51 protein-coding genes and 1 pseudogene (1 of these 52 running past the window's edge) are annotated in these 57,671 nt (G+C 51.4%); 40 read left to right on the forward strand and 12 right to left on the reverse strand.

What is annotated here, in order from left to right:
- Window positions 1-296 precede the first annotated feature (296 nt).
- Complete coding sequence (locus BAA01_02325) at window positions 297-1,439, forward strand: hypothetical protein (GenBank protein ID OUM89629.1); 1,143 nt, start codon at window positions 297-299, stop codon at window positions 1,437-1,439.
- A gap of 388 nt (window positions 1,440-1,827) precedes the next feature.
- A complete protein-coding gene (locus BAA01_02330) occupies window positions 1,828-3,501 on the forward strand; it encodes a ribonuclease J (protein ID OUM89630.1) in 1,674 nt (557 codons plus the stop codon).
- A 214-nt stretch (window positions 3,502-3,715) separates the two neighbouring features.
- Here BAA01_02330 and BAA01_02335 read toward each other — a convergent pair whose 3' ends face one another.
- A complete protein-coding gene (locus BAA01_02335) occupies window positions 3,716-4,360 on the reverse strand; it encodes a hypothetical protein (protein ID OUM89631.1) in 645 nt (214 codons plus the stop codon).
- A 165-nt stretch (window positions 4,361-4,525) separates the two neighbouring features.
- On the opposite strand from BAA01_02335, the gene BAA01_02340 reads away from it, so the two are divergent.
- The gene (locus BAA01_02340; protein OUM89632.1) at window positions 4,526-4,762 is read left to right on the forward strand and encodes a transcriptional regulator; all 237 of its coding nucleotides are present in this window, start codon (window positions 4,526-4,528) and stop codon (window positions 4,760-4,762) included.
- A gap of 185 nt (window positions 4,763-4,947) precedes the next feature.
- Here BAA01_02340 and BAA01_02345 read toward each other — a convergent pair whose 3' ends face one another.
- A complete protein-coding gene (locus tag BAA01_02345; GenBank protein OUM89633.1) occupies window positions 4,948-5,169 on the reverse strand; it encodes a hypothetical protein in 222 nt (73 codons plus the stop codon).
- A 93-nt stretch (window positions 5,170-5,262) separates the two neighbouring features.
- Between BAA01_02345 and BAA01_02350 the strand changes: the two genes are divergently transcribed.
- The 35 genes and pseudogenes from BAA01_02350 (at window position 5,263) to BAA01_02520 (ending at window position 46,574) form a co-directional block, all read left to right on the forward strand.
- A complete protein-coding gene (locus BAA01_02350) occupies window positions 5,263-5,688 on the forward strand; it encodes a chemotaxis protein CheW (GenBank protein OUM89634.1) in 426 nt (141 codons plus the stop codon).
- A gap of 19 nt (window positions 5,689-5,707) precedes the next feature.
- Window positions 5,708-7,735 carry a chemotaxis protein CheA gene (locus BAA01_02355; protein OUM89635.1) on the forward strand — a complete coding sequence of 676 codons (2,028 nt, stop codon included), beginning with the start codon at window positions 5,708-5,710 and terminating at the stop codon, window positions 7,733-7,735.
- Window positions 7,736-8,354: 619 nt separating this feature from the next.
- Window positions 8,355-10,025, forward strand: a pseudogene (locus tag BAA01_02360) (chemotaxis protein).
- A 542-nt stretch (window positions 10,026-10,567) separates the two neighbouring features.
- Window positions 10,568-11,401 carry a chemotaxis protein CheR gene (locus BAA01_02365; protein ID OUM89636.1) on the forward strand — a complete coding sequence of 278 codons (834 nt, stop codon included), beginning with the start codon at window positions 10,568-10,570 and terminating at the stop codon, window positions 11,399-11,401.
- Complete coding sequence (locus BAA01_02370; GenBank protein OUM89637.1) at window positions 11,370-12,410, forward strand: chemotaxis response regulator protein-glutamate methylesterase; 1,041 nt, start codon at window positions 11,370-11,372, stop codon at window positions 12,408-12,410. Before BAA01_02365 ends, BAA01_02370 begins: the two co-directional genes overlap by 32 nt.
- A gap of 206 nt (window positions 12,411-12,616) precedes the next feature.
- Window positions 12,617-13,354 carry a translocation-enhancing protein TepA gene (locus tag BAA01_02375; protein ID OUM89638.1) on the forward strand — a complete coding sequence of 246 codons (738 nt, stop codon included), beginning with the start codon at window positions 12,617-12,619 and terminating at the stop codon, window positions 13,352-13,354.
- A gap of 15 nt (window positions 13,355-13,369) precedes the next feature.
- Window positions 13,370-13,588, forward strand: a complete 219-nt coding sequence (locus tag BAA01_02380; protein ID OUM89639.1) for a hypothetical protein — start codon at window positions 13,370-13,372, stop codon at window positions 13,586-13,588.
- Between the two features lie 125 nt (window positions 13,589-13,713).
- Window positions 13,714-16,101, forward strand: a complete 2,388-nt coding sequence (locus BAA01_02385; protein OUM89640.1) for a cell division protein FtsK — start codon at window positions 13,714-13,716, stop codon at window positions 16,099-16,101.
- 86 nt (window positions 16,102-16,187) lie between these two features.
- Window positions 16,188-16,370 carry a hypothetical protein gene (locus BAA01_02390; GenBank protein OUM89641.1) on the forward strand — a complete coding sequence of 61 codons (183 nt, stop codon included), beginning with the start codon at window positions 16,188-16,190 and terminating at the stop codon, window positions 16,368-16,370.
- Window positions 16,371-16,465: 95 nt separating this feature from the next.
- Window positions 16,466-17,776: a hypothetical protein gene (locus BAA01_02395; GenBank protein OUM89642.1), complete on the forward strand. Its 1,311-nt coding sequence runs from the start codon at window positions 16,466-16,468 to the stop codon at window positions 17,774-17,776.
- Window positions 17,776-19,068 carry a zinc protease gene (locus BAA01_02400; protein ID OUM89643.1) on the forward strand — a complete coding sequence of 431 codons (1,293 nt, stop codon included), beginning with the start codon at window positions 17,776-17,778 and terminating at the stop codon, window positions 19,066-19,068. The genes BAA01_02395 and BAA01_02400 overlap by 1 nt, the downstream gene beginning before the upstream one ends.
- Window positions 19,069-19,185: 117 nt before the next feature.
- Window positions 19,186-19,923: a hypothetical protein gene (locus BAA01_02405; GenBank protein ID OUM89644.1), complete on the forward strand. Its 738-nt coding sequence runs from the start codon at window positions 19,186-19,188 to the stop codon at window positions 19,921-19,923.
- 85 nt (window positions 19,924-20,008) lie between these two features.
- Window positions 20,009-20,257: a hypothetical protein gene (locus BAA01_02410; GenBank protein OUM89645.1), complete on the forward strand. Its 249-nt coding sequence runs from the start codon at window positions 20,009-20,011 to the stop codon at window positions 20,255-20,257.
- A gap of 192 nt (window positions 20,258-20,449) precedes the next feature.
- Window positions 20,450-21,361, forward strand: a complete 912-nt coding sequence (locus BAA01_02415; GenBank protein ID OUM89646.1) for a hypothetical protein — start codon at window positions 20,450-20,452, stop codon at window positions 21,359-21,361.
- 66 nt (window positions 21,362-21,427) lie between these two features.
- A complete protein-coding gene (locus tag BAA01_02420) occupies window positions 21,428-21,961 on the forward strand; it encodes a CDP-diacylglycerol--glycerol-3-phosphate 3-phosphatidyltransferase (GenBank protein OUM89738.1) in 534 nt (177 codons plus the stop codon).
- A 27-nt stretch (window positions 21,962-21,988) separates the two neighbouring features.
- Window positions 21,989-23,239: a competence/damage-inducible protein A gene (locus BAA01_02425; protein OUM89647.1), complete on the forward strand. Its 1,251-nt coding sequence runs from the start codon at window positions 21,989-21,991 to the stop codon at window positions 23,237-23,239.
- Window positions 23,240-23,303: 64 nt separating this feature from the next.
- Entirely contained in the window at window positions 23,304-24,860 is a 1,557-nt protein-coding gene (locus tag BAA01_02430; protein OUM89739.1) for an RNA helicase, read from the forward strand.
- A 150-nt stretch (window positions 24,861-25,010) separates the two neighbouring features.
- Window positions 25,011-26,039 carry a recombinase RecA gene (locus tag BAA01_02435; GenBank protein ID OUM89740.1) on the forward strand — a complete coding sequence of 343 codons (1,029 nt, stop codon included), beginning with the start codon at window positions 25,011-25,013 and terminating at the stop codon, window positions 26,037-26,039.
- A gap of 18 nt (window positions 26,040-26,057) precedes the next feature.
- The gene (locus BAA01_02440; protein ID OUM89648.1) at window positions 26,058-26,687 is read left to right on the forward strand and encodes a hypothetical protein; all 630 of its coding nucleotides are present in this window, start codon (window positions 26,058-26,060) and stop codon (window positions 26,685-26,687) included.
- A 167-nt stretch (window positions 26,688-26,854) separates the two neighbouring features.
- A complete protein-coding gene (locus BAA01_02445; protein OUM89649.1) occupies window positions 26,855-28,396 on the forward strand; it encodes a ribonuclease Y in 1,542 nt (513 codons plus the stop codon).
- A gap of 88 nt (window positions 28,397-28,484) precedes the next feature.
- Window positions 28,485-29,279: a metallophosphoesterase gene (locus BAA01_02450; protein ID OUM89650.1), complete on the forward strand. Its 795-nt coding sequence runs from the start codon at window positions 28,485-28,487 to the stop codon at window positions 29,277-29,279.
- Window positions 29,280-29,410: 131 nt separating this feature from the next.
- Complete coding sequence (locus BAA01_02455) at window positions 29,411-29,671, forward strand: stage V sporulation protein S (GenBank protein ID OUM89651.1); 261 nt, start codon at window positions 29,411-29,413, stop codon at window positions 29,669-29,671.
- A gap of 134 nt (window positions 29,672-29,805) precedes the next feature.
- Window positions 29,806-30,819: a hypothetical protein gene (locus BAA01_02460; protein OUM89652.1), complete on the forward strand. Its 1,014-nt coding sequence runs from the start codon at window positions 29,806-29,808 to the stop codon at window positions 30,817-30,819.
- Window positions 30,820-31,022: 203 nt separating this feature from the next.
- Window positions 31,023-32,783 carry a 2-oxoglutarate ferredoxin oxidoreductase subunit alpha gene (locus BAA01_02465; protein OUM89741.1) on the forward strand — a complete coding sequence of 587 codons (1,761 nt, stop codon included), beginning with the start codon at window positions 31,023-31,025 and terminating at the stop codon, window positions 32,781-32,783.
- A 1-nt stretch (window position 32,784) separates the two neighbouring features.
- Window positions 32,785-33,645 (forward strand): 2-oxoacid ferredoxin oxidoreductase, encoded by an 861-nt coding sequence (locus tag BAA01_02470; protein ID OUM89653.1) that lies wholly within the window; start codon window positions 32,785-32,787, stop codon window positions 33,643-33,645.
- Window positions 33,646-33,776: 131 nt separating this feature from the next.
- Window positions 33,777-35,339, forward strand: coding sequence for a tRNA (N6-isopentenyl adenosine(37)-C2)-methylthiotransferase MiaB (locus tag BAA01_02475; protein OUM89742.1), 1,563 nt, complete (start codon window positions 33,777-33,779; stop codon window positions 35,337-35,339).
- A 65-nt stretch (window positions 35,340-35,404) separates the two neighbouring features.
- A complete protein-coding gene (locus BAA01_02480) occupies window positions 35,405-35,812 on the forward strand; it encodes a master regulator for biofilm formation (GenBank protein ID OUM89743.1) in 408 nt (135 codons plus the stop codon).
- A gap of 91 nt (window positions 35,813-35,903) precedes the next feature.
- A complete protein-coding gene (locus BAA01_02485) occupies window positions 35,904-36,473 on the forward strand; it encodes a spore coat protein (protein OUM89654.1) in 570 nt (189 codons plus the stop codon).
- Between the two features lie 208 nt (window positions 36,474-36,681).
- Window positions 36,682-38,067 carry a hypothetical protein gene (locus tag BAA01_02490; GenBank protein ID OUM89655.1) on the forward strand — a complete coding sequence of 462 codons (1,386 nt, stop codon included), beginning with the start codon at window positions 36,682-36,684 and terminating at the stop codon, window positions 38,065-38,067.
- 94 nt (window positions 38,068-38,161) lie between these two features.
- Window positions 38,162-40,795, forward strand: coding sequence for a DNA mismatch repair protein MutS (locus BAA01_02495; GenBank protein OUM89744.1), 2,634 nt, complete (start codon window positions 38,162-38,164; stop codon window positions 40,793-40,795).
- Window positions 40,795-42,780 (forward strand): hypothetical protein, encoded by a 1,986-nt coding sequence (locus BAA01_02500; GenBank protein OUM89656.1) that lies wholly within the window; start codon window positions 40,795-40,797, stop codon window positions 42,778-42,780. Before BAA01_02495 ends, BAA01_02500 begins: the two co-directional genes overlap by 1 nt.
- 45 nt (window positions 42,781-42,825) lie before the next feature.
- Window positions 42,826-43,794 (forward strand): tRNA (adenosine(37)-N6)-dimethylallyltransferase MiaA, encoded by a 969-nt coding sequence (locus BAA01_02505; protein OUM89657.1) that lies wholly within the window; start codon window positions 42,826-42,828, stop codon window positions 43,792-43,794.
- A 47-nt stretch (window positions 43,795-43,841) separates the two neighbouring features.
- Window positions 43,842-44,102, forward strand: a complete 261-nt coding sequence (locus tag BAA01_02510) for an RNA chaperone Hfq (protein ID OUM89658.1) — start codon at window positions 43,842-43,844, stop codon at window positions 44,100-44,102.
- 171 nt (window positions 44,103-44,273) lie between these two features.
- Window positions 44,274-45,209, forward strand: a complete 936-nt coding sequence (locus tag BAA01_02515) for a hypothetical protein (protein ID OUM89745.1) — start codon at window positions 44,274-44,276, stop codon at window positions 45,207-45,209.
- Between the two features lie 78 nt (window positions 45,210-45,287).
- Window positions 45,288-46,574 (forward strand): hypothetical protein, encoded by a 1,287-nt coding sequence (locus BAA01_02520; GenBank protein OUM89746.1) that lies wholly within the window; start codon window positions 45,288-45,290, stop codon window positions 46,572-46,574.
- On the opposite strand, the gene BAA01_02525 is transcribed toward BAA01_02520, so the two are convergent.
- From BAA01_02525 to BAA01_02535, 3 genes are all read right to left on the reverse strand, one after another.
- Window positions 46,555-47,184, reverse strand: coding sequence for a repressor LexA (locus BAA01_02525; protein ID OUM89659.1), 630 nt, complete (start codon window positions 47,182-47,184; stop codon window positions 46,555-46,557). The two genes, BAA01_02520 and BAA01_02525, sit on opposite strands and share 20 nt — an antisense overlap.
- A gap of 170 nt (window positions 47,185-47,354) precedes the next feature.
- Complete coding sequence (locus tag BAA01_02530) at window positions 47,355-48,443, reverse strand: hypothetical protein (protein ID OUM89660.1); 1,089 nt, start codon at window positions 48,441-48,443, stop codon at window positions 47,355-47,357.
- Window positions 48,444-48,703: 260 nt separating this feature from the next.
- Window positions 48,704-49,348, reverse strand: a complete 645-nt coding sequence (locus tag BAA01_02535) for a hypothetical protein (GenBank protein OUM89661.1) — start codon at window positions 49,346-49,348, stop codon at window positions 48,704-48,706.
- 350 nt (window positions 49,349-49,698) lie between these two features.
- On the opposite strand from BAA01_02535, the gene BAA01_02540 reads away from it, so the two are divergent.
- Together BAA01_02540 and BAA01_02545 are read left to right on the forward strand one after the other, a co-directional pair.
- Window positions 49,699-50,622 (forward strand): hypothetical protein, encoded by a 924-nt coding sequence (locus tag BAA01_02540; GenBank protein OUM89662.1) that lies wholly within the window; start codon window positions 49,699-49,701, stop codon window positions 50,620-50,622.
- A 271-nt stretch (window positions 50,623-50,893) separates the two neighbouring features.
- The gene (locus BAA01_02545; protein OUM89663.1) at window positions 50,894-51,268 is read left to right on the forward strand and encodes a hypothetical protein; all 375 of its coding nucleotides are present in this window, start codon (window positions 50,894-50,896) and stop codon (window positions 51,266-51,268) included.
- Window positions 51,269-51,299: 31 nt separating this feature from the next.
- On the opposite strand, the gene BAA01_02550 is transcribed toward BAA01_02545, so the two are convergent.
- The 7 genes from BAA01_02550 to BAA01_02580 all read right to left on the reverse strand — a co-directional run.
- The gene (locus tag BAA01_02550) at window positions 51,300-52,475 is read right to left on the reverse strand and encodes an MFS transporter (protein OUM89747.1); all 1,176 of its coding nucleotides are present in this window, start codon (window positions 52,473-52,475) and stop codon (window positions 51,300-51,302) included.
- 254 nt (window positions 52,476-52,729) lie between these two features.
- Complete coding sequence (locus tag BAA01_02555; GenBank protein OUM89664.1) at window positions 52,730-54,748, reverse strand: transketolase; 2,019 nt, start codon at window positions 54,746-54,748, stop codon at window positions 52,730-52,732.
- A 128-nt stretch (window positions 54,749-54,876) separates the two neighbouring features.
- A complete protein-coding gene (locus tag BAA01_02560) occupies window positions 54,877-55,302 on the reverse strand; it encodes a dehydratase (GenBank protein ID OUM89665.1) in 426 nt (141 codons plus the stop codon).
- 16 nt (window positions 55,303-55,318) lie between these two features.
- Window positions 55,319-55,768: a hypothetical protein gene (locus BAA01_02565; protein ID OUM89666.1), complete on the reverse strand. Its 450-nt coding sequence runs from the start codon at window positions 55,766-55,768 to the stop codon at window positions 55,319-55,321.
- Between the two features lie 44 nt (window positions 55,769-55,812).
- Window positions 55,813-56,574, reverse strand: a complete 762-nt coding sequence (locus BAA01_02570) for a beta-ketoacyl-ACP reductase (GenBank protein OUM89667.1) — start codon at window positions 56,572-56,574, stop codon at window positions 55,813-55,815.
- A gap of 109 nt (window positions 56,575-56,683) precedes the next feature.
- Window positions 56,684-57,184, reverse strand: coding sequence for a phosphotyrosine protein phosphatase (locus BAA01_02575; protein OUM89748.1), 501 nt, complete (start codon window positions 57,182-57,184; stop codon window positions 56,684-56,686).
- Window positions 57,185-57,228: 44 nt separating this feature from the next.
- On the reverse strand, window positions 57,229-57,671 hold the 3' portion of the coding sequence (locus tag BAA01_02580; protein OUM89668.1) for a molybdenum ABC transporter ATP-binding protein. It continues 358 nt past the right edge of the window; only the last 443 of its 801 coding nucleotides appear in the window; its start codon lies off the right edge, out of view — the gene reads right to left on this strand; it ends in the stop codon at window positions 57,229-57,231.

Below are 57,671 nucleotides of genomic sequence, written 5' to 3' on the forward strand. Positions count from 1 at the left end.
GAGTTTAACGGAAAGATATTTCGAAATTCGTCAAGGTTGGCGAACCGCCTAGTGCGGACCCGCATGCTAGGTGGTGTGTTGGTATGATAAAAATGCAGACCCTTCTCTGATACAATGAGAGCAGGGTCTCGGAGAATGCTGTAGGCGGGGCGGTTGTCCTCTCACTGGGATGAAATGAAATAAGCCCGTTGGTGTGTTTAACCGCCTCCTCGCCTCACCCAGTTGTGGCAATGCCCACGTATAGGTGAATGTAAAGCAACTCCGCCTGCAATATGTGAATTAGAGAGGGGATGGAAATGCGTTTCATCGGTTTGGATGTTCATCAAAAATATGTGGAAGGGTGTGAGATCGGTCCGGATAAGAAAAAAAGGCGTTTTCGGATCGCCAATACACGCGAGTCCTGGGAGGAGTTCGCCCAAACCCTTGATCCCGAAACTCGAGTCGTCATGGAAGCGACCAGTAACGCCTTTTGGATTTATGATATTCTATCCGGCTATCCAGCACAAGTCGTGATCGCGAATACTCTGAAAACCCGTGCCATTGCTGAAGCGCGTATAAAAACGGATGCTCTGGATGCCCAAATTCTTGCCCAACTCTTGGCGGCAGATTTTATTCCCGAAAGCTGGGTGCCAGACAAAGAAAAGTACCAGCTCCGAGTATTGCTTCATCATCGGATCCGACTGGCAAAGATCCGCACCATGCTGAAAAATAAAATTCATGCTGTATTGATTCGTAACGGAATTCAATCACCTTGGAGCGACTTGTTTGGGAAAAATGGGCGCAGATTTTTGGAAAGTATTTCGTTGCCGGAAACGGAACAAATTATCGTCTGTTCATCACTTAGGCTGCTGGATGCTGTTCAGAAAGAAATGACGGCGCTTGAGGCGGATTTGTTTGTAAGGGCAAAGGAAAACCCGGATGTAAAATTACTCATGGGTATACCAGGCATTTCAGCTCTGAGTGCATTGACCATTCTAGCGGAGATTGGGGACATTTCACGTTTTTCGTCACCGAAAAAACTGGCAAGTTATGCCGGGTTAGTTCCATCTGTCCATCAATCCGGAAAAACACGCTACACCGGCCATATTACGAAGGAAGGCCGAAGCGTATTACGCTGGATACTGGTTCAATGCGCACAACGGGCGGTACAGAGCGAGGGCAAGCTGCGCGCTTTTTATTTGGGTTTAAAGGCAAAGAAGGGGCATAAGATCGCGATTGTTGCAACGGCTCGGAAGCTGCTTCATGTTGTATGGGCGGTGCTGGTACGGCAGGAGGAGTACCGGGATCTCCGAAGGGACTTGTTGGATAAAAAACTCAAGACTATGAACAGAAAAGCGAAGAAATATGAAGTTACGACGGATGAACTTTGGCGAATCATTGAAGATGTAGGGGAAATTCCGGACGAACAAGCACCTCGCTGGTTACAAGGTGCTGGATAAAGATTTCCGGCTTGCAGGGCAACAGTGTATAACCTCCGTTCGGTTCCGTCAAGGGAAATTGCCTTGACAGAACCGAACGGAGGTTATGGTTGGTAATTAAGCAAGCCAGGTCAAGAAAAAGGGCTGGGTCAAAAAACGGAATTGGCCCGGTTTAGCTTATTATTGCCTTTTTTGCATGTAGAGTTGAAATTTTTTCGAGAAGGGCTTGCATTTTTTCATAGGTGAGGGGACGGGGGTTAGTCGCCCCCTCCTACTCGATCCAGGCATCTGTTGTCATTCCCCAGATGTTTCAGTATAATACGTTTAGGTGATTTGGGGCGGTTTTACTTGATGAACGTATTCAAAATGATAAAAGGGCAGGAGGTCAGTCAATACAGGAGGTATCCATTTGTCCAAAAACAGCATAGGAGAACATCTTTCCATTTTCGCACTGGGCGGCTTGGGAGAAATTGGAAAGAATATGTATGTGGTCCAGTACCGGAATGACATCGTGGTGATTGACTGCGGTTTGATGTTTCCAGAGGAGGAGATGCTGGGGATTGACGTCGTGATTCCGGACATCACCTACCTGCTGGAGAACAAGGAAAAGGTACGGGGGATTCTCATCACGCACGGTCATGAGGACCACATCGGTGGCTTGCCGTATGTGTTGAAAAACTTGAACGTGCCCGTGTACGGGACCAAACTGACGATGGGTTTGATTGAAAACAAGCTGCGGGAGGTTAACCTCTTGCGGCAGACGAAGCGGCACGTCATCCATGAGCGTTCCGAAGTGCAATTGGGCTCGATGAAAGCCACTTTTTTCCGGACCAATCACAGTATTCCTGACAGTGTGGGGATCTGTCTGGAGACGCCGGAAGGGTTGGTCGTTCATACCGGCGACTTCAAGTTTGACATGACGCCCATCGGGCGGCCGGCAGACTTGCACAAGATGGCCGAAATCGGCCAAAGAAATGTCTTGTGCCTTCTCTCGGACAGCACCAATGCGGAGCGTCCCGGTTTTACTGGATCGGAACGGACGGTAGGGATGGCCATTTTGGACGAATTCACCAAGGCCAAGCGACGCATTGTGGTGTCTACATTTGCGTCCAATGTCCATCGGGTGCAGCAGATTTTTGATGCCGCGCAGGCCACCAACCGGAAGGTTTCCATCATCGGCCGGAGCATGCTGAATGTGATCAACATCAGCACCGAATTGGGGTATTTGCACGTTCCGGATGGACTGCTCGTCGAACCTGACGAGATCAACCAGTTGCCGCCCAATGAGGTGGTCATCTTGTCGACCGGCAGCCAGGGAGAACCGATGTCTGCCTTGACTCGCATGGCGCGTTCCCTGCACCGGAAGGTGGAAATCTTGCCCGGTGACACAGTAATTATCGCTGCGACGCCCATTCCCGGAAACGAACGGTATGTTGGCAGCACGGTGGATCATCTGTTTCGCCTTGGAGCCGATGTGGTTTACGGCGCCATGAACAAGGATTTGCACGTTTCGGGACACGGCAGCCAGGAAGATCTGAAGCTGATGCTTCAGCTCATCAAACCCAAATATTTTATTCCCATTCACGGCGAATACCGGATGCTCCGCATGCACGCCCAGTTGGCGCAACAAGTTGGGATCCCGAAAGAAAACATTTTCATTGTGGATAATGGCGATGTCGTCGAGTTTTCCCGCGGACACGCTCGTCTGGGCAGCAGGGTGCCCATCGGCAATATCTTGGTGGACGGGCTTGGAGTCGGCGATGTGGGCAATATTGTCTTGCGCGACCGGAAACTGTTATCCCAGGACGGAATCTTGGTGGTTGTCGTCACACTGAGCAAACAAAACGGCAGTATTCTCTCCGGGCCAGATATCATTTCTCGGGGTTTTGTCTATGTGAGGGAGTCGGAAGAGCTGCTTGAAGAAGCAAGTCGAATCGTCACCAATACCTTAAAACGATTAATGACTGACAATGTCAGCGAGTGGTCTTCTTTAAAAACCGGCGTGCGCGATGATCTGGGGAAATTTCTATACGAACAGACGCGCCGGAGACCCATGATCCTGCCGATCATTATGGAAGTGTAAACCTGCCATAATCACCAAAGGCCGGAAATCCTTGTGCCACAAGGGTTTTCGGCTTTTCATTTTTGCGTATCGGGGAGAACAAGACAGATCCAAGAAAATGGTGATACGCGTTTGACCAAACCGTGCTGAAGCCGCCTTTATATGTTCACCCGATTGATGAAAAACGGCCGCATGGGCACCGAAAAAGCCCGCGGGTTCTTGCAGTGAAAGGGTATCAGTCGTACTTGATCATGGTCTGCACGACTTTGCCGATGATCTTGACTTCCTTTTCATGATAAAGTTTTGGCTCATATGCAGGATTTGCAGGAATGAGCATCACCTGTCCGTTTATGAAACGCACACGCTTGATGGTTGCCTCATTGCCATCTGCGATCACCACTGCAATTTCACCATCATTGACAAAGTCCTGGCGTTTGACCAAAACAAAACTTCCAGGAATCATGCCGACGCCGGACATGGAATCTCCAGTCACCTTCAAATAAAAATACTCTTCTCCACGTATCACATCGGCGGACACCATTTCGTATCCGAGTATATTTTGCTCGGCATAGATCGAGCTGCCGCAACGGATGACACTGAGTACAGGAATAGGAACCATCTCACCCGCAGGCCAGCCGCCCATTTTTTTAAGAAGTTCTTCAAAGTTTGGAAATGGTTCGGGATTGTCTGTACGACCCAACAGCCAATCCACCGATACGTGAAGGATTTCTGCGATTTTGGAAAGTGTCTCCGGATCAGGCTTTCGATGCCCTTTCTCATATCGGTTGAGCGTGGCATCCGTTAAATTCAATTTTTGCGCCAGCTCCATTTGTGTCATGCCGCTTTTTTTTCTTGCTTTCTTCAGCCTTTCTCCGAACATGCTTCCATTTACACCCCTGATTTACCATTTTGGCAATATTTTAATTTATGTTTACCAATTTGGGAATAAAAGCTACCGAAAAGGAAATATATTGACACTACAGATTAGGTAGTTTATTATTTTAAAGGCTGCCATTACGGTAGTTTTTTCTAGGGAGGTGGTAATATGCAGCTAAATTACAAAAAACTGCGTGAACTAAGGCTTAAAAAAGGCCTTACTCAAGAGGATGTCGCAAGAGCGATTGGTTACGAATCCAATATCGGCTACCACTATATCGAAACCGGAAAACGGCGAATCACTGCTGATCGTTTGGCGCGCCTTGCCGAGTTGTTCGGCGTGGGAATCGAAGATCTTTTTACGAAAGAAGAAGCGGTACAATGCCACACAAACAACCGTTCTTGATAGCAACATGCATTTGCCTTTAGACACCTGACGATCGACGGAGAGATCTCCTTACGATGTCCGTTTTCAAGCGGTTGAAGGCAGTGCACAGAAAAGATGATGACAGAAAAGAGATATGAGACAGATACAGTAGATTATCTCATCCCTTGCATCAAGAAAAAAAATCTGTCTGATCCAAGGAAGAATTATTTTACTTTCTTCAGCGGAACGTTTAAAGAAGCCCGGAGTACATCCTGATGAAAATAGACGTTATAATTGCCGCCCATCAAGTCAAAAAGCGATTCACATTCAAAGAGAAACGGATATTCCAATGGATACAGCGTTTGCGTCCATCGTTTTGAAGCGGAACGATGATCAGGATCGCCAGTCAGGGCGGTATCTATGCTTGTTCGTTCATGGCCTTCCATTGGCTGGAGCGAAAGGATTCGGACCCTGGTGGCAGAATAGGGGGATACAGACCGAAACAACCGATTTGGCGGCTGGAAAGGGGGGAAGTCGATGTGTCAGCAACGTTAGATGTTCAATACGTTGTTCTTGAATTGGGTGCAGAAAAATACGCTCTGCGCATCTATGATATTTTCGAAGTGATCAAGATGCAAAAGATTACAGAGGTTCCGAACAGCAAACCGTATATTCTTGGTGTAATTAACCTTCGCGGCAAGATTGTGCCCATCATGAGCCTCCGCAGACGTTTTGGCTTCACTGACGCACCGGTTACCAAATCGACTCGGATCGTCGTCGTTCAGATCCGGGAAGAAATCGTCGGGATTGTGGTTGACGGGGTGCACAAAGTCACTACCTTCACGGATATCCAGCCTCCTTCCGAAATTGTTTCAGGGATTGACGGGAACTATATTGAGGGAATTGGCCAAACCGAAGAGGGATTGGTTAGCATTCTAAACATTCATCAGGTGCTTTTCGAATAGGGAGGTTGTTGATGTAAAAATGTTGGATAATTCCGAATTATTCGGGGCGTTTCTGGATGAGGCGGAAGAACTGCTCCAACAGCTTGAACAAGATGTCCTTCAGCTGGAACAAAAGGGGGAGTCGCCGGAGATGATTCAAAACATCTTTCGCGTGGCCCATACGCTGAAAGGCGCTTCCGCGGCGATGGGATTTGAGGAAATGAAGAAGGTAGCCCATGAAATGGAAAATGTGTTGGAGCAAATCCGCTGCCATCTCCTGCCGGTAACGAAACCCATCGTGAATTTGTTATTCCAATGTTTGGATCTGCTCCGGACACTCCGTGACGAGTTTGCGGCGGGGAGGATTCAGACAAACAGTGAACCGCTGATTCTGGAGCTTCGCAAGCTGATTGACAACAAAGCGACGGCGCCTGATGATCAATCATTCCATGACACGGCATTCCTTTTGCAGCCGGAACAGCAAGCGCAGCTTACAGCAGCCGTGCATCACGGACAGCATGTATGGGCTTGCGAAGTGGTCATCGATCCGGAGTGTGAGATGAAGCTGGCCCGTGCATTGGTGATTCTGAACCAGATCCGGGAATTTGGAGAGGTTGTCGGCACCCTGCCGAAATTGGGCCTGAATGCGCAAGAACCAACGCCAAACCGCATCTTCTACCTCGTTGCCACATCACTGGATGCCTCATCGGTAGCGTCGCACATTCAAAACATGCATGATGTCAAATCCGTAAAGGTTTATCCCTATGCCGTGAAGGAGAAAGATGGTGAAGCAAAAAAAGGAGAGCGATGGATTCGGGACGAAGAGCAGGCGCAGGTGAGCAAAGGAAAGAGGCGGACCGCTCAAACCATCCGAATGAACGTGGAACGCCTGGAAAGGCTCATGAGCCTAGTGGGCGAACTGGTCATTGATCAAACCCGCATCGCTCAGGTCAGTCACATTTTACATAACAGGTATACGACGGATGAAACCATTGAAGAACTGGAGCAGATTTCGAACCATATCTCGCGGGTGGTCGGGGAACTGCAAGAAACGATGATGAAAACAAGAATGTCGCCGATTGATCAACTGTTCAACAGAATTCCTCGAATGGTCCGGGATCTCTCAAACACACTGGGGAAGGAAGTCAACTTGGTGATGGAGGGACAGGAAACCGAATTGGACCGGACAGTGATCGAAGAGATTGGCGACTCGCTCATTCATCTCATCCGGAATGCGCTGGATCATGGGATCGAAAAAGCGGAGGTCCGGAGACAGAAGAATAAGCCGGAAAAGGGAACTCTGCGGATTGCCGCATCCCATCAGGCAAATCAAGTCGTTTTGACCATTGAAGATGACGGAGCCGGCATTGATCCGGAGCAGGTGAAACAATCGGCGATCCAAAAAGAACTGATTACCCCTCAGGAAGCGGAAGGAATGACTGAGCGAGAGCTCATCGATCTGATCTTCCATCCCGGATTCTCGACCGCGAAAACGGTGAGCGACATTTCCGGCCGGGGAGTTGGCATGGACATCGTCCGGTCCCAGATTGAGAAACTGAACGGCTTGATCGAGGTGGAAACCCGGCCGGGGGAAGGTACAACGTTTACCATTAAACTCCCATTGACGCTGGCCATTGTAACGGGGCTATTGGTTAAGCTGAATGGCCGGACATTTGCGTTACCCATGAGCAGCGTCGTAGAAATCGTCCGCATTCGCGTCGGCGAGATCAACACGGTCAAGGAGCAAGCGGTGGCCGTCATTCGAGACAAAGCCATTCCATTGATTTGGCTGCATGACCACTTCGGAATCGAACGACAGGGACGAAAGCACAAGAACGTGTTCATTGTTGTGGTCGGGGTGGCCGAGAGACGTCTGGGACTCGTGGTTGATGAGTTGATCGGCAACCAGGAAATCGTGGTGAAATCGATCGGTTCCTACATCGGAAAAATTGACGGAATCTCAGGCGCCACGATCCTTGGCGACGGAAGCGTGTCACTGATCTTAGATGTCATCGGAATCGCAAAGATGGTGGAGAACCGCATGCCAACTTTACAGGAAGTCATTTAAGGGGGAATCGAACATGAAAATGAAACAAATGGCGCTTAAATTCATCGATGCCAATGGAACAATTTCAAAGGCCATTGCCATCTCGGAAAACGTTGAACAAACCCTGAAAGAGCTTGCCGTCATCACCGAGCAAATGTCCAAAGGGACCGATGAACAATCAGCGGCAATGGAATCGACGGCGGCCATGATGGAAGAAATCATGAAATCCATTCAAGGAGTGGCGAAAAATGCGGAATCTATTACGGGCATGACGGAAGATGTTCAGGCTGCTCTGGAGGAAACGGCGGCTTCGCTCCGGCAAGTGGACACAAGTGCGGCAAGTACCGCAAACGCGCTTGAACAAGTTTCAGCATCCATGAATCAAATGGGACAACAGATGAAAGGCGTAGCGGGGAATGCGGAAAGCTTGACCATAACCGCGCAGGAGTCTGCGGCAGCCATCGAAGAAATGCTGGCTTCCGTTCAACAAGTGGCCGGAAACGCGGAAAGCACATCAGGCACGGTGGAGCACATTTCCGTCTCCATCGAGCAAATGGGCAGGTCGGTAAAAGGGGTCGCCCATCATGCAGAAAGCGTGACCGCCTCTGCACAAGAGACGGCTGCAGCCATCCAGGAAATGGCGGCATCCGTTCAGCAGGTGGCCGGCAACGCCGAAAGCACAGCAAGTTCGGTCGAACAAATTTCGGCCGCCATCGAACAAATGGGCAAGTCCATCAAAGGCGTGGCGGCCAATGCGGAGAGCTTGACGGCCTCGGCAGAAGAAACCTCTGCCGCGATTCAGGAAATAGCGGCATCCATTCAGCAGGTGGCTGGCAACGCCGAAAGCACGGCAAGCTCGGTCGAACAAATTTCGGCCGCCATCGAACAAATGGGCCAATCCATCAAAGGCGTGGCGGCCAATGCGGAGAGCTTGACCGCTTCGGTCGAAGAAACCTCTGCCGCGATCCAGGAAATGGCGGCATCCATTCAGCAGGTGGCCGGCAACGCCGAAAGCACGGCAAGCTCGGTCGAAGAAATCTCGGCCGCCATCGAACAAATGGGCCAATCCATCAAAGGCGTGGCGGATAATACCAGTTCTCTGCAAAAATCAGCCCACGACACATCAGCGGCGATTCAACAAATGGCGGCGTCGATTGAACAAGTCGCCCAAAACGCCCAAAACGTAAACCAATTAAGCGAAAAAGTCCAACTCGATGCCAGAGATGGGCTGAAAGCAGTCAATCAATCGTTGATTGGAATGAAAGAAATCGCCAATGTCGTCAAACGGGCTTCTGATGTGATCAACAATTTGGGGAAGAGTTCGGAACAAATCGGCAGCATCATTGAAGTGATCGACGACATCGCCGAACAAACCAATCTCCTGGCATTGAATGCGGCGATTGAGGCGGCGCGAGCCGGGGAACACGGAAAAGGGTTTGCGGTCGTCGCCGATGAAGTTCGAAAACTGGCGGAGCGCACCGCTACTGCTACGAAAGAGATTGCGGGCCTGATCAAAGGGATTCAAGGTGAAACGGCGGACGCGATCAAGGCGATTGAAGTGGGCGCCCAAAAAGTGGATGAGGGAAGCAAACTGGCTGATGAAGCGGGGGAAGCAATTGCCAAAATTGTCACTGGGATTGAAAACATATCGGAAGAGGTTCGCCAGATTACGACGGCGACCGTCGAGCAAGCCAAAGGCAGCGAGCAGATCGTCAAAGCCGTCGAGAACGTCACAAACCAAGCGACACAGATCATGCAGGCAACCAAAGAACAAGCGGCCGGCGTAGAGGAGATCGTCAAAGGGATAGTCAATGCCCGGGAACAAGTTCGCCAAATCACCGTCGCGACGAAAGAACAAGCCAAGGGAAGCGAACTGATTATCAATGCCGTCGAAAATGTCACCCTCCAAACGGCGCAAGTGAAAGAAGCCACGGTACAACAATCGCTTGGCATGGAGGAAATCATCAAAGGGGTTGCCAATGCCCGTGAACAGGTTCGTCAAATTGAGGCAGCGACCGTGGAACAATCAAAACAGTCCCGTGAAATCGTCAAAGCTGTGGAAGACGTTGCCAACCAGGCGGCACAAGTAACCCAGGCCACCAAAGAGCAAGCGGCAGTGATGGAAGAAATCATCAAGGGGGTGGAAAATGCGCGCGAGCAAGTCCGGCAAATTACAGCAGCTACTGTCGAGCAATCCAAGCAGGCACGTGAGATCGTCAAAGCGGTAGAAAACGTTGCGCATCAGGCCGAGGAAGTGACGAAGGCAACGATTGAACAGGCGCAAGGCATTGAGGAAATCATCAAAGGCATTGTCCATGCCCGTGAACAGATTCGCCAAATTACCGCGGCCACGGAGGAACAAACAAAACATGGAAAAGATATCGTGAACGCCATCGTAAAGGTGACCGCGCAGGCGGACCAAGTATCCGCGGCAACCAAGCAACAAGCGCAGGGTGTGGATGCGATCCTCAGAAGCGTGGATCATTCGCGCGCACAAGTTCGCCAGATAACGGTGGCGACACAAGAACAAACGAAACAGACCGAACATGTTCTGAAGATCGTAAAAGAGGTTGCGGAACAGATCGCACAAGTGACCGCAGGCACAAAAGCACAAGCGGCTGAGGCGGAAAATGTGGCTTTTGCTCTTAGACAAACCAGGGATGTGCTGCAGCGGGACATGCATGATGTGGCACGGATGGCGGCGAGTACGCGTGAACTGGCTGAAAAAACGGATGCGATACGGGAATCTTTGGAAGCGCTGCGCTGAGATGCCGTTGCACAAGCTCTTCGGCGCTGACAACGTCATTCCTGCATTGTCAGCGGCCGGCACATCCATTCGCATGGTGATTCATCATGGAGGACATGGCTTTGAAACATCTGGCAAAACTGGTTTATGAGTATTGTGGCTTGAATTATTTGCAAAACCATTCCTTGTTGGAAAGCAAAATTTTGAAACGAACAAAAGAATTGGGGATGTCGATCTGGCAATATGTCCGGTATATAGAGAATCATCCGCAAGAATGGGATATTGTCATCGAGTTGCTTACGATCAATGAAACCTTTTTTTTCCGAGAAGAAAACCAGTTGGAGGTGTTTCAAACCATCATTCTCCCGCAATTGACAGGGAAAAATCAGATTCGCATCTGGAGCGCCGCCTGCTCAACCGGGGAAGAGCCATACACGTTGGCGATCCTGGTGGCAGAATCCGGATGCGTTCCGCTCCATTCCGTCGAGATCCTTGCGACGGATATCAATAAAAAAGCTTTGCAAGTCGCCAAGCAAGGGTGGTATGCGAAACATTCCCTTTCTTTTCGGCGAATGCCCGAGCATTACCTGGCAAAGTACTTCGTGGAACGGGATGAAGGGTATCAAGTGATTGACTTGATCCGGAGCAGCGTTCAATTCCGCTGCTTAAACCTTCTTAACCGCGACGAGATAGAGACGTTGGGGGAATTTGACGTTATTTTCTGCCGCAATGTTTTGATCTACTTCGACAGAACGGCCATTCAGAAGGTGGTTGCTAGTTTCTACGACCGGTTGGTGCCCGGAGGCTCGTTATTCCTGGGACATGCAGAAAGCATTACGGGAATGGGCACAGGATTTAAACCCATCCACACGGAGCAGAGCTTTTATTATCGGAAGGAAGATTCGTCCTATGCGGCAGTACGGAGTCCTAGTCGTCGATGATTCCGCTTTTATGCGGAGAGCCATCAGCAAAATTATAGAAAGCGACGGGCAACTTTATACAGTGGGCGCAGCGAGGAATGGCCAAGAAGCGGTCGAGAAAGTGCAACGCCTGCGGCCGGATGTGGTGACGATGGATGTGGAAATGCCGGAAATGAACGGGTTACAGGCGTTGAGGCAAATCCAGAAAGTGTCGCCGGTTCCTGTGGTCATGCTGAGTTCGTTTACCGGCGTGGGAACAAAGGCGACATTGGATGCATTGGAGCTTGGGGCGGTGGATGTTTTTCTGAAATCCGACTTGCTCAAAGACCCTTTGGATCCAGATTCGGTAAAGGAGTTTTTAGAGCGCATCAAGGCCGCCGCTGTTGCGAGAATACCGGAAGCAACCCGACCAATGGCGTATCCAGAGCATCCACATGTGCAAAAACAAAGCGCATCTCAAATAGACCTTGTGATTATCGGAAGTTCTACCGGCGGGCCTTCTGCATTGCAAACCGTCCTTCCCAGATTTGCGCCTGACTTTCCAGTGCCTATCCTGGTGGTTCAACATATGCCGCCGGGATTTACGAAATCCTTTGCCGACCGGTTTAACCATCTTTGCAATCTGCATGTGAAAGAGGCCGAGGACGGGGACTTGCTTGAACCAGGGACGATTTTCATTGCGCCTTCCGGGTTCCAGACGTTGATTGAGGAACGGAGGAACGGCAGCAAGTGCCTGAGAATCCAAGCGGAATCTCCCATCCCCACATTGTACAAGCCCTCCGTGGATGTCACGCTTCTTTCTGCAGCGCCCATTTTTGGCGGTCGGTTGCTGGCAGTGATTCTTACCGGGATGGGGGTTGATGGGCTCGAAGGATGCAAAAAGGTCAAAGAACATCATGGCCGGGTCGTCGTCGAAGCCGAGGAATCCTGTGTTGTGTATGGGATGCCAAAAGCCGTTTTTGAGGCGGGGTACGCAGATCGCCAAATGGCGCTATCCTCGATATATCCCTTCATCTTATCTCACGTCTGAGGCGAGACAGCGAAAAAACCGGGGAACCGCTTCCGTTGCCGCAATCAGGTTGTTTTCTCCCAAGACGAATCATCAAGACGCATCATATCGCCAAAGGCCGGAAATCCATGCGAAGGATTTCCGGCTTTTTTGGCTGGTATGATTCATAAAGGTTCATTCCATACTAAGTTTGGGTTGTATGGCTTTGAAGCGGAAGGAGGAATTGGATGACACAATTTCCAGAAAAACCGCAACAGACAGGGTTAGAACAGAATACGGAAAAGTCCGGGCCGCTGGAATCGATTCAGCAATTGGGCGTGCCGCAGGTTCCGACGGCGGAATCGAATATCTATTTTTTGAACATTATTGGCCAGATTGAGGGACACATGGTTTTGCCGCCCCAGAACAAGACAACGAAATATGAACATGTGATTCCTCAATTGGTGGCAGCCGAACAAAATCCGAAGATTGAAGGGCTGCTGGTGGTCTTAAATACAGTGGGGGGAGATGTTGAAGCGGGATTGGCGATTGCCGAAATGATCGCCTCGCTTTCCAAGCCCAAGGTTTCGCTGGTGTTAGGCGGCGGGCACAGTATCGGCGTTCCCATTGCTGTTGCTGCCGACTATTCGCTGATCGCCGAGACAGCCACGATGACCATTCATCCCGTTCGTTTAACGGGACTGGTCATAGGGGTGCCGCAGACGTTTGAATACCTTGATAAGATGCAGGAAAGAGTGGTCAAATTTGTCACCTCTCATTCCCGCATCACGGAGGAAAAGTTTAAAGAGTTGATGTTCAAAACCGGGGAATTGACACGGGATGTGGGGACGAATGTGAGCGGCGTCGATGCCGTAAAATATGGATTGATGGATGCCGTCGGCGGACTGGACCAGGCGTTCAGAGAATTAAACCGGCGGATCGAAGCGGCGCGAAGGGCCCGCAGGGAACAGGAACTGGTTCAATGAAAAGGAGGGTTGGCGATGATCATATATTCCGCTATGCCTGTCGAATATATCCTGGAAGGCATGGATCAGGAAAGGCATTTTCAGGAAGTGCAAATCAATGACATGACGATGATCATCGAACCTTTGACTCCGGCCCAGTACCGGATCGTCCGATTGATCAGTCCGAACCCGCAAGATTATTTAAATGCAAAGTATGCACCTGGGCGGGTCATCCATTTTCGGCCAAGCCCATGAACGTTCCCAATTTCTAACACAGCGGGATGTGCTTGTGATATAATGCAATACAAGATCGACGAAAAAGCAACAAGCAACGTTCAGTTGCCGTTTCTGTTGCTTTTTTCTTTTGGGGTGTTTGAGGCATGGCAGGTCGAAAGGCGGAGAAGCGGAAAGGCTTTCGTGAGGAATTGAAGTTTGAAGCTTACGGTCTGGTGCTGTTGACCTTTTCCCTGATTTCCCTCATCGGTTATGGGAAAATGCGTTACATCAGCTTTCTCTTTTTTCTGATCGCCGGCAGTTGGGGATTTTTGATCTCCCTTTGTTTTGCCGGATGGGGGCTTTATCTGATGATCAGGCGCCGCTGGTTGCTGCGCTTGTCTTACCGGTGGAGCGGTTTTTTGCTTCTGCTGCTGGCTGTCTTGCTGCTGGCGCACATCCGCTTTTATGAGGTGGCTGCCAATCAGGGGCTTTTGTCCGGCCAGCATATTCTTTCCCTGACCTGGGAGACGTTATGGGCGCAGAAGGCGGAACACTTGCAAGGGACTGCGACGCCGGGAGCCGGCGGGGGAATGCTGGGCGCCCTGCTCTTTACGCTTTTTTCTTTTCTCTTTGACGTTAACGGGACAAAGATCGTGGTCATCCTCCTGCTTCTCCTCGGTTTATTGCTGTTGACCAATCTTTCCTATGTCCGTACCTTCGCTGTGCTCCTGCAGTGGTTCAGGAATCTTGCGCGGACAGTGAATGAACGGCTGTACGCTTTTTTCAACCGGCAACTGGAGAAGCGCCAAGCCCGCCAAAAAAACTTGACGAGTGAAGAGGAGCCAGCATTTAAAGAACCGCGGGAACAGACGGCGGAAAACGAGCTGACGCCGGAAAAAAGGGATGTCGAGGGAACCTTGTTTCCGGATATGGAACAATCGGACGCGCATGCAACAGAAGAGGATGATGATCATGCCTCTTTGGCCCCCGAACCGTTGCTTGACGAAGCGAAGAGGCACCTGGAAACGACGGCCGGCCCGCTCTTTGAAGAAAAGCACGCGCTTGATGAAGACGGCAGCGACTGGAAAAGCCACTCGCGCAGCGATTTAGGGGCACCGTTGCCGGAGGCGAAGACGGGAAGTTTGGAAGGACCGTACCATCTTCCGCCTGTCCGGTTATTGAAGAAAGGGAACAAGTCTGCTTCCGAGCAAAAGAACCGTTCCATCCATCAACTTGCGAAAAAACTGGAACAAACCTTGGACAGCTTTGGAGTCCGGGCGAAGGTGACGCAGGTTCACCGCGGTCCGGCCGTCACCCGCTTTGAACTGCAGCCGGAGACGGGTGTCAAGGTCAGCCGAATCGTCAGTTTGGCCGATGATATGGCTCTGGCCCTGGCGGCCAAAGATATCCGGATTGAAGCGCCGATACCCGGAAAGTCGGCGCTGGGGATTGAAGTGCCCAATCCGGAAATCTCCATTGTCACCCTGCGGGAAGTGATTGAGTCGCCGGCATTCCGGGATAGCGACGGCAAATTGTCTGTTGCCTTGGGCAGGGATATTTCCGGTGAGCCGGTGATCGGGAATCTGGCCAAGATGCCCCATCTGCTGGTCGCCGGTGCCACCGGTTCGGGGAAAAGCGTGTGTATCAACGGGATGATCATCAGCCTCTTGTACAAAGCCCGTCCGGATGAAGTGAAGTTCTTGATGATCGATCCAAAGATGGTGGAACTGAGCGTTTACAATGAGATCCCGCACCTGCTGATTCCGGTTGTCACCGATCCCCGGAAAGCGTCGATGGCGCTGAAGAAAGTGGTGCAGGAGATGGAAAGCCGTTATCAGCTGTTTGCCCAGACGGGCACGCGCGATATTGAACGGTACAATCAGATGATGGAGATGCGGGGGCAGGAGAAGCTCCCTTATATCGTGGTGATTATCGATGAATTGGCGGACTTGATGATGGTGGCACCCGGCGATGTGGAGGAAGCGATCAGCCGGTTGGCGCAAATGGCGAGAGCGGCTGGCATTCATTTGATCATTGCCACGCAACGGCCCTCGGTGGACGTCATCACGGGGCTCATCAAGGCCAATATCCCCTCGCGGATCGCTTTTGGCGTCTCATCGCAAGTGGATTCCCGCACCATCCTGGACATGGCGGGCGCGGAAAAACTGCTTGGGCGCGGGGACATGCTTTATTTCCCGGTTGGATATCCCAAGCCCGTCAGGGTACAGGGAGCCTTTGTCAGCGATCGGGAAGTGGAAGCGGTGGTATCCTATGTCAAGTCTCAACAGGAAGCGTCTTATCGTGAGGATCTAATCCTGTCAGAAACGATGCAGGCGAGCAAGGTTGAAGAAGAGGATGAACTGTTCGAAGCGGCGATGCAGTTGGTGATTGAGGCGCAGCAGGCCTCCGTTTCCCTGTTGCAACGGCGCTTGCATATCGGCTACACCCGGGCGGCCCGTCTGATTGACGCCCTCGAGAGTCATGGTGTCGTCGGTCCCTATGAGGGAAGCAAGCCGCGTGAGGTACTGATCAAACCGGATCAGGTCGGGTGAAAAATGTTTTCTTGACCTCTGTTCATTAGAATAGTTATAATTATTTCATGATGGTATGTCGACAACGAAAAAGTAGGTGATGGGAGATGGAGTGTCCGCTTTGCCATCGAACCAAAATTGGCCAGATCGGCCTGCATCGCTATTATTGCAGTGATTGCTACATCGAGTTTGAACCCGATGATGAAGAAGGGACGAAAATTTACGACATCATGGATGATGGGACGTTGAAAATACGAGAAATGGAAGTTCTTGTTGCCAAGATGGAGTAAGAAAACGGCCGCACGGTCGTTTTTTTATGTTTTTTTATTACACTGATGGCAACGATATGGATAAAATAAACGAACACGTTGAAAGGGGTACATGGATGTCTCCGAACACAGGACCATGGTTTCGTTCCACCTCTCTTCCCGGGATGAATCTGCATATCTACCCGACAAAACAATTTAAAACAGTGACCCTCGTCCTGATGATGCAGCAGGCTTTGACGGAAGAGGCTGTGACACCCACGGCCATGCTGGCCCAGGTGCTCAAGCGGGGTTCCGCCCGCTACCCGACGATACAGGCGATGAAACGTTACCTGGACAATCTCTACGGCGCATCTTTTCAGGTGGACGTGGATAAACGAGGAGAGCGGCAAGTGCTTCAATTTTATCTCGATCTTCCGCACGCGAAATACCTCAGCGGGGAAAAGGACCTGCTTGAGAAAGGGGTCGCCTTTCTCGCCGATGTCCTGTTGCACCCGCTCGTCGATGAACAGGGCGGATTTGCGCCGCGTTATGTGGAGGCGGGAAAAGATTCGCTGCGCCGCCAGATTCAGGGAATCATCGATGACAAAATCCGTTATGCCCAGGAACGTTGTATCGAAGAGATGTGCCAGAATGAACCGTTTCGCCTGCTGCCGTACGGGCGGCTGGAGGATCTGGAAACGGTGGAATCCAAACCGTTGTTCCAGCATTACCGGCGAGTGCTCGAGCAAAGCCCCATCGACCTGTTTGTTGTCGGCCAGGTTCAAGAACAAGACGTCGTATCTGCCGTCCAGCGGCATTTCACCTTTCAAACCAGGCAGGTGAAGCCATTGTCTCCTGCCGGCGGCGATCCGATCCATGTCGACGAAGTGCGTTCGGTCGTCGAGGAATTGGATGTGACCCAGGGAAAGCTCAATCTGGGCTTGCGTACCGGAGGCCTTACGCTTGCTTCGCCGGAATACCCGGCGTTGATGGTGTACAACGGCCTTCTGGGCGGTTTCGCTCACTCGAAGCTGTTTCGCAATGTCCGGGAAAAGGCGAGCCTTGCCTATTACGCCTCCTCCCGGCTGGACAGCCTGAAAGGCATCCTGATGATCCAGACAGGGATTGAGGTGTCCAACTATCAACGGACCCTCGACATTGTCAAAGAGCAGTTGGAGATGATGCGGCAAGGGAACTTCAGCCAGTTGGAAATTGAGCAGACCAAGTCGTTGCTGGTCCATCATCTGCGCGAAGTCCACGATCGCGCCGGCCTGTTGGTGGATTACGCCTTCCGCGGCCTGGTGGCCGGGGTCCGTCAGACGCCGGATGAATTGATCCAGCGGATTTTGTCGGTCACCCGCGAGGAGATCCAGCAAGTGGCAGAAAGGATTGAACTGGACACGGTTTACTTTCTGCGAAACCGGCAACAAGAGGAGGGGGCTGTCTGATGGCATTACAACCAGTGCATGTGCCGCGTTTGGAGGAAACCTTGTATCATGAAACATTGCCGAACGGCTTACAGGTTTTTCTCCTGCCTAAGCCCGGATACCGGAAAACATATGCCACGTTCACGACCCGGTTCGGTTCCATCGACCGCCATTTCCGGTTAAGGAACGGGGAACCGATAGAGGTCCCGGACGGAATTGCTCATTTCTTGGAACACAAAATGTTCGAAGAGGAGGATGGGGACGTTTTCCACCGTTTTTCCCAGCAGGGCGCTTCGGCCAACGCCTTTACCAGCTTCACACGGACGGCCTATCTGTTTTCCTGCACGGACAAGGTCAAGGAAAATTTGTTGACTTTGCTTGATTTCGTGCAGCGTCCCTATTTTACCGACGAAAACGTGGAAAAGGAAAAAGGGATTATCGGGCAGGAGATCCGGATGTATGAGGACGATCCGGATTGGCAGGTGTATTTTGGCCTGATCCAGGCTCTCTATCAGCGCCATCCCGTACGGATTGACATTGCGGGAAGCGTGGAATCCATTTCCCGAATTACGAAAGAGATGCTCTACCGCTGTTACGAGACGTTTTACCATCCGAGCAACATGTTGCTGTTTGTCGTTGGGCAGATTGATCCGGATGAAGTCATCCATTGGGTGAGAGAAAATCAAGCCGCCAAAACCTTTGCGCCGCCATCAGAGGTGACCCGCCTTTATCCTGAAGAGCCGCAGGAGGTGGCGAATCCGGAGCGCCGGCGTCAATTGTCTGTCGGCGTGCCCAAGCTGATGTTTGGATTCAAGGAAGGCCGGTTGCTTTCCGGCGATGCTTTGCTTCGCCGGGAGTGCGAAACGGAGCTGGCGATGGAGGCTTTGTTCGGCACCGGTTCGGAGTTGTATCAGCAGCTTTACGATGAAAATCTGATTGATGACAGCTTTGGTTACCAGTTGGTGGAAGAGACAGCATTCGCCTTTACGATGGTCGGCGGAGACACGCCTGACCCCGAGCGCTTGCTGTCCATCGTGAAAGAGCGTCTCGCAAGACACCTAGACGAGGGGTTATCCGAGGAGACGTTTGAAAGGGTGCGTCGCAAAAAGATCGGACAGTGGCTTCGTTCGCTCAACTCACTCGAGTTTATTGCCAATCAGTTTACAAGTTACCGGTTTAACGGGACCGATCTGTTTGCCGTGCTGCCGATGCTGGAACGGATCACTTGCGAAGACGTGAACCGCCGGATGCGGGAACATTTGCACCCGGAACAGATGGCCGTTTCAATCGTCGAACCGCTTGTTTCCCGTTAGTCCAAACAAAGGGTTCGGAAAACCGCCTCCTTTGCATAACGGAAAATGACTTCGAACGCAAATGGCCATGATAAGAACCGCCGCGGCGGAGAATGGGAACGAGGAAGGGATGCTTCATTGAATACAGGGAGAAGGGTCTTGATTACCGGAGCCAGTGGGGGAATTGGCAGCGCCATCGCACGGAGTTTCGCGGAGCAAGGGGATCACCTCTTGCTCCACTATTTTCGTTCGGAGGCGTCGATCCGCGCGCTGTCCGAGGAATGCCTGCAAAAAGGTGTCATGGTGCATACCGTATCGGCCGATTTATCGACGCTGGAAGGATTGTCCCGGATTGGCGAAGCGATGGAGCGGCATTCATTTTATCCTAATATTCTGATCAACAACGCCGGCATAGCCATGCATGGCCTGGCGCAGGACGTGACGGTCGAGGAATGGGAAATGATGGTGAATCTTCACCTGCGCTGCAGCTTTTTTCTGACGCAAATGGTCCTTCCCCACATGATGCGATTAGGCTTCGGCCGTATTGTCAACATTTCCTCCATCTGGGGCGAGGTAGGCGCGGCCAACGAAGTGGTTTATTCCACCGTCAAGGGAGGATTGAACGCCATGACCAAGGCGCTCGCCAAGGAGGTGGCAGGCGCCGGCATTACCGTCAACGCCGTTGCCCCGGGCGTGATTGAGACGCCGATGAATCAACACCTTCATCCGGAGGAAAAAGAGTGGTTGACGATGGAAATTCCAGCCAGAAGGTTCGGCACCGCACAGGAAGTGGCGGCGCTGGTGCAATTTCTCGCCTCTGAACAGGCATCCTACTTGACGGGCCAGGTGATCGGCTTGTCGGGAGGCTGGCGGTAAAAAAAGATGCATATTTTTCTTTTTCCTGTTGCAAATTACAAATGCAACTGAACATTTGGTTCAAACATGCGGAGGAGGCGAGAAGATGTCGATCTTGGACAATTTCAGCCAATGGAAAGATTTTTTGAATCAACGTGTAGACCAGGCTCAAAATGCCGGCATGGATGATCAGACCATCCAAAATATCGCTTATCAAATCGGCGATTACCTGGCCAATCATGTGGACCCGAAAAACAATGAAGAACGGTTATTAAAAGAGCTCTGGGAAGCAGGAAATGAAGAAGAGCAAAAGATGCTGGCCGGGTTGATGGTGAAACTGGTTGATCACAAATAAAGCCACAGCCGATAAAAAGCCCAACTTGTACTTTTACAAGAAGGGCTTTTTTGTTATGCTAAAGGGGCAATGGACTTTTTGCCTGAAAAGGAATCGATATTCATATTCGCAGCAGGTTGGTGCATACGTTACAATCGTGTACATATAAATTTCGTTCGTGGTTGCCTGTGAGATAGAAAGGAGGGTTATCTCTTGGATAACCTGGGCGAAATTTTAAGACAGGCCCGCCTTGAGAAGGGAAAGTCCCTGGAAGAGATCGCGGAAGAGACGAAAATACGGGTGCGGTATTTGCAAGCGATCGAAGAAGGAAGGTTCGATCTGTTGCCCGGGCATTTTTATACCCGTGGTTTTATCAAAAGTTACGCGGAAGCGGTGGGCCTGGACCCGGATGAGCTGCTGGCTTCCTATCTTCCGCCAGAGTCGAAATCAGACGGCGATACGGCCCCTTTACCGCCTCGCAGTGCGCGGCATCAAGGGTACCGGGTGCAGCCGAAGCCGTCCTTTTTCGCCAAGGGGTTCTCAAGCCTCCTGCTCGTCGCCTTTGTAGGCCTGATCGTCATCGTCATCTACTGGTTCTGGTCGTCTCAGGAATTCAACCAACCGGGACAGACGTTGCCTCCCAACTCATTGCCGAATCTTTCCGTGGAAGACAAGGAGCCTACCTCGCCGCCGTTGGGGAAGGGGCTGTCAGGCCAGACGGAAGAACAACCGTTGCCGAATGGGCAGGAGAAGCCGGGAGAAGCGGGAGAGGATGCCGCTACACAGCCTACAGCGCAGCTTAAATTGGTCAAACAGGAAGGACAAAACGATTATTATGAATTGACCGGGAATGAGATAGCCATCCAGATTCAGGCAAAAGACAGATGTTGGGTTGAACTCCGAGCGAATCATGCAAAAGGACCTAAGCTGTTCAGTAAGGAACTTCAGCCGGGAGAAACCTTGCATTGGCCCGGAGAAGACCAGACGGAGCTGCCCTCGACGGTTCGTCTTCGGATCGGTGCGCCATCTGCCATTCAGTTGACCATCAATGGCCAAGCGATTGAAACCGGGAATTTGGCACGCCCACAAAACTATATTATCCAGCAGGTGGAAGCAAGCCGGTGAATATCTTTATGAAGCGTTTCGAAACGAGGATCCGGCTTTTTGATTTGTTATGGGGGGCAGGATTGTGTGAACTTAGCCAATAAAATCACACTGGCGCGTATTTTATTGGTTCCAGTGGTCATGGTTTTTTTGTTGACGTTGAATGAAATGCTCGCGGTTTTCATGTTTATCCTGGCTGCGATCACGGATGGTCTGGACGGATACATTGCACGGAAAAAACGGCTGGTAACCAATATGGGAAAATTCCTCGATCCGCTGGCCGATAAATTGCTGATTTCGGCTGTGTTAATCGCCCTGGTTCAAATGCAGCGATTGGACGCCTGGATGGCCACCATCATCATCAGCCGGGAATTTGCGGTGACGGGACTGCGTCTGGTGGGAGCGGCCGACGGCCAGGTCATCGCCGCCAGTGGCATGGGAAAGCTGAAAACGGTATTGCAAATTGTGGCCATTTCGCTGTTAATCGTCAACAATTTTCCTTTTTCGCTGCTGGCGATTCCGATGGCGGATATTGCCATTTGGCTGGCGGTGATCTTGACAGTCGTCTCCGGTGTAGAATATTTTGTAAAAAACTGGTCCATATTGCAGAAGGCCGGGTAAGATGAAACGAAAGGGGCGGCTTGGGAATTGAAATCGGAGATCGTTGCAGTGGGTACCGAGTTGTTGCTCGGGCAAATTGCCAATACCAATGCCCAGTATCTTTCGCAAAAGCTGGCAGAAATCGGCATTGGCGTGTATTATCACACGGTGGTCGGGGACAACGCGACACGCATCAAAGAGGTGCTCCGTCTTGCGCGCCAGCGCTCAGACCTGATCATCCTGACGGGTGGCCTGGGACCGACAGAGGATGATCTGACCAAGGAGATGGTGGCCGAACTGCTCGGGCGCCCGCTGGTGCTGCACCAGCCTTCGATGGACAAAATCACGGCTTTCTTTGCCAAACGCGGTCTCGTGATGACGGAAAACAATCGCAAGCAGGCCATGGTGGTTCAGGGCAGCCACATCTTCGAAAACCGTTTCGGCCTGGCCCCTGGCATGGCTGTTTCCGACGAGGACAGGAAAGTCTGGTATGTCTTGCTTCCCGGCCCGCCACGAGAAATGAAGCCCATGGTTCAGGATTTCGTCCTCCCTTTTCTCACCTCTCTTCTCCCCGAGTCTGTCGTGATTCATTCTAAAGTGTTGAACTTCTACGGCATCGGTGAGTCACTCCTCGAGGATCAAATCAAGGATTTAATCCAGCAACAGAGCAATCCGACCATTGCACCGCTGGCAGGCGATCGCGAAGTGAAAATACGCCTGACGGCAAAAGCCGCTTCCAAAGAAGAGGCCGAGCGAATGCTGCAGCCCCTTGTTGAAGAATTGTACCGCCGTTTCCCCACCAACATATATGGTGAGGGAGAACATCTGCGGTTGGAAGAAATTCTGGTGGACGAATTGCGCAAACGCGGCCAGACAGTGGCAGTTGCCGAAAGTTGTACGGGAGGACGGCTCAGTCAGCTGATCACTTCTGTTTCGGGCAGTTCCTCTGTATTTCCAGGCGGCGTGGTCAGTTATTCTCTGGCCACGAAGCGGGACGTGCTGGGCATTCCCCAAGAGCTGTTGGAACGGCACGGCACGGTGTCCCGCCAGACCGCCGAGGCAATGGCCGGGCACGTCCAGCGTTTGTGCGGGGCGACATGCGGCATCGGCATTACAGGGGTCGCGGGTCCGGATGAGCTGGAAGGGCGGCCGGTAGGTCTGGTGTGGATCGCCTGGAAATTTGGTGAACAGCTGCACGTGCGGGAGTACCAATTCGCCGGCGGGCGGGAAGAAATTCAAACACGGGCCGTCAAAACGGCCATGTTAAAACTTATCCAATTGTTGCGAGAGAAAGGTTGAAGCCTACGTGAAAAGCTTTTCCGAACTGTCGATTCAAGAAGAAATCCTGAAATCCATTTCAGATATGGGATTTGAGGAGCCTACGCCGATTCAGGCGGCCTGTATCCCGGTCATTTTGGAAGGCAAGGATGTGATTGGACAGGCGCAAACGGGAACAGGCAAAACGGCCGCTTTTGGCATCCCTGTCATCCAGGCGGTTGATCCGAAAAAACTGGCCGTGCAAGCGATCATTCTGACGCCGACACGTGAATTGGCCATTCAGGTCTCCGCCGAATTGCGAAAAATTTCCCGGTATAAATCGCTGAGGATTCTTCCTATCTACGGCGGTCAATCCATTCGCCACCAGATCCGCGCCTTGCAGCAGGGGGTCCATGTGGTCATCGGCACGCCGGGACGGATCTTGGATCACTTGCGCCGCCGCACGCTCAACCTCAGCCAGGTGGAATACCTGATTCTGGATGAGGCAGATGAAATGCTGGATATGGGTTTCATTGATGAGATCGAACAGATCATCAAGGCGACGCCCAAGGAGCGGCAAACCTTATTGTTTTCCGCGACCATGCCGGCGGAGATCCGGAGGCTGGCCAGGCGTTACCTGAAGGAGCCGGTACCCATTTCCATCAACCACGGCGATGTCCATGTCCCGTACATTGAACAAGTGTATTACCGCGTTTTGGAATCCCATAAACTGGAGGTTCTGTGCCGGATTATTGACAGTGAAGAAGTGGAACTGGGGATCGTGTTTTGCCGCACCAAAAAAGGTGTGGACGCGTTGACTGAGGCGCTGCAGGAACGCGGGTACCTGGCTGACGGCATTCACGGCGATCTCAGCCAGATGCAACGGGACAAGGTGATGAAGGCTTTTCGAGAAGGAGAGATTGAACTGCTGGTGGCCACGGATGTGGCGGCACGCGGGATTGATGTCAGCAACGTTTCCCACGTGATTAATTATGACATCCCTCAGGATCCTGAAAGTTACGTACACCGGATCGGACGGACAGGGCGGGCAGGCCGTTCAGGCGTCGCGATGACGCTGGTTACGCCAAGGGAGATGAAGTTGCTTCACGCCATTCAGCAGCAGACAAAAATGAGCATCACTCCACGGGAGCTTCCCTCCTTGGAAGAGGTGACGCGAAAAAAACGATCACAGTGGCGTGAACAGCTGGTGGCCGTTTTGAATGAAGGGGGAGCGCTTGAGCAGTACGATGAGCTGATTGAGGAGCTGCAGGCCCATTATCCGTTGAAAGAGATTGCCCGCGCTGCGCTGCATCTGCATTATTCCGCCCATCTTGCCAATCTCCAGTGGAATGAATATGATTTTGGGGACACGGGTGCATCCCTGGGAATGGTTCGCCTGTTTATCAACGTTGGCCGCAGGGCGGGATTAAAACCGCGCATGCTGATCGATTTGATCACCAGCACGATCGGCGTGACTGCCCAATCCATCGGCCGGATTGACCTGTTTGATGAATATTCCTTTGTTGAAGTCAAAGAGCAGGTGGCTCCCTTTGTGCTGGAAGGATTGAAACATGTCCACTTTTTAGGCGTGCGCGTCAATGTAGAACCGGCCAGGCCGCGCAACAAAGCCAAAAAGAAGGATTGGAGCGTCCGTTCGTTATGAGCCACGGCCCCAATGGGCCCATCACTTTTGCATCCATGATCGAACATATGCTTGTTCATTCCGCAAGCGTCAGGTAAGATAGGGACAAAGAGGCTATTGATAGGCAAGGGGGAGAGGAATGTGGCTGCAGATCGTCAAGCGGCTTTGGAAATGGCCTTGAGACAGATTGAGAAACAGTTTGGCAAAGGTTCCATTATGAAACTGGGAGAAGCGCAAGCCTCTCTCCAGGTGGAAACCATCCCCAGCGGCGCCCTGGCCCTGGACATTGCCTTAGGAGTCGGTGGCTACCCCAAGGGAAGGATCATTGAAATTTATGGACCGGAATCATCCGGGAAAACCACCGTGGCCCTGCATGCCATCGCGGAGGCCCAGAAGCTGGGAGGAACAGCCGCCTTCATCGATGCGGAACATGCCCTGGATCCCGTGTACGCCCAGAATCTTGGCGTGAATATTGACGAGCTTCTCCTGTCTCAGCCAGACACAGGGGAGCAGGCCTTGGAAATCGCGGAGGCCCTGGTGCGCAGCGGTGCAGTGGACATCATTGTCATTGATTCGGTGGCGGCGCTGGTTCCAAAGGCGGAAATTGACGGCGAGATGGGGGACAATTATGTTGGCTTGCAAGCGCGCCTGATGTCTCAGGCAATGCGAAAGCTCTCAGGCGCGATCAACAAGTCCAAGTGTATCGCGATTTTTATCAACCAGATTCGGGAAAAAGTGGGTGTGATGTTCGGCAACCCCGAAACCACCCCTGGGGGCCGGGCGCTGAAATTTTACAGCAGCATCCGCCTGGAAGTGCGGCGGGCTGAGACGATCAAACAGGGAAATGAAATGGTCGGGAACCGTACCAAGATCAAGGTGGTCAAGAACAAGGTGGCTCCTCCCTTCCGCCAGGCAGAGGTAGATATCATGTACGGTGAGGGAATCTCCCGCGAAGGCAGCATCGTCGACATCGCCACGGAATTGGACATTCTCCAGAAAAGCGGGGCATGGTATTCCTACAAAGGAGAGCGCCTGGGGCAAGGAAGGGAAAATGTCAAACAGTACCTGAAGGAGCATCCGGAAGTGGCCGAGGAAATCGAGAAGCAGATTCGCGAGGTTTGCCAGATCACCCCTCTTCGGATCGTCTCGTCGGCCGATGTTCCCCCGGAAGCGGATGACCCGTTCCCGGCAGATCTTTAAGCAAATCTGTAAAGCAACATGACTGGTTCGTTCATTACCGCCATTGAGCCGGTGCCTTCCCAGCCCCATCGTTGCCAGGTGCTGGTGGATGGGGAAGTCGCCATTACCGTTCATCAAGAGGTCATCCTGAAATTCGGTCTGACAGAGGGATGTGTCTGGGACGAACATCTTCATCGCCAACTTCTCCAGGAAGAGGCGTTCATCCAGGCAAAAACATGCGCTTATCGATATCTGGCGGCAAGTTGGCGCACAACCGGCGAAGTAAGGCGCCATTTGTCACGCCAGGGGTTTTCCGAACCGGTTGTCCGGCTGGTGCTGGAGCACTGCCGCCGGCAAGGATATTTGGACGATCGCATTTATGCAGAACAGTATATCGCCCGCCGCCTGCAAAGAGGGTATGGCCCCTTGCGAATTGCCCAGGAACTGTCCGACAAGGGCATTGACCATGCGATATACGAACCGATATTGTCCAGCCTCGATCCGGATGAGTTGTTTCAGCTTGCCAAGCGCATGGCGGCAAAAAAGGAAAAGTCGTTGGGAAGGCAATTGTCCCCCCGTGACAAGAGGGCCAAAATCGGGCGTCACCTGTATTACAGGGGTTATTCCCAGAGTGTGATTCAAAAAGTGCTGAACCTCCTCTTTTCCTGAATGCCTCTGTTCCATTCTTGACATTCCCTGGTTGAAAGCATAGAATGAGACTGCAATCTCATGGTGCTGCCTGTTTTTCGCAATTCATACCTGCATGCGATGGGAATGTACGAAAACGCAGTGAGACCGTTCAACCGGTCTCGTTTTTTAGAGAGGGGGGACGCACGATGGATCTGCTCACAGTGGCCATCCCGACCCTCGTTGCATTGTTCGCAGGCTTGGCAGCAGGGTATTGGATGCGCAAGTCGATTGCTGAGTCAAAGATCTCCAGTGCGGAAGAAGCCGCCCGACAGATTGTAGATAACGCGAAAAAAGAAGCCGAAGCGAGACAAAAAGAGATCATATTGGAAGCCAAGGATGAGGCCTTTCGCCTCCGTTCTGAAGCCGAAGCAGAAATCCGGGAACGCCGCAATGAGGTAGTCAATCTCGAGCGGCGGATCATGCAAAAAGAAGAGGCTTTGGAACGGAAAATGGAAACGTTGGAAAACAAGGAGCAACATCTTCAGGAGAAAGAACAACATTTGCAATCGCTGATTGCAGAGCAACAGGAAGTTCTGACCCAGCAAAAGGCGGAACTGGAACGGATTTCGGGACTGACCGCTGAAGAGGCGCGAAACACCATTCTTCAGCAAGTGGAAGAGGAAGTCAAGCATGAAGCGGCGCAACGGATCAAGGAAGCCGAGTTGAAAGTGCGTGAAGAAGCGGACAAAATCGCAAAAGAGATCATTTCCATCGCGATTCAACGCTGTGCCGCCGATCATGCCGCAGAAACCACCGTTTCTGTCGTATCTTTGCCCAACGACGAGATGAAAGGAAGGATCATCGGGCGTGAAGGGAGGAACATCCGGACACTAGAAACCCTGACCGGGATCGACCTGATTATCGATGACACCCCGGAGGCGGTGATCCTGTCCGGCTTTGATCCGATTCGCCGCGAAATTGCGCGGGTGGCCTTGGAAAAACTGGTGGCAGACGGCCGCATTCATCCTGCGCGAATCGAAGAAATGGTGGAAAAAGCGCGCAAGGAAGTGGATGAACGCATCCGTGAATACGGTGAACAAGCCATGTTTGAAGCAGGCGTGCACGGCTTGCACCCCGATCTCATCAAAATCCTCGGCCGTTTGAAGTTCCGAACCAGTTACGGGCAGAACGTTTTGCAGCACTCTGTGGAAGTGGCCATCCTGGCCGGATTGCTTGCTGCCGAATTGAATGAGGATGTTGCTTTGGCCAGACGGGCTGGTTTGCTTCACGACATTGGAAAGGCAATTGATCATGAAGTGGAAGGTTCTCATGTCGAGGTAGGTACTGAATTGGCGAAAAAATATAAAGAACATCCGGTTGTCATTAACGGAATTGGGTATCACCATGGGGAAGTGGAAGCCAATTCTGTGATTTCGGTTTTGGTGACTGCAGCGGACGCGATATCGGCAGCCAGACCTGGCGCGCGCAGGGAAACTCTGGAAAATTATATCCGTCGTTTGGAAAAGCTGGAAGCGATCTGCGAGTCGTTTGAAGGGGTGGAAAAATCCTACGCCATTCAGGCGGGACGAGAAGTTCGCATTATGGTTCACCCGGAGAAGGTGGACGATGCTGAAACCTACCGACTGGCACGGGAGATAAGAAAACGGATTGAAAACGAACTGGATTACCCCGGTCACATCAAAGTAACTGTGATTCGTGAAACCAGAGCTGTCGATTACGCGAGATGAGAAGTGGCCTGCGCCACTTCCTTTTTTTCTTAAGGACGGAAATACTTTTCTTGAAGGCCTATGGCCCATTACTAGAGGAGGTGTGGCTGTGCGGATCTTGTTCATTGGTGACGTTGTGGGCTCCTCCGGGCGTCGGGCAGTTTCCACCCTTTTGCCGAAACTGAAGGAAAAATACCGCCCCGATTTTATTCTCGTCAATGGGGAAAATGCAGCGGGAGGGCGGGGCATCAATCTCAAAATCGCCAAGCAGCTGTTTGAATGGGGAGCAGACGGAATTACACTAGGCAACCACGTCTGGGATAACAAGGAGATCTTTGAATTTATTGACCAGGAAAAGCGGATGGTCAGGCCTGCCAATTATCCACCAGGTACGCCTGGTCAAGGCATGATGATTCTCCGAAAAGGGTCCTATCAACTGGCTGTGATCAATCTCCAGGGACAGACCTATCTGCCCCCGCTGAAAAATCCTTTTCATACCGTCGATGAGATATTAGAGACCCTTCAGGATCAGGTAAAGCACATCTTTGTCGATTTTCACGCGGAAGCTTCTGCGGAAAAAATCGCCTTGGGATGGTACCTGGATGGCAGAGTTTCTTGCGTTTTGGGTACGCATACGCATGTCCAGACGAATGATTGCCGGATCCTGCCTCAGGGAACCGCCTATCAAACCGATGTCGGTATGACCGGGCCCAAGGATGGGGTCATCGGGATGAGAAAGGATATGATCATCAAGAAGTTTTTGACCCAGCTTCCCGTTCGTTTTGAAGTGGATCGGGGCCAGTGGCAGTTGAATGCGACGTTGATTGAACTGGATGATCTCACCGGGATGGCCTTGCAGATCAAAGCGCTTCACCTCACGGAAGATCAGCCTTGGATGGATTGACAGCGCAGCGTCATGAAGCATGCATGAATCATCATGCATGAATGATAAGGAATATTTTTCGCGCCCAGGGAATATGAAAATATAGTAAAAGGTGAAGCGAATCCTGAATCTGACGAGGAGGAATCCGGCCGATGGAAGTATTAAAGGTTTCAGCAAAGTCCAACCCGAATTCGGTTGCCGGCGCATTGGCAGGTGTGTTGAGAGAAAGAGGTTCAGCAGAAATGCAGGCCATTGGTGCCGGCGCCTTAAACCAGGCAGTGAAAGCGATAGCCATTGCCAGAGGATTTGTGGCGCCCAGCGGCATTGATCTGATTTGCATTCCAGCGTTTACCGACATCATCATTGACGGAGAAGAGCGCACGGCGATAAAACTGATCGTGGAACCGAGGTAGAGATGATCTGCCTGGGATAGAGGGGACAAAACCTGTTTGTCAAATGATAAACAGGTTTTAATCGTTTTTTGGACACACACCTTGTCAGACTGTAGCAAGAGGGATATGATAGATGATTGGAAGGGGAGAACAGGGTGAAGATTGTGGATGCCCACTGTGATGTGCTATGGAAAGTCTGGGCTGATCCATCGATGACATTTCATGGCCACACGGGCCATGCAACAGGAAGTTCAGAACCTTACCGTTTGCAAGCCAGTGGACCATTGCTGAGGAAGTCCGGGGTTTTCATGCAATCGTTTGCAATATACATACCTCCATCGGTCAGTCCTCAGAATCGGTTTTACACTGCGCTTCAGATGATCGATTTGTTTTACCGGCAGATTGTCAAGGATGGCACAGAATGGACACCCTTCCGCACAGCTATCGATTTGGAACGGGCCAGTCGGCATGGCAAACGGGTCGCCATGCTGACGCTGGAAGGAGCTGATGCCGTTCAGGGTGATCTGTTGCATTTGCGGACGTTGCACCGTCTGGGGGTTCGGGTCGCAGGGTTAACTTGGAACTTTCGGAATGAGGTGGCAGACGGAGTGGCCGAACCGCATCCGGGTGGATTGTCCGCATTTGGACGACAATTTGTTGAAGAAGCCAGTCGGTATGGCATGTTGCTGGATGTTTCCCACCTCTCGGAAGCCAGTTTTTGGGATCTTCTGGCGATTCATCATCATCCAGTCATTGCCTCCCATTCCAACATTTTTGAAATCAGGAATCATCCGCGAAATCTCAAGCAGGAACAAGTGAAAGCCATTTATGCGACAGGTGGCTGTATCGGGTTGACGTTTGTCGGGGACTTTGTCAGTGATCGTCAACCGGCTTCGATCGATGATTTGCTCAAGCATCTGGAACGCTGCTGCGAATGGGGGGGCGTGCGGCAAACCGGCTTCGGTTCTGACTTCGATGGCAGTGATCGCCTGCTCACTGGGCTGGAACACGCGGGTCAGCTGGATCAACTGGTGGAAGCGCTGCTGAAACGTTACAAGGAAGAGGAGGTTAGGGGATTTATGGGTGAAAATTGGTTGCGGCTGTTCCGCACGTTTTTTACGGACCCGCCTCTAGCCGATGAACGGGCGCAACGGCATTTGCTTGCTTGAAAAACCGTACTGTTTGTGGAATAATGAGCTTTAAAGAGAAACTAGAAATGACAAGTTAATGAACATTTTTTTACATTCTTATGGCGGTAGCACCATGTTCTTCCCTTCTTAAACGTTGCTTGTTCCATGATCTTGTCTAGGCAAAGGGGCACACTTTTGTTAGGTGTCGGTATTGGATGAATGTGAAGGGGTGCAAAAAAGAGATGATCGATCAGTTATCGTGGAAAGTGGGCGGCCAACAAGGCGAAGGAATTGACAGCACAGGAGAGATTTTTGCTGCAGCGTTGAATCGTCAGGGGTATTATCTTTACGGGTACCGTCACTTTTCTTCCCGGATCAAAGGAGGACACACGAACAGCAAAATCCGTGTCAGCACTCGCCTGATTCGTTCCATTTCGGATGATCTGGACATTCTGGTCGCGTTTGACCAAGAGACGATTGACGTGAACCATCATGAGTTGCGGCAGGGTGGGGTGATCATAGCTGACGCCAAGTTTTCACCCAAGCTCCCAGAAAATGCCATTCCGGGCATTCGCCTATATGCAGTGCCGCTGACCGAAATTGCAGAACAGCACGGAACCTCGCTGATGAAAAATATGGTTGCGGTGGGGGCATCGAGTGCGTTGCTGGGCCTGGATCCAGAGATTTTTCGTGAAGTCCTGGAGGGCCTTTTTTCGCGTAAAGGTAAACAAGTGGTTGAAAATAATATGCAGGCATTGCTTGAGGGTGCCGCCTTTATCAAGGAACATGCCTCTGATGTGCTCGGGGAGTTTAAGCTCCAACCAGGGGACGGTAAGAGGCGCCTTTTTATGATCGGAAATGACGCGATCTCTCTTGGCGCCATCGCTGCTGGGTGCCGGATCATGGCAGCCTATCCGATTACGCCGGCTTCGGATATCATGGAATACCTGGCGAAAAAGTTGCCGAAGTTCGGTGGCACGGTGATTCAAACCGAAGATGAGATCGCGGCAATGAATCTGGTCATCGGCGCTGCATACGCAGGGGTTCGGGCGATGACAGCTTCAGCCGGTCCGGGCTTGTCGCTGAAGACGGAGGCGATTGGACTGGCCGGGATGACCGAGACGCCGGTCGTCATTGTGGATACCCAGCGGGGCGGACCCAGCACTGGCTTGCCGACAAAGACGGAGCAGTCGGATATCAACGCGATGATTTATTCCACGCACGGCGAGATTCCGAAAATCGTCATTGCGCCGAGCACGGCAGAGGAGGCCTTTTACGATACGGTTGAAGCCTTCAACTTGGCGGAAGAATATCAATGCCCTGTGATCATTCTGACCGATTTGCAGCTTTCTCTTGGCAAGCAGACAGTGGAACCGCTCGATTACAGCAAGGTGGAGATCCGGCGTGGCAAACTGCTTGCCGGCCAAGAATTGCCGCCGATCCAGGGGAATTTCAAACGCTATGAGATAACTGAGGATGGCATCTCCCCGCGTGTTGTGCCCGGACAGAAATACGGGATTCACCACGTCACAGGGGTGGAACACAGTGAAACAGGCAGCCCCTCTGAGGCTCCCGAAAACCGCAAGAAAATGATGGAAAAGCGTCTTCGCAAGCTGCAACACCTGCGCTTTGCTTCACCCCTGTATGTAGATGCCAAACACGAAGAAGCGGATATCCTGTTTGTCGGTATCAATTCGACCCGCGGGACGATACAAGAAGCGAAGGAACGGCTGGAAAAAGAGGGATTGAAAGTCAATCACGTCCATGTCCGGCTGGTTCATCCATTCCCGACTGAACAAATGAAACCGTACGTTGAAAAGGCCAAAATGGTCATGGTCGTCGAAAACAACGCAACGGGGCAGTTGGCCAATCAAATCAAGCTGCACGTCGGCCACGCAGAGAAGGTGAAGAACATCCTCAAATATGACGGCAACCCCTTCTTGCCAAAAGAGATCGAATCACAGGCAAAGGCTCTGTTCACCCTTGAAAAGGAGCTGATTTAAGATGGCAACCGTAAAAGATTTTCGGAACAACATCAAACCCAACTGGTGTCCGGGATGCGGGGATTTTTCAGTACAGGCTGCCATTCAGCGGGCCTGTGCCAACCTGGGCCTGGAGCCGGAGCAGGTGGCGATCATTTCAGGAATCGGGTGTTCTGGCAGAATTTCGGGATATATCAATGCGTACGGATTCCATGGCGTTCACGGGCGCGCCTTGCCGCTTGCACAGGGAGTGAAACTGGCCAACCGCGAGCTGACGGTAATCGCAGCCGGCGGCGACGGCGACGGGTTTGCCATCGGCTTGAACCACACGATTCACGCCATGCGGAGAAACATCGACATCACCTATATTGTCATGGACAACCAGGTGTATGGCCTGACAAAAGGGCAAACCTCTCCGCGAAGCCAAACCGGTTTTGTCACCAAAAGCACGCCGCAGGGGGCGATCGAACAGCCGATCGCGCCAATCGAGATGGCCCTTGCGTCCGGAGCAAGCTTTGTGGCTCAAGGGTTTTCCAGCAACGTCAAGCAATTGACCAGTTTGATTGAGCAGGCCATTCAGCACCGTGGGTTCTCCTTTGTCAATGTCTTCAGCCCATGTGTCACCTACAACAAAATCAATACCTACGACTGGTTCCGGCAGAACATCGTGGAGTTGGGTGACGACTATGAGCCTTACGATCGTCAAAAGGCGCTGCAAGTGGTCCATGAGACCAATGGCCTGGTCACCGGATTGTTGTATGTCAACCGGGACGCCAAGCCCTATGAAGACTTGCTGCAGGGCTATTCCGATGTTCCGCTTGTCCATGCCGACTTGACGGTGGCGCCGGAACAATTTCAGGAGCTGCTGGAAGAGTTTGTATAACACGGCGGAGATACGCCCAAAGAACAGCCGTTCGCATGAACGGCTGTTCTTTTTTGGTCGACTTTCAAGTGCAGATCCAGTATAATGTGGAGTGTTATCCGGGCAGCAAAGTCCGGATTCGGGCATCAAAGATGGCGTTACAGACGGTTTGGAAAGGATTCGAGGCAGGTCGATCGATTTTCATAGAAATTTTCATAGAACCGGAATTTGATGTAGAAAGGGTGAGTCAGATGACGATTTTGATTACCCCGGATCAACTGAAAGCAAAAAAGCGGGGAAAAGAAGAGGTCCAGATTCACCGGTTTGAATCCATTCCGCCGGAGTTAAGAGAACTCGGTAAAGGAAAGAAATATCTGATCCGGACCTATGGATGTCAAATGAATGTCCATGACAGCGAGACAATGGCCGGTCTTCTGGAGATGATGGGGTATCAGGAGACAATGGACGAAGCGCAGGCAGATTTGATTCTCTTTAATACCTGCGCGATCCGTGAAAACGCGGAGGACAAGGTTTTTGGAGAGCTCGGCCGCCTGAAGCCGCTCAAGACCACTCATCCAGGATTGATTCTGGGAGTATGCGGCTGCATGGCGCAGGAGGAAACAGTGGTCCAGCGGATCCTGCAAACCTATCCGCACGTTGATCTGGTGTTCGGAACCCACAATATCCACCGCCTGCCCTATCTTCTGAAGGAGGCGCTGTACAGCAAGGAAATGGTGGTGGAGGTTTGGTCCAAGGAAGGAGATATTGTTGAACAGCTGCCCAAGGCTCGCCGCGAGTCGTTAAGGGCATGGGTGAATATCATGTACGGGTGCGACAAGTTTTGCACCTACTGCATCGTCCCCTACACGCGCGGCAAGGAACGAAGCCGTCTTCCTCAGGATGTGCTGGACGAGGTGCGTCACCTGGCGCGTCAGGGGTACAAGGAGATCACGCTGCTTGGACAAAACGTCAACGCCTATGGCAAAGATTTTACCGACATCCGATATGACTTTGCCGACTTGCTGGATGACGTGCGCAAAATCGGGATTCCGCGCGTTCGTTTTACGACCAGCCATCCAAAGGATTTTGATGATCGGCTGATCGAAGTGCTGGCCAAAGGAGGCAATCTGGTTGAGCACATCCACTTGCCGGTTCAGTCCGGCAACACCACGGTCCTCAAGCGGATGGCTCGCAAATATACCCGGGAAGATTACTTGCGGCTGGTTGAAAAGATCAAGAAGGCGATTCCAGGCGTCGTCCTGACCACCGATATCATTGTCGGTTTCCCCGGCGAGACGGAGGAACAGTTTGCCGACACGCTTTCGCTGGTCAAAGAAGTGGAGTTTGATTCCGCATATACCTTTATTTACTCTCCCCGTCCCGGAACACCGGCTGCCAAATACGAAGACGATGTTCCTCTCGAGGAGAAGAAGGAAAGACTGGAAAGGCTCAATCAGCTGCAAGGCGAGATCAGCCGCCGGAAAAACGAGCAGCTGCGCGGAAAAATTGTTGAGGTGCTGGTGGAAGGGGAAAGCAAAACCAATGCCGACGTTTTGAGCGGACGGACACGCACCAATAAGCTGGTTCATTTTAAGGGACCCAAACATCTGATTGGTCAATTTGTATCCGTTAAAATCACCCAGCCCCAAACCTGGACGCTCAAGGGAGAATGGCTCGAAACACCAGAATACGGAGTGTTGGAGGCGGTGCAGTGATGGACAAAACAGAAGAGCGCATGCCGTCCGCCGGCAACGGCGACGCGGATACGCAAACGGTTTCGATGCAAGAGATTATGGAAAAGGCCCGCCAATTGGCCGACCTGATTGTGCGATCGGAAGAGGTGGACTTCTATCGGCGAGCGGAGCAGCAAATCAAGCGAAGCCAAAAGGTCCAATCGTTGATCGCCCAGATCAAACGAAAGCAAAAAGAGCTGGTTCACGCCAAGCATTTGAACAAAGAACAACTGGCGGCCCAACTGGAACAGGAACTGGAAAGGCTGCAGGATGAGCTGGATGAGATCCCGATTGTGGCAGAATTTAAGGAATCCCAATTGGAAATCAACGATCTGCTGCAGATGGTGACCAACGTGATCGCCAACACGATTTCGGAAAAAATCATTCTTTCAACCGGAGGCGATCCGTTGACGGGAGAGACGGGTTTGATGCCGCTTGAAGACGAGAAAAAGTAAAGGGTACCGAATAAGATGTGGCAGGACGATTCACCCATGACAGATGCCCTGCATACAATTGTACTGAAGAATTGTATGGAGGAGGTTGAATATGTCAGCTGCCACCCAACGGTACCATTGTCGAGAAATCTTTGCAAAGGCGATATGTGGCAAGGGCCGGAAATTCTCCCAATCCACGCATACGGTATCCCCGTTGACCCCACCGGTGCACATTCTGGGCGCTTGGGTGATCAATCACAAGTATAAAGCGGTAAAATCGGGAGATTTTGTGGAAATTGTCGGTTCCTACGATCTTAACGTATGGTACGCTTGTGAGAAAAATACCAAGACAGAAGTCGCCAACGAGACTGTATCCTATGTGGATCACGTCCCCCTTTCGTTTATGGACGGGAACATGAAGGACAACGACGTGCAGGTGCTGGTGACGCCGACGCTGGAACCCAACTGCATTGACGCGTATCTTTCGCCGAATGGGACCAATTTTGTCATTGAAGTGGAACGGGAATTTCTCGTGGAGATCATCGGTGAAACGAAACTTTCGGTTCTGGTCTGCGCCAGTGACGAGGATTTTGTTGACAAGGATTTTGAGCTGGATTTCATGGAAGAAGATCTTCCGAATGATCTATCCGATGAGGAAGATGAGGCAGATTTGCTTTTATAACTAAAGATGAACGTTTTTGGAATGCCCTTTTAAGAGAGCCCCTATCTGCAGCGAAGGGACTCTTTTTTCACGAGGCATTCTTTTTTTTCATACTTTAGAATGGAATGATGAACCATTAACCCTGGCGACAAAAGCATTCCCTGTGAGCTCCACGCGGAGAAGCAGGTGGCGTGCGCTCCGGTGGCAGCTACAAAAGGGAGGGGAGAAGTTGCAAGGCTTTCTGCTCCACCAAAATAAAATGGAACTGGCAAAAAAAGCCCGTGAAGAAGGGTTAATGGAAGGGGGAACCATACCAGCCCAAATCCAACCTGATGTTTTGATTCAATGGGATAAGTTTCCGTTTACGAAGCATGCCAATATGATCTTGCTCAATCGCCAACAGGCAGTGCGTCAGGCGATGGATCCCCATCTGCGGACGGAGATTTTGAAATTGAACGGGATACCGACCATTTCTCTTGACAAATCGATTCGTTTTGCCCGGAGGTATTATGTCATTTTGTTTCAGTACCAGGTGCTGGGTGTCTATTTGTTTCAAAAGGCAACGCTCTGGCGTACTGGGGAAGAGAAGTCCCGATTGCAAAGGGGAACGTTCATTTCCAAAAAAAAGTATTCGCCGGAAGTAAAACGCGCCATCCGTCTGGCCACCGATGCGCTTTATGCACTGGGTTTAGATTTTGCCGGGGTCTGGATTGGCGTTCCATCATCCCGTTCCATGATGGTCATGGACATGGATCCGACTCCGAAACATACACCCGCGCTTTTGGGACGATACGTACGGACCTTTGCCCGGTATTGCCAGACCATGCGCGTGCCAGATGAGATTCTCCTGGGTACCGACGTTGAATTTTTGCTGATGAATCGTGCCGGGAAGCTGGTTCCGGCCTCCCAATTTATGTCGTATCGGGGCAGGGTGGGCCACGATGCTTACCGCGATCCGCTGCACCGTTCCGATTATCCGATTGCTGAACTCCGGCCGCTGCCGAGCCGGCATCCTTTGCAACTGTATCGGAACCTTTACGCGACCATGAAACAGGCCAATAGAATGATCGCATCGTCCAACTTGGCCTGGTTGGTCGGCAACCAGCCGGTAGCCAATCTGTCGATTGGCGGACATTTGCACTTTGGAAAAGTTCCCCTGCACTTCTTGTTGATTCGCGTTCTTGATGAATATTTGGCATTGCCGTTCCGCATCCTGGAGGATCCGCGTGGCATTTTACGGCGGCCGAAATACGGAAAGTTGGGGGATGTCCGAACCAAAATTCATGGCTTTGAATACCGGACATTGTCTAGCTTTATTTATTCTCCCAAAATTGCGCTGGCCACATTTGTCTTGGCGAAATTCCTCGTACAACACCACCTCAAGCTTCCGATTGGCACGTTTTTGAATTCGGATGTCATGCGGTCGTTTTACAGCGGAAATGGCGCTGAACTTTACACACATGCCGAAGAAAAGATGTCTTTGATCGAATCCATGCCGCAATATGAAGAAATCCGGAAACAAGTCGATCCCTTGTTTCAGAAAATCCGCGAAGGAACGCCGTGGGATGAAAGCCAGGATATTCGTCCTGCCTGGAAGCTGACGTCATCCCGCTGATCCAAAAGAAAACGGGAAATGGCAAAAACAGTGTCAAAGGTTATGTTATAATACTGGATAAACATCAACAGTGAGGCGAAGAAACATGGGCGCGATGGGAACGAATACAACTGGCAAACTGACACCGATGATGGAACAATATTTTTCGATGAAGGAAGCATATCCGGATGCCTTTTTGTTTTTTCGCCTGGGGGATTTTTATGAATTGTTCTTTGACGATGCCATTCAGGCGGCGGAAGTGCTCGGCTTGACACTGACGAGCCGTGGAACGATGGGTGACCAGCCGATTCCGATGTGCGGGGTTCCACACCATTCCTCTGATACATACATCGAACAACTGATTGAACTTGGATATAAAGTAGCCATCTGCGAACAGGTGGAAGATCCGAAGACAGCCAAAGGCGTCGTTCGGCGGGAAGTGGTTCAGGTCATTACCCCGGGGACATGGCTGGGCAAGGAAGGGAAAGGGAATGCCTACATTTGCTCCATTTTTATGGAGGAGGACCACTTTTATTTGGCGGCCGGTGATCTTGGCACTGGGGAACTGGAACTTGTGCGCCAGCCGATGTCCCTGGAAGGGGTGCTGGATGAGTGTGCGAGATACCAGCCGCGGGAAATTCTCTTGTCAGACATCATCAAAACCTCGGCAAGACACGCCATTGAAGAACGGTTTATGGGGCTCATCACCTCTGTCGCTCCACCTGATGAAGAGGAAAGCCAGCGATTGCTCGCAACCTGGCTGGTCGATCAGCCCTCTTTGGAGCCAGCGGCACGGCGGACAATCGGCCAGCTGCTTTATTATTGGCAGGAGACCCAAAAACGGGTGCTCCGTCATTTCCGGCTTTCATTGGTAGAGGCGACGCAGTTCCTCTTGATGGATGGTTTTACGGTACGAAACCTGGAACTGTTTGAGCGGTTGTCAGGGGAAAAAAAGGCCACCTTGCTGGACCATCTGGATCGGACTGCCACCATCATGGGTGCCAGGCGGTTGAGGCAATGGCTGGCCAAGCCGTTGGTTGATCAGAAGCAGATTGAGCAGAGGCTGGATGCGGTAGAAGAGCTGGTGAAAGACCCCATGCGGCGGGAAGAGATCCGGCGAAGCCTGCGGCAGGTATACGATCTGGAACGAATCGCCACCCGCGTTGCCATGGGCATTGCCTCACCGAAGGATTTGCTTGCGCTAAAGCAATCCCTGGAGCAGGTGCCTTTCTTGCGCGCCAATTGCCTTTCCTCAGCTTCCTCGACACTTCGCCAGTTGGGTGCCGAGTTGGATCCTTGCGTCCCGATTCGCGAATTGATTGAACGGGCCATTGATCCGGCTGCACCTGCACAATTCCAGGAAGGCCGCGTCATCCGGGACGGGTATGATCCGCAATTGGACGAACTCAGGCAGATAGCCCGAGACGGCAAGAAATGGATTGCCGAGCTGGAGGCAAAGGAACGGGAAGCCACCGGGATCAAATCCTTGAAGATCGGGTTCAACAAGGTGTTCGGATATTATATCGAGGTGACGAAAGCCAATTTTGCGCTGGTACCTTTGGATCGCTACCAGCGCAAGCAGACGCTGGCCAATGCGGAGCGTTATGTGACGGAAGAGCTGAAGGAACGGGAACGGCTGATTCTGGAGGCGGAAGAAAAGCTGGCGGAACTGGAAAACCAGCGTTTTGTCGAGGTGCGCGAACAAGTGGCGGCCTACACGCACCGCATTCATTCACTGGCACGAAACCTGGCCGTTTTGGATCTCTATGCCACCTTTGCGGAAATCAGCGTCCAGGAGCGGTATGTTCGCCCTGTTTTTACCACGGAACAACACCTGGAGATTGCTGAAGGACGGCATCCCGTTGTGGAGAAAATGCTCCCCGCCCAAACCTTTGTGGCCAACGATACGAAGATGGATGAAAATTGCCGCATTTTGCTTTTGACGGGTCCAAACATGGCGGGAAAAAGCACCTACATGCGGCAGGTGGCGTTGATCGCCATTCTGGCGCAGATCGGATGTTTTGTGCCGGCCACCAGAGCCGTATTGCCTTTGTTTGACCGGTTCTTTACGCGTATCGGCGCTTCAGATGATCTGGCCAGCGGGCAAAGCACCTTCATGGTAGAGATGAATGAGATCCGTCTGACCACGACGCAGGCGACGAAAAACAGCCTGGTGATCATTGACGAGCTTGGCAGGGGAACCTCTACCGAAGACGGGATGGCGATTGCCCAAGCGGTGATTGAATATTTGCATGATCAGATAAGATGCCTGTCGTTGGTTTCCACCCATTACCATGAATTGGCTGAGCTGGAATCGACGCTTCAGGGACTGAAAAACGTCAGCATGGCGGTGGAAGAGACGGAAAAGGAAGTCCTCTTTTTACGTCGTCTGGTGGAAGGACCTGCGAGCAAAAGTTACGGAATTTATTGCGCAAAATTGGCGGGCTTGCCTGCGTCGATCATCGAGCGGGCTGAACAACTCCTGGAGGAGTACACCTCGTCCCGACCACAGGCCGGGACGGAAGCTGCTGCGCCGGTGGAAGCCCGGGGAGAGGTGGCTGCCGCGGCGCATGGTGATGCGGAGGTTGCCTTCCAGCAATTGAGTCTCTTTGGCGAAGCGGAACCTATCCAGGAATCGCAGGTTCAGGAGATCCTTGACCGGCTGAGGAAGTTGGATCTGGACAGGACCACGCCGCTGCAAGCGCTGCAAATCTTGTACCAATTGAAACGAAAAGGGGGGTGGATCTGATGCCCCGCATTCACGTGTTGGAAGAGCATGTGGCCAATCAGATTGCGGCTGGCGAGGTGATCGAAAGGCCCGCTTCGGTCGTCAAGGAACTGGTCGAGAATGCGATCGACGCGGGCAGCACCCAGATTGAAGTGCGTGCGGAGGAGGCCGGCCTGACCCGGATCGAAGTGAGGGATAATGGTTCCGGTATTGAGCCGGAAGAATGCCTGTTGGCTTTTGCCAGGCACGCGACGAGCAAAATTCGAACAGAAAAGGATCTGATGCGCATTTCTTCGCTTGGTTTCCGGGGGGAAGCCCTCGCCAGCATCGCTGCCGTTTCCAAGGTTCGGTTGATCACGGCCACTTCTTCTGAACGAGCCGGCGTTCAGCTTTACCTTGAAGGCGGTGAGGTTCGGGAACACCAGCAGACGGCGTCACCAAAAGGAACATGCATTCAGGTGTGCGACCTGTTTTATAATACGCCTGCGCGTCTCAAATATCTCAAATCCATGCAGACAGAACTGGCCCATATCCATGACGTGCTGGCGCGCCTGGCTCTGGGGCACCCTGACATCTCCTTTCGTTTTTACCATCAGGGACGAATGGTTTTTTCCACGGACGGTGACGGGAAGTTATTGCACGTCATCCACGCTCTGTATGGCTTGAACACGGCGCGATCGATGATTCCGATCAGGGAAGAAGCGCCCGATTTCGAACTGGATGGATATGTCAGCAAGCCGCAGACGAATCGTGCCAGCCGCTCCCACATCATCTGGATTGTAAACGGAAGAGCGGTAAAAAATGCGAGTCTGACCCATGCCCTTCTCGACGCATACCACACGCTGCTGCCCCAGCGTCGTTACCCCATCGCTGTGGTTCACCTGCGGATGGATCCCCAGTTGGTGGACGTCAATGTGCATCCTGCAAAACTGGAGGTGCGCTTCAGCAAGGAGCAGGAGTTGATGAAATGGCTGAAGGAAAGCGTCAGCAGGCAACTCCACCGGCAATCGCTCGTTCTTGACGGACCTGCCACTGCCCGGCCCGTCGGACTGCTTGCCGGCTCTCCAAGCAAACCGCTGCAACGACGTGAGGCCGTCAATCAACAGGTGCAGTTCAATTTTATGCGTCCCGTCGAAAAAACGGTTCGTCAGGCTCACACGGCAGGCGACATCCCCGCCAAACCATCAGAAAATCCGGAAGCAGAAAACCCGAAAGCAGAAGAACCGAAATGGGAAACAGTTCCGAAACCTGACATGGTACGTGAAACCCAGCCGTTGAATCTGGATGCCGGACCAAACCGGGACGCCGGACGGCAAGCACCTGAATGCGCTGCCTTATACGGCGAAGAAGAAGCTTCGCTGGACGCTTCCTTGCCTTCCCGCCCGGAAGAAGCCGGCGAGCGCCTCCCGATGATGTACCCTTTAGGCCAGTTGCACGGCACCTATATCCTTGCCCAGAACGAAGACGGGTTATATATGGTGGATCAACATGCCGCCCAGGAACGCATTTTCTATGAACGTTTCTCCGAAATGGCCAGGGACATGCAGGTGCAACGGCAGCCCTTGATGATTCCATTGACTATCCACTTGCACCCGCAGGAAGCCAGTCTATTGAACGAATTAATAACCTTGCGAAAAGAGGAGATACTGGGCTTAGGAATTGAAATCGAGCCTTTTGGCCAGCACACTTTCCTGGTTCGCTCCTATCCTGCCTGGGTCCCTCCGGACGAGGAGGAATTTTGGCTGCAGGAAATGTTGCAGCGGTTGCTGCAACATGGGGGAAACCCTTCGAAGATTTCCATCGAAGATGTCTTGGATGAGGCGATTATGGGGCTGGCGTGCAAGGCGGCCATTAAGGCCAATCGTCACCTTCGGCTGGAAGAGATGCAGCAATTGCTGGATGATCTGAGGCAAGCCAGGCAACCTTTCACTTGTCCACACGGCCGTCCGGTTGTCATTCACTTTTCGCACAACCAGATCAAAAGAATGTTTAAACGGATTATGTAGATTGCTTACGCATGTCGGAGAGTTGACAAGAGAAAGGAGGTCTGTGTGGTGAAAAAGCCGCTGCTGGTCATCGTTGGGCCAACAGCCGTCGGGAAAACGGATCTGAGCGTCGCTCTCGCCAAAACGTTTGACATGGAAGTGATCTCTGCCGATTCGATGCAGGTGTACAAAGGGATGGATATTGGCACGGCCAAGGTATCGCCAAAAATCCGCCAGCAAATCCCGCATCATCTGATTGACATCTGCCAGCCGGATGAGCCTTATTCGGTGGCCGATTTTCAACGGGACGCCCTGAAGGCGATCGAGCATGTGCATCAGAGGAAGCGGATTCCACTGATGGTCGGCGGCACAGGTCTTTACGTGCGTTCCGTGACCCACGGTTACCTTTTTTCGGATGCGCCGAAAGATGAACGCATCCGCAAAAAATGGCAGACATATAGCCAACAATACGGCAGACAAAGCCTTTATGAACGATTGCGGGAAAAAGATCCGGAAACCGCCGACAAACTCCATCCGAATGATGAGAAGCGAATCATCCGCGCCTTGGAAGTACAAGAACTGACAGGAATCCCGTTCAGCCAATGGCAGCATCAGCACAAGGAGCAAAAGCCGTGGTTCGACGTCATGACGATCGGATTGTGGATGGATCGGACGTTGTTGTATGAGCGGATTAATCGGCGGGTGGATCGGATGCTTGAGGAAGGATTGGTTGAAGAAGTAAAGGGGCTTTTGGCCCAAGGGTACGACGAATCCTTGCCATCGATGCAGGGTTTGGGGTATAAAGAAATTATCGCCTATCTCAAAGGGCAATGGAGTCTGGAGCAGGCAGTCACTGAATTGAAAAAACGGACCCGCCATTTCGCCAAGAGACAATTCACCTGGTTCCGGAGACAGCACGAGGTGCATTGGGTGAAGGTAGGAGAAGCAGGATGGATGGAGAAGTTTCCTGAAATTCAGCGGCTGATTGCAGGAAAATTCTACTCTTTTGACGAATATACATTAAACAATGCGTAGCATATATAAACATATATAAAAATGTAAAGCCATAGGAGGAACTATTCATGAAACAGGTTGTGAACGTCCAGGACACTTTTTTGAATCAGGTGCGCAAAGAAAATATCCCGGTTACGGTTTACTTGACCAATGGATATCAATTGAAAGGATTTGTGCGTTCTTTTGACAATTTTACTGTCGTCATCGAATCAGACGGCAAGCAGCAGATGATCTATAAACATGCCATTTCCACTTTTCATCCTGCCAGAGCAGTCAATCTCTATCAGCCGCAGGAACCAAAAAGCTCTGAGGAATCACCATCGTCCTAGCCGGTTTTTCACCAGCGTTCCTGAACCGTTCTTGCCTATCGTTCATATCGCGCAGTCCTTGAAGGCGGCAGCAGTCCTGCATAGCGGCACGCACCGAATGGATGCCGTTTAAACAGGGAAGGGGTGGAAGGGCTGATGAAAACAGGTGCGTCATCACCATCTACCCATCGCATCCAGATCAAGTTGACATCTGCGAAGGAAAAAGCCGAAACAGCAGGACAAACGAATCCAGTATTCGATCGTTCGTCGATAAAAGAAGAGCAACCTGAACACCTTCGCCATTTCTTTCGTGCCTCCCGGCATTTGGATCAATTGATTGGGCTGGAAAAGGTCAAACGGTTGGCCTATGAGATTTATTCGTTTTACTGGATCAATCAGCAGCGTGAACAATTGGGGCTGAAACGGGAACCTCACGTCCTACATATGGTTTTTCACGGCAACCCGGGAACAGGAAAGACGACGGTGGCCCGGATGTTCGGGCAGATGTTCCAGGAATTGGGCATCTTGCAAAAAGGCCACTTGATCGAGGTGGAACGCGCTGATCTGGTAGGGGAGTATGTGGGGCATACCGCACAAAAAACACGTGAACAGGTGAAAAAGGCGCTGGGCGGCATTTTGTTTATTGATGAAGCTTATTCATTGGCGCGCGGGGGAGAGAAGGACTTCGGCAAGGAAGCGATAGATACCCTCGTCAAAGCGATGGAGGATTACAAGGATGAGTTCATCTTGATTTTGGCAGGGTATACGGAGGAGATGCATCATTTCCTCAAGGCCAATCCGGGATTGCCCTCGCGATTTCCGATCCAGCTGGAATTTGCCGATTATACGGTAACACAACTGCTGGACATTGCGGATGTCATGTATGCCGAGCGGGAATACCAATTGTCGGCGGAGGCCCGCTTGAAACTGAAAGCGATGCTGGAGGAGGCTGCAAGTTGGCCTCACGAATTGCCTAGCAATGCCCGCTATGTCCGCAATCTGGTGGAAAAATCCATCCGCAATCAGGCCATCCGTCTGATGCGCCAGTCGGTCTGGACGAAAGAGAAGCTCATGATGATTTTGCCGGAAGATTTACAGTTTGAAGATGAGGGCACCGCGTTGCTATGAGTTGGATATAAAGATATAAACAAATAAAGTTGAAGAGAAGAATAAAATAAAAAAAGAAAAAGGAGAAGCATGGCGCCGATGTATAAACGTTTTGTTAATTCCGAAATTTTGGAACGGGTTTCCGAAAAATTGGAACAGCAGTTGGCAGAACGATTTCGTGAAATAGAAAGGCTTGTAGAGGAAAACCAAGCCAAAGTGCTGCGCGCTTTTCAGAATACCCAGGTGAATGATTCGCACTTTGCCGGTTCGACAGGGTATGGATATGGCGACCAAGGGCGGCAAGTGATTGATCAGGTATACGCAGAGGTGTTCGGCGCCGAGGACGCATTAGTGCGTCCTCATTTTGTTTCCGGCACGCACGCGATCGTGACGGCGCTGTTTGGCGTGTTGCGTCCCGGGGACGAACTGCTGTATGTAACGGGACGGCCGTATGACTCCTTGCAGGAGGCGCTGGGATTGAGAGGGGACTTTACGGGCAATCTGCGGGAATATGGGATCCGTTGTCGCGTCGTTCCGCTGTTGCCCGACGGCCAGCCGGATTATGGAGCGATTGAACAGGCGTTCACTCCAGCTACGAAGCTCGTCGCAATCCAGCGTTCGCGCGGTTATGAATGGCGTCCGACCCTTTCGGTCCGAGAGATCGCCCAGCTGAATCGGTTCGTCAAGTCCATCCGGTCCGAAGTCATCACGTTTGTCGATAATTGCTACGGAGAATTTACAGAAGCGGAAGAGCCGACGTCAGTCGGCATCGATCTGATGGCAGGGTCGTTGATCAAAAACCCCGGCGGCGGCCTGGCACCTGCCGGTGGATACATCGCCGGCCGCAGCGAATTGGTTTCTATGGCGGCCGCCCGCTTGACCGCTCCCGGGCTCGGCAAAGAACTGGGCGCTACATTGGGAACAAACCGGTTCATTTTGCAAGGATTTTTCCTGGCGCCCCATATCGTCGGTGAGGCGCTGAAAGGTGCTGTTTTTGCGGCCGCTCTGCTTGAGAGCTGTGGTTATGAAACATCGCCGCGCTGGGATGAACCGCGTTCTGACATTATCCAGGCCATCCGGTTTTCCCGCGGGGAGGATCTGATTCGGTTCTGCCAGGCGATTCAGGCGGCTTCTCCCATTGATTCCTTTGTCCGTCCCGTACCCAGCCCGATGCCCGGATATGATGATCAAGTGATTATGGCTGCAGGCACGTTTGTCCAGGGAGCGAGCATTGAACTTTCGGCAGATGCGCCGATGCGCGCTCCGTACGTCGGGTATATGCAAGGCGGCCTGACCTACGCACATGTCAAATATGCCATGTTGTCATTTCTCGATCAGGCGCTGGCCAATCCGGCCATCAAACAGGCTATTCTTTGTAATGTCTGAAAAGCCCGATCACCTTGCCCAAAATGGTGACATCCTTAAGCAGAATGGGTTCCATCGTTGGGTTTTCCGGCTGCAGGCGAATGTGGTCGCGTTCCTTGTAAAAACGTTTTACGGTGGCTTCATCTTCGGCTGTCATGGCCACGACGATTTCGCCGTTATTGGCAGTATGTTGTTGTCTGACAATCACATAATCCTGATCCCGGATTCCGGCATTGATCATGCTGTCTCCTTGTACGAGCAGCATAAATACGGTTGACTCGTTGGGCACAAGGAATTTGGGAACAGGGAAGTAGGTTTCAATGTTTTGAATAGCTGTAATAGGCAATCCTGCCGTCACCTTGCCGACGACCGGAACCTGCACCGTTTCCTGGTGAGCTTCGTTCATCATCATATGGCGATCCAAGATTTCAATGGCTCGGGGTTTGGACGGATCGCGACGGATAAATCCTTTTTTTTCCAATTTCGCCAAATGGCCGTGAACGGTCGAACTGGATGCAAGGCCGACAGCATCGCCGATTTCCCGAACGGAAGGAGGGTAGCCTTTTTCACGCACTTCCTTGACGATAAAATCCAAAATCGCTTGTTGCCGTTTGGAAAGAGGTTTTTCCATGAAACCATCGTCCCACCTTTCTGGCTCGATGAAAGACCAAATGTTCGACCCCATTATACCATAATCCCATGCCTCAAACACCCGTTCGAGCGCGGATTTATTACGTCCGATAATGTATATTATGTTAACTTATAAATTTCTCAGCATGCTCAGCCTCAGCGTCGACATGATCACCGCTTGTATTTTTTCATAAACGAAGTATCGATGGCATGTTTCAGTTCCCAGCACCAGCTGCCGTGAAAAGATAAACCCCGGTAAAGCAAAAATGCTTCGCCGTCACCGGTAGACAAAATGGACAAATAATCCGATTGCGGTATGTACGGCTTTAATGCCGTTCCCGATAAATACCGTCCCAGGTTGGTCCAAAGCACGGGAGCTTCCCGAACGGCATAAACGCCAGCTTTATGCAGCCAAGGATATGGCTTGATGGCAATGCAATCGCCCGCCCCGAACACATTCTCATAGGTCACACACTGAAGACAATGGTTTACCAACAAATAGCCTTGGTTGTCCGTCGGGAAGCCGCTTTTCTGGAATAATGGCGGTGCTGCCGGTCCAGTTAGCCATATGAGTTGATCGTACGACACGGTTTTACCCGACTGCAGTTCCAGATGATCTTTGCAGACTGAAACGACGGGATCATGTTGAATCAGGTGGATTCCTTTCTTATGGACAATCTCCGTCATGTGCCGGGTCACCTGTCTGCTTGCATGTTCCAATAATGGGCCTTTGCTGATTAACGTCACCGGTTGTTTAAAGCCCAGCCTTTTTCGACGGGCCTGAAGACTCAAAGCGATTTCAATGCCTGAAGCGCCTCCACCAGCTACGACGAGACGTTCCTTGGCAAGGAAGACATCCTTCAAACTGGGTATCAGATAATTGGGCTTGATGAAGGTGGCATGATCCAGCACACCCGGGATGTCCGTGTTTGCAATATGTGAACCGATATCAAAAGAAATCACATCGTAATCCATTCGTTGGCCGGTGGACGTGACCAGCTCCTGTCGTCCGGGATCCACGCTGACCACCGAAGCTTCCACAAAACGGACGCTCGCTGCAGCGCATAAACGGGCCAAATCAATCCGGATCTCCTCTGTTTCGTATCGCCCTTCCAAGTAACCCGAGAACATGCCGGAATAATATTGGTAACGATTCGGCGAGATCAGCACGACATGGGCGTTTGTCCACTTGTTCTTCTGAAGTTGTTTAAGAATATAAACATGAGCGTGACCGCCACCGACAAGAACCACTTTTCTCATCTCAGCACCTCATCGCGGAACCGTTCTTCATCCCATGCACGAATCTATTTTAGCGCAAAAAAAGTCATGTTCAAATTAGTTTACATAAGATATGTTATGTAACAATGTTTTTTCGCATGATGGTTGCGCAATCATCCTCGATTGAAATGAATTTGAGTTTTAAAATGGATTTAATTTTAAAAATAAACAAAAATAGTCATCGCTGTTCGCCTCCCCTCCCCTCCCCTCTTCTCTTTATGAACGTTCTCTGTGTAAGGAACTTATCCATGCCCATAGCCGTAACCCGGGTGGGTTTGGATCCACTCGCGCAATTCCGCCAGCGCTTCCCGATACGGTGTGACGGCATAGGTGAAATCGGCACGGGTGTTGAGCAAGCTCTTGTCGGAGATGATCCCGTCGTAAGGATATATCGTGACGTCATCGCAGCCAAACGCCTCCTTGAGCCAAACCAGCAACTGATACTTGGATATTTTTCCAGGTTCTGCCAGATGTACCAATCCGGCAATCATCGGTTTTTGCAGCACCCAGTCGATCGCCTTGGCCAATTCCAGCGTGGTCACGCCGTTCCAGAATACCCTGCGGTAGCCCCGCACCACCCCTTTCTGCTTCATGAACCAGTGGAACAACCCGATGCCGTCCTTGAGCTCGGGACCGATGATGGACGTGCGTATGGTGAGATGGCCGCCATACGTCACCTCTCCCAGGCATTTGGTCTTGGCGTAAGCGGTCGTGCCGTCGGTGACATCTTGCTCGGCATATTCCCCCCTCTGGCCTGAAAAGACGCAGTCCGTGCTGATGTGGATCAACTGAAAGCCCATTTTTTCACCCAGCCGAGCCAACTGGTGGGGAAACAAGCTGTTGACGCAAATCACTACAGGTACCCGCAATTTCACCCCACCCGGCACACAAGATCTCCCTTTCCTTCGAGATAACGCTTCGTGAACTGCCCGGCCTCACAGATGAATACCGCCTCATTCTGCATAACGCGCTGGGTGCCATCGTCTTTGACACCGGGTTCAAGACAGTTCCGGATGCCTACCTCATCGTGCAAGACTGTATCACTTTCCCGGATGTCATTTCGCCGCCATATGTGCCTTAAACAACCGATTACGCACAAACATACGGAAGAACAACAGATTTTCCCGATATTTCCATGTTAAGAAAAGAGAAAGTTCCTTCGTTGTCTTTATGCACACTTTCCTCCTTGTTACATATGTCTATAGGGAAAAGTACGGGGAATGGAGGAAAATATGCTATGTTACAAAAAAAGAAACCCTCCGGCAAGCTGCAACTTATTAAAGAACAGATGTCCGCGCTAAAACGGCAACGCGCCTATTATGAAGCAAAAGCGACGCAATACAGCGAGGAACTCAATGATCTGAAAGAAAGATTGAGGGAAAGTCTCCAACGTGATCACGAAACCAGCAAGCAGATGGAGCAGTTAAACGCCATGCTCAGGCGATACCAAGACAAAGAAAAAGAATGGAACCGCGTCGTCGAACGATTAAACGGCAGGATCAACGACTTTGAAAAAAGGGAGGCAGATTACCTAAACTTTCTTGAACAAAAGGAAAAAACCATTGCCCAGTATCAAAAGAAGCTGGACACATGGGAAAAAAGACTGGAAGAATTCAATGAACTCAAAAAGTCTTCAGAAACGAAAAATACAGCGGACTATCAAAAAGACGAATCAATTGCCCATTATCATTCTCTTGAAGCAAAATTGAACCAAGCATTGGAAAAGCTTAACCAAGAGATTGAGAAACACCGGCAAAAGGAGGCGGAATACCGGCAACAATTTGCTCATCTAAACCAGCATCTTGCTGCTTACCAGGAAAAAGATACTGAGCACAGCAGACTCCTGGAACAAGTGGAAACATCGTATTGTAAACTTCTCGCCCAAAAAGACGAAGAACTACGCCAGCTGACCGAACAAAAAGAAGACCTAATCCGGCGTCTTGAAGCTCAACAAGCTGAATCGCAACAACAACTTGCCCAACTCAATCAGCAACTCGCGGCCTGCCAGGAAAAAGAAACCGAATATAGCCACCTCTTGGAGCAAACAGAAGCGAAATACAGAAAGCTGATTGAGCAAAAGGAAGCAGAATTATTACAGATTCTGGAACAAAAAGGTGAAGTGTACCCCCAACTGGCCGAAGAAAATGACGACTTGAACTGAAATCTTGAAGCTCAACAAGCCGATTTGCAACAGCAAGTCACCCAGCTCAGCCAGCAACTTGCCGCCTATCAGGAAAAAGAAGCCGAGTATCTCCGCTTGAAGACAAGGACCTGCAACACCGACAACTTCTGGCGCAAAAAGAAAGAGAATTCCGGGAACGTCTAGATCAAAAGGAAGCAGAATTTTTCCGGCAATTGCATCAAAAAATCGAACAACACCGCTTGCCAACTACCAGGAAAAGGAATCTGAAGCTCTTAAATTGCTAGATGAAATGGGTGAAAAACGCAGGCAACTTTTAGCGAAAAAAGAGACGGAATTTAACAAACTGCTCGAACAAAAGGACAAGGAATACCGGCAGTTGCTGCAACAAAAAGACGACATGATCACCCACTACGAAGAAAAGGAGTTGGAGTGGCAACGAGCAATGGAACAACTGCACCGACGAATCAAGGAACTTGAAGAAAAAGAAACGAAAAACAAGAATGCGATTAGCGATTATCAGGAAAAGGAGTCAAAATACAAGAAAGCTTTGGAGCAAAACAGCTTCGCGGAACCAAAGGAAGTTGCCGTAGACCTTCAACCGACGGTCGGGTGCTTTCGCATTCGGGAGAAGCAAGCCATCCCCCTGCCTGTATTCATTTATTGAAGATAACAATGAGGATGTGGCCCCTTGCTTTTCACAACTGTGATGAGTACGGGGCCCACTTTTTCTCATGTGTAACAAAGGCAAACAGCAGCATGACGGACAGCAACGTAATACAGGCGGTGACAACAAATGGCAGGGGAATATTGGCCGAATACATGAACGTCGCCAAAAGCGGCCCCACGATTCTCCCCAGGTTATCCATCGATGAAATCAAGCCTGTTGCCACCCCATGCCCCGTGGTGGTTTTTTTTGTGATCAGCGAAGTGATGCAGGGGCGGATGAGGGTGTTGCCTGCACCGAAAATCACCACAAAAAGCGTAGCTGTCCAAAAGTTGGACGAAAAGAGAATCAGAATCATGCCGATGGAAGACACAATGAGCCCGATGCCTACCGTGCGCAGTTCATGTTCAGGTTTAATCCGCCGCACCACTCCTCCTTGAATCAAAGCGCCGACCAGCCCGCTAATGAGCAGGATCAGTCCGATCTGAGAAGGAGTGGCATGGATTTTCACCATTTGAAAATATTGAAGTGTCGCCTCAAGTCCGGCAAGACCATAGGAGCCGATAAAAGAAACCACGTAAAGGTACTTCAATGATCCGGAAAATGCTTTCCAACGGGATGTTTTTTGGGTGGCACGCTTTTTCTGTCGAGCGGCGGACGGCAACGACTCGTCCAAATAAAAAAACGCAAACAGGGTTAACAGAAGAGAAAGTGCCGATGCCACAAAAAAGGGAACGGCCAGGCCAAAATGGCTGAGAAACCCGCCGACAGCAGGACCGATGATAAACCCGAGACCAATGGACATTCCTGCCAGGCCCATCCCTTTGGTTCGCTCTTCATCACTGGTGATATCGGCCACATAAGCCATGGCCACCGATGTGGCGGCACCGGAGAAACATCCCCCCAGGATGCGCGATATGTACATTAACCAGAGCTTATCTGTTGCCATGCCGAACAAAAAGAAGCTGATGCTGTATCCGACAAGTCCCATGATAATCAATGGCCGCCTTCCGTATCGATCCGATAACCCTCCCCAGATTGGAGAAAGGATAAAAGAAAAGAAGGCATAAATCGATAACAGCCATCCCAGGTGATAAGGCGCAGCTCCCACCTCTTGAACCAACACGGGCATCACAGGAATGATCAGACCAAAACCGATAAAAATCGTGATTAAAAGCAACATCACGATACCCATTCGCTTATCCAATGTTTTAGCCAATGCGTGTAGCCCCCTGCCTGAAGTAAAATAGAGAACGTGTCATAGAGACCCGGTTGTCGCGCAAACGCGTTACAACCCTATTTTAGCTGAAAGCGACGTCATATTCAAAAAAGTTAACATAAGATATATTATGTAATTAATTCATGTCGAACAAGATGAAGATGACACATATGCGGCAAATGGAAAAGGAAGCCTCGTGTCCGGCTTCCTTTCATTGTGTTCAGTGAATCATGACAAAAAGGTCATTCAGAGGGGTTCAGCAATCGTTTCATTTTTTCCACCACGTGTTCGACTGTAAAACCGAACTCTTTCATTACCCGCTCTCCTGGCGCAGATGCGCCGAAGGTGTCAATGCCAAGGATCGCTCCTTTATCCCCAACGTATCTCTCCCAACCCAATGGGCGGGCCATTTCAATCGCCAAACGGGCTGTGATGGAAGGCGGCAACACCGAATCCCTGTAGCTTTGATCTTGTCGTTCAAAAAGCTCCCAGCTCGGCATGCTGACCACACGCACCGGGTAGCCTTCCGACAACAGTTGTTGCTGCGCGCGCAGTGCCAGTGATACTTCAGAACCCGTTGCGAGAAGGATGCCCTGCGGATATTCCTGAGGTTCGCTGAGAATGTACGCCCCCTTTTCAAAGTAATCGGGCGCCCTCTCCTTCGTCCCTTCCAGAATGGGAAGGTTCTGCCTGGTGAGAATCATGGCAACGGGACCATCCGCCTTTTGAACAGCAAAACGGTAGGCGGCAGCTGTCTCGTTGGCATCAGCCGGGCGAAGCACATACAGTCCCGGAATGGCGCGAAGAGATGGCAGATGTTCGATCGGCTCATGTGTCGGTCCATCCTCTCCGACGGCGATGCTGTCATGGGTGAACACATAAACGACAGGCAATTTCATAATCGCCGCAAGGCGGATTGCCGGCCGCAAATAGTCGGAGAAGACGAGAAAGGTGCCGCCATAGACACGAACGCCCCCGTGCAGCAACATGCCATTGAGCGCCGCGCCCATCGCATGTTCACGCACGCCAAACCAGATGTTCCGTCCGGTGTAGTCCGGCGCGCGAAACGTTTCTTCTCCCTTCAGGAGCGTCTTGTTGGATGAAGCCAAATCGGCCGAACCGCCAATCAACGTCGGCAAGCGGCGGGCAATCGCGTTGAGAATCTCGCCGGAGGCTGAACGGGTCGCAATGGCTTTATCCGATACGGAGTAAGACGGTATTTCATCATCCCATCCGGCGGGCAGCTGGCCATTTATCGCCAGTTTCAATTGTGCCGCCAGTTGCGGGTGCGCTTCCTCATAAGCGCGCAATTTTTCCAGCCAGGCGGCCTCCTCTTGCTCGCCGCGTCTCTTCACTTTAGCAAAGAGCTCCCTTACTGCTTCAGGAACATAAAACGGCTCTTCACCCGGCCAACCATAGGCCTCCTTGACACGCTTGACCTCTTCCGTACCGAGAGGCGCCCCATGGACGTCCGATTTGCCTGCCTTGTTGGGACTTCCATAACCAATGACAGTACGGATTTCAATCAATGTCGGACGTTCCTGTTCCTTCCTGGCCTGATCGATCGCCTCATAAATCGCCTGAATATCATTTCCGTCTTCCACCCTCATGTACTGCCAGCCATATGCTTCAAAGCGTTTGGCGATATCATCAGTAAATGCATGGCTGGTCTCGCCGTCCAGAGAGATCTGGTTGGAATCATACAGCACGATTAGACGCCCCAACTTCAGGTGTCCTGCCAGGGAAGCGGCTTCGCTGGAAATTCCCTCCATCAGATCGCCATCCCCGCAGAGGACATATGTATAGTGGTCAATGATGGTGTGACCAGGCCGGTTGTATATAGCGGCCAGGTGGCGTTCTGCCATCGCCATGCCGACGGCCATGCCAATTCCTTGCCCAAGCGGACCGGTCGTGGCCTCAACGCCTGGTGTGTGTCCGTATTCCGGGTGGCCAGGGGTGATGCTGTTCCACTGGCGAAATTGCTTAATATCTGACAATTCAATGGGATAGCCACACAGGTGAAGCAGACTGTACAGCAACATGGACCCATGTCCCGCCGACAGGACAAAGCGATCCCGGTTGAACCAGGATGGATTGGCCGGATTATGCTTCATCAGCTTTGTCCAGAGAACATAAGCCATGGGCGCTGCCCCCATCGTGATCCCTGGGTGTCCGGAGTTGGCCTGTTCGATTGCGTCAATAGAAAGGGTTCGAATGGTGTTGATAGCCAACTGTTCAATCGATGGATCGACAGTCGTCATGAAAAAGATGCCTCCTGTACCTACAGATACTCAATCCTCTTTTATGATAACTGAACCAGATCCAAAATGCATCTGTTAAAAAATAAAAAAGACACCGCGATGGGTGCCTCTGGAAAATTTTAAAGCGTTTATTCAAAAAATTTTACCTTGGCCGATCCTGCTGTAACCACTTCGCCTTTTTGATTCACGGCCGCGATGTCAAATGTGGCGATTTTGCCTTCATCACCCTCGTTCACAGCGGTCACCTTGCCGCGGCAAGTGAGGACATCCCCCGGCTTAACCATGCGTTGGAACCGCACCTTTATCTGCTTGATATCGGCATTGACTCCCACAAGCGCACGAACATATTGTCCCAAAAATCCCATGCTCAACATTCCGTGGGCAATGACACCATCCAAGCCGGCTGACTGGGCAAAACTGTCCACGGTATGTAGCGGGTTAAAATCTCCGGATGCTCCGGCATACTTTACCAGCTGGACGCGGTCTATAGGGGGCTTCTCCAGCGCCTCCAATTCCATTCCTTCCTGCAGGTCTGAAAACGTCAACACTTTCATCCTGGTTGCCTCCCCGTTAAATGTCTTGTCTGTACACGATGGTTGAACGGCCGGTTACGACAGGCTGATTATCGATATCCCTGGCAACGGTTTCAATGATAATGAACGTCATCCGGCCAGAGCTTCCTTGACGATCGAATACATCCGTAATTTCGCTTTGGACCCAATACTTGTCTCCCGGACGCATGGGCCTGTGAAAGATGTATTCCTGCTCCCCATGCAATACCCGGCGCATTTCAAACCCTGGAACATCTTTTAAAGGGCTGGGCGCGTTCATCGTCAGTGTGGTTGCAAATGTAGGGGGCGCGATAATCCCTCGGTACGGAGTCGACACCGCATACGCTTCATCTACATACAGGGGACAATCATCCCCTACCGCTTCGGCAAAACGGCGGATATGCCCTTTTTCCACTTCAATGGTATAAACTTCCGTTTTTCTGCCGATGAGACTCTTGTCGATCGCCATGGTTGTACCACCTCTGCGTTCTTTTATAGGATTTTCACTCGCCTTTAGACCGTAGGCCGGCCGGCTACATAAATGATCTGTCCAGTGACGTATTCCGCCTCTTTGGAAGCCAGAAATGCGGCCACATTGGCAATATCTTCCGGCGTACCAACCCGTTTGATCGGATTGCGCTTGACAAATTCTTCAATCATAGTCTCGAAGGAAATACCCATTCTTTCCGCAGTGGCCCGGGTCATCTCTGTCTGGATAAACCCAGGGGCGATAGCATTGACGGTAATGCCGTAAGGTCCCAATTCGATGGCCATTGTCCGGGTCATGCCCTGTATGCCCGCTTTGGCCGCCGAATAGTTAACCTGCCCCCTGTTTCCCAAGGCGGATGTGGAAGAAAGATTGATTATTCTGCCGTATTTTTGCGGAACCATGTATTTTTGCGCTTCCCTCGAGCACAAAAACGTCCCTTTCAAGTGAATGTCAATCACAGTGTTCCAGTCGTCTTCGGTCATTTTATACAGGAGATTGTCGCGTATCACACCGGCATTATTGACAAGAATGTCCAGCTTGCCATACTGCTCCACCACTTTTTTGATGCTCGCTTCCACCTGCTCAGCATTGGACACGTCACATGCCAAGGCTAAACCTTCCCCGCCAGCGGAACGGATCTCTTGAACCACCGTCTCTGCGCCATCCAGATTCAGATCAAATACGCCGACACGAGCCCCTTCAGAAGCCAACCTGCGGGCAATAGCTGCCCCGATACCGCGTGCCGCGCCGGTGACGATGGCCACCTGTCCGTCAAATCTTCCCATCTCTTTCCCCTCTTTCTTTTTCTCTGGAAAGCTCCATGTTTAAAACGTTTTTTTAACGTTGCCAATATTAGTTATATCACAATTCAAAGACTTCAGCAAGAATCATAACTTAATTCTCATTTCCCGTTTCCTGGGAAAAATGCTTGTTCATCAGATAGTTTAGAAATCCGCGGCATCCAGCTTCAACCAGTTCGTACACTTCTGAAAACCGCCCGTCATAATAAGGATCGGGCACCTCGGAATGCCCTTTTTCCGGCGCAAACTCCATCAGCAGCCGCACCTCGGCGCGATGGCGCTCCAACTTGCGGGCCAGTTCCCTGACTCCTCGTAAATTGGACCGATCCATGACAAGAATGTAATCGAACGTGTTCAAATCCTCTTTCCTGATTTTACGGGCGATCAACCCGGATGGATCGATCTGCTTCTCTTTCAGGATGTTGCGCGTTCCTTCGTGAGGCGGGGAACCCACATGCCATCCTCCGAGACCCGCGGAATCGATCACGAAATGCTCAGTCAGGCCTTTTTCCCGAACGAGATGGCGAAAAATTGCTTCAGCCATCGGGGAGCGGCAGATGTTTCCCAAGCAAACGAACAATACGTGAATCTTCATCAGCTTTGCCACCTCTTTTTGCATGCTCCGGATGTATCCACTCATTATATCCGCTTGAAGATTTGCGGCCAAGGCCTTCCTTCCCGCCATTCAATATGGATCGCCAGCCTGTATGCTGCAGTGAGGTTTTGATCGCTCAGAACCTCTTCCTTTTTCCCCTGCGCGCTGACCGCGCCGTCAGCCATGAGCAGGACGCACTGAAAAACCGGCAGAATCTCTTCGATGTGATGGGTCACGTACAGCAGTGTCGGACCATCCTGCTGCTCGGCCAATTTGGAGATGGTGTCCAACAGATGTTCGCGGGCATACAGATCCAGCCCATTGCATGGCTCGTCAAGAATCAACAATTGCGGCTGGCTCATCAGCGCACGGGCAATGATCACCTTTTGTTTTTCGCCTTGTGAAAGCCGTCCGAAACGGTGACCAGACAAATGCCGGCAACCTAACACATCCATGATTTTTTCCGCTTCCTCCACCTCCTTTTCGC

The sequence above is a fragment of the Bacillus thermozeamaize genome, from assembly GCA_002159075.1.
Taxonomy (GTDB): Bacteria; Bacillota; Bacilli; order ZCTH02-B2; family ZCTH02-B2; genus Bacillus_BB; species Bacillus_BB thermozeamaize.

Excerpts from the sequence above, each read along its gene's own strand:
- BAA01_02325 (OUM89629.1), top strand. The coding sequence starts at position 297 with ATGCGTTTCATCGGTTTGGATGTTCATCAAAAATATGTGGAAGGGTGT.
- BAA01_02335 (OUM89631.1), bottom strand. The coding sequence starts at position 4,360 with ATGTTCGGAGAAAGGCTGAAGAAAGCAAGAAAAAAAAGCGGCATGACA.
- BAA01_02340 (OUM89632.1), top strand. The coding sequence starts at position 4,526 with ATGCAGCTAAATTACAAAAAACTGCGTGAACTAAGGCTTAAAAAAGGC.
- BAA01_02345 (OUM89633.1), bottom strand. The coding sequence starts at position 5,169 with ATGGAAGGCCATGAACGAACAAGCATAGATACCGCCCTGACTGGCGAT.
- BAA01_02355 (OUM89635.1), top strand. The coding sequence starts at position 5,708 with ATGTTGGATAATTCCGAATTATTCGGGGCGTTTCTGGATGAGGCGGAA.
- BAA01_02365 (OUM89636.1), top strand. The coding sequence starts at position 10,568 with ATGGAGGACATGGCTTTGAAACATCTGGCAAAACTGGTTTATGAGTAT.
- BAA01_02370 (OUM89637.1), top strand. The coding sequence starts at position 11,370 with ATGCGGCAGTACGGAGTCCTAGTCGTCGATGATTCCGCTTTTATGCGG.
- BAA01_02375 (OUM89638.1), top strand. The coding sequence starts at position 12,617 with ATGACACAATTTCCAGAAAAACCGCAACAGACAGGGTTAGAACAGAAT.
- BAA01_02380 (OUM89639.1), top strand. The coding sequence starts at position 13,370 with ATGATCATATATTCCGCTATGCCTGTCGAATATATCCTGGAAGGCATG.
- BAA01_02385 (OUM89640.1), top strand. The coding sequence starts at position 13,714 with ATGGCAGGTCGAAAGGCGGAGAAGCGGAAAGGCTTTCGTGAGGAATTG.
- BAA01_02390 (OUM89641.1), top strand. The coding sequence starts at position 16,188 with ATGGAGTGTCCGCTTTGCCATCGAACCAAAATTGGCCAGATCGGCCTG.
- BAA01_02395 (OUM89642.1), top strand. The coding sequence starts at position 16,466 with ATGTCTCCGAACACAGGACCATGGTTTCGTTCCACCTCTCTTCCCGGG.
- BAA01_02400 (OUM89643.1), top strand. The coding sequence starts at position 17,776 with ATGGCATTACAACCAGTGCATGTGCCGCGTTTGGAGGAAACCTTGTAT.
- BAA01_02410 (OUM89645.1), top strand. The coding sequence starts at position 20,009 with ATGTCGATCTTGGACAATTTCAGCCAATGGAAAGATTTTTTGAATCAA.
- BAA01_02430 (OUM89739.1), top strand. The coding sequence starts at position 23,304 with ATGGGATTTGAGGAGCCTACGCCGATTCAGGCGGCCTGTATCCCGGTC.
- BAA01_02435 (OUM89740.1), top strand. The coding sequence starts at position 25,011 with ATGGCCTTGAGACAGATTGAGAAACAGTTTGGCAAAGGTTCCATTATG.
- BAA01_02440 (OUM89648.1), top strand. The coding sequence starts at position 26,058 with ATGACTGGTTCGTTCATTACCGCCATTGAGCCGGTGCCTTCCCAGCCC.
- BAA01_02445 (OUM89649.1), top strand. The coding sequence starts at position 26,855 with ATGGATCTGCTCACAGTGGCCATCCCGACCCTCGTTGCATTGTTCGCA.
- BAA01_02455 (OUM89651.1), top strand. The coding sequence starts at position 29,411 with ATGGAAGTATTAAAGGTTTCAGCAAAGTCCAACCCGAATTCGGTTGCC.
- BAA01_02465 (OUM89741.1), top strand. The coding sequence starts at position 31,023 with ATGATCGATCAGTTATCGTGGAAAGTGGGCGGCCAACAAGGCGAAGGA.
- BAA01_02470 (OUM89653.1), top strand. The coding sequence starts at position 32,785 with ATGGCAACCGTAAAAGATTTTCGGAACAACATCAAACCCAACTGGTGT.
- BAA01_02475 (OUM89742.1), top strand. The coding sequence starts at position 33,777 with ATGGCGTTACAGACGGTTTGGAAAGGATTCGAGGCAGGTCGATCGATT.
- BAA01_02480 (OUM89743.1), top strand. The coding sequence starts at position 35,405 with ATGCAAGAGATTATGGAAAAGGCCCGCCAATTGGCCGACCTGATTGTG.
- BAA01_02485 (OUM89654.1), top strand. The coding sequence starts at position 35,904 with ATGTCAGCTGCCACCCAACGGTACCATTGTCGAGAAATCTTTGCAAAG.
- BAA01_02495 (OUM89744.1), top strand. The coding sequence starts at position 38,162 with ATGGGAACGAATACAACTGGCAAACTGACACCGATGATGGAACAATAT.
- BAA01_02500 (OUM89656.1), top strand. The coding sequence starts at position 40,795 with ATGCCCCGCATTCACGTGTTGGAAGAGCATGTGGCCAATCAGATTGCG.
- BAA01_02510 (OUM89658.1), top strand. The coding sequence starts at position 43,842 with ATGAAACAGGTTGTGAACGTCCAGGACACTTTTTTGAATCAGGTGCGC.
- BAA01_02520 (OUM89746.1), top strand. The coding sequence starts at position 45,288 with ATGTATAAACGTTTTGTTAATTCCGAAATTTTGGAACGGGTTTCCGAA.
- BAA01_02525 (OUM89659.1), bottom strand. The coding sequence starts at position 47,184 with ATGGAAAAACCTCTTTCCAAACGGCAACAAGCGATTTTGGATTTTATC.
- BAA01_02530 (OUM89660.1), bottom strand. The coding sequence starts at position 48,443 with ATGAGAAAAGTGGTTCTTGTCGGTGGCGGTCACGCTCATGTTTATATT.
- BAA01_02540 (OUM89662.1), top strand. The coding sequence starts at position 49,699 with ATGTTACAAAAAAAGAAACCCTCCGGCAAGCTGCAACTTATTAAAGAA.
- BAA01_02545 (OUM89663.1), top strand. The coding sequence starts at position 50,894 with ATGGGTGAAAAACGCAGGCAACTTTTAGCGAAAAAAGAGACGGAATTT.
- BAA01_02555 (OUM89664.1), bottom strand. The coding sequence starts at position 54,748 with ATGACGACTGTCGATCCATCGATTGAACAGTTGGCTATCAACACCATT.
- BAA01_02560 (OUM89665.1), bottom strand. The coding sequence starts at position 55,302 with ATGAAAGTGTTGACGTTTTCAGACCTGCAGGAAGGAATGGAATTGGAG.
- BAA01_02565 (OUM89666.1), bottom strand. The coding sequence starts at position 55,768 with ATGGCGATCGACAAGAGTCTCATCGGCAGAAAAACGGAAGTTTATACC.
- BAA01_02570 (OUM89667.1), bottom strand. The coding sequence starts at position 56,574 with ATGGGAAGATTTGACGGACAGGTGGCCATCGTCACCGGCGCGGCACGC.
- BAA01_02575 (OUM89748.1), bottom strand. The coding sequence starts at position 57,184 with ATGAAGATTCACGTATTGTTCGTTTGCTTGGGAAACATCTGCCGCTCC.